General features: G+C 72.3%; 31 protein-coding genes, 2 pseudogenes and 1 riboswitch. Of the genes and pseudogenes, 14 read left to right on the top strand and 19 right to left on the bottom strand.

What is annotated here, in order from left to right; translation table 11 throughout:
• Nucleotides 1–86 precede the first annotated feature (86 nt).
• Together V1633_RS06035 and V1633_RS06030 are read right to left on the bottom strand one after the other, a co-directional pair.
• Nucleotides 87–5,771 (bottom strand): RHS repeat-associated core domain-containing protein, encoded by a 5,685-nt coding sequence (locus tag V1633_RS06035; protein ID WP_331213180.1) that lies wholly within the window; start codon nucleotides 5,769–5,771, stop codon nucleotides 87–89.
• Between the two features lie 15 nt (nucleotides 5,772–5,786).
• Nucleotides 5,787–11,744, bottom strand: coding sequence for a LamG domain-containing protein (locus V1633_RS06030; protein WP_331213179.1), 5,958 nt, complete (start codon nucleotides 11,742–11,744; stop codon nucleotides 5,787–5,789).
• A gap of 274 nt (nucleotides 11,745–12,018) precedes the next feature.
• Between V1633_RS06030 and V1633_RS06025 the strand changes: the two genes are divergently transcribed.
• Genes V1633_RS06025 through V1633_RS06015 form a run of 3 tightly spaced genes read left to right on the top strand, consistent with a single transcriptional unit; the run spans nucleotide 12,019 to nucleotide 14,468 of the window.
• The gene (locus V1633_RS06025; protein WP_331213178.1) at nucleotides 12,019–13,068 is read left to right on the top strand and encodes a helix-turn-helix transcriptional regulator; all 1,050 of its coding nucleotides are present in this window, start codon (nucleotides 12,019–12,021) and stop codon (nucleotides 13,066–13,068) included.
• Nucleotides 13,065–13,595, top strand: a complete 531-nt coding sequence (locus V1633_RS06020) for a hypothetical protein (RefSeq protein WP_331213177.1) — start codon at nucleotides 13,065–13,067, stop codon at nucleotides 13,593–13,595. Before V1633_RS06025 ends, V1633_RS06020 begins: the two co-directional genes overlap by 4 nt.
• 33 nt (nucleotides 13,596–13,628) lie before the next feature.
• Entirely contained in the window at nucleotides 13,629–14,468 is an 840-nt protein-coding gene (locus V1633_RS06015) for an AfsR/SARP family transcriptional regulator (RefSeq protein WP_331213176.1), read from the top strand.
• Here the strand turns inward: V1633_RS06015 and V1633_RS06010 are convergent.
• From V1633_RS06010 to V1633_RS05980, 7 genes are all read right to left on the bottom strand, one after another.
• Nucleotides 14,452–15,969, bottom strand: a complete 1,518-nt coding sequence (locus tag V1633_RS06010; protein ID WP_407951973.1) for a chitinase — start codon at nucleotides 15,967–15,969, stop codon at nucleotides 14,452–14,454. The two genes, V1633_RS06015 and V1633_RS06010, sit on opposite strands and share 17 nt — an antisense overlap.
• A 170-nt stretch (nucleotides 15,970–16,139) precedes the next feature.
• Entirely contained in the window at nucleotides 16,140–18,053 is a 1,914-nt protein-coding gene (locus tag V1633_RS06005; protein WP_331213174.1) for an ABC transporter ATP-binding protein, read from the bottom strand.
• Entirely contained in the window at nucleotides 18,050–18,592 is a 543-nt protein-coding gene (locus V1633_RS06000) for a TlpA family protein disulfide reductase (RefSeq protein ID WP_331213173.1), read from the bottom strand. Before V1633_RS06000 ends, V1633_RS06005 begins: the two co-directional genes overlap by 4 nt.
• A gap of 39 nt (nucleotides 18,593–18,631) precedes the next feature.
• Nucleotides 18,632–19,135 (bottom strand): MauE/DoxX family redox-associated membrane protein, encoded by a 504-nt coding sequence (locus V1633_RS05995; RefSeq protein WP_331213172.1) that lies wholly within the window; start codon nucleotides 19,133–19,135, stop codon nucleotides 18,632–18,634.
• Nucleotides 19,136–19,216: 81 nt separating this feature from the next.
• Nucleotides 19,217–19,414 (bottom strand): hypothetical protein, encoded by a 198-nt coding sequence (locus V1633_RS05990; RefSeq protein ID WP_331213171.1) that lies wholly within the window; start codon nucleotides 19,412–19,414, stop codon nucleotides 19,217–19,219.
• Nucleotides 19,415–19,434: 20 nt separating this feature from the next.
• A riboswitch (SAM riboswitch) is annotated at nucleotides 19,435–19,552 on the bottom strand.
• Between the two features lie 135 nt (nucleotides 19,553–19,687).
• On the bottom strand, nucleotides 19,688–20,257 hold the full coding sequence (locus V1633_RS05985; RefSeq protein WP_331213170.1) for a S26 family signal peptidase: 570 nt from the start codon (nucleotides 20,255–20,257) through the stop codon (nucleotides 19,688–19,690).
• 125 nt (nucleotides 20,258–20,382) lie between these two features.
• Nucleotides 20,383–21,366, bottom strand: a complete 984-nt coding sequence (locus V1633_RS05980) for a DUF4034 domain-containing protein (RefSeq protein WP_331213169.1) — start codon at nucleotides 21,364–21,366, stop codon at nucleotides 20,383–20,385.
• 129 nt (nucleotides 21,367–21,495) lie between these two features.
• On the opposite strand from V1633_RS05980, the gene V1633_RS05975 reads away from it, so the two are divergent.
• Nucleotides 21,496–22,065 carry a hypothetical protein gene (locus V1633_RS05975; RefSeq protein WP_331213168.1) on the top strand — a complete coding sequence of 190 codons (570 nt, stop codon included), beginning with the start codon at nucleotides 21,496–21,498 and terminating at the stop codon, nucleotides 22,063–22,065.
• A 16-nt stretch (nucleotides 22,066–22,081) separates the two neighbouring features.
• On the opposite strand, the gene V1633_RS05970 is transcribed toward V1633_RS05975, so the two are convergent.
• Entirely contained in the window at nucleotides 22,082–22,354 is a 273-nt protein-coding gene (locus V1633_RS05970; protein ID WP_331213167.1) for a CBS domain-containing protein, read from the bottom strand.
• Nucleotides 22,355–22,567: 213 nt separating this feature from the next.
• Between V1633_RS05970 and V1633_RS05965 the strand changes: the two genes are divergently transcribed.
• Nucleotides 22,568–23,137: a hypothetical protein gene (locus tag V1633_RS05965; protein ID WP_331213166.1), complete on the top strand. Its 570-nt coding sequence runs from the start codon at nucleotides 22,568–22,570 to the stop codon at nucleotides 23,135–23,137.
• 215 nt (nucleotides 23,138–23,352) lie between these two features.
• Nucleotides 23,353–24,314, top strand: a pseudogene (locus V1633_RS05960) (Acg family FMN-binding oxidoreductase).
• Nucleotides 24,315–24,389: 75 nt separating this feature from the next.
• Here V1633_RS05960 and V1633_RS05955 read toward each other — a convergent pair.
• Nucleotides 24,390–26,459, bottom strand: a complete 2,070-nt coding sequence (locus V1633_RS05955) for an MMPL family transporter (RefSeq protein WP_331213165.1) — start codon at nucleotides 26,457–26,459, stop codon at nucleotides 24,390–24,392.
• A gap of 92 nt (nucleotides 26,460–26,551) precedes the next feature.
• Between V1633_RS05955 and V1633_RS05950 the strand changes: the two genes are divergently transcribed.
• The gene (locus V1633_RS05950) at nucleotides 26,552–27,055 is read left to right on the top strand and encodes a MarR family winged helix-turn-helix transcriptional regulator (RefSeq protein ID WP_331213164.1); all 504 of its coding nucleotides are present in this window, start codon (nucleotides 26,552–26,554) and stop codon (nucleotides 27,053–27,055) included.
• 27 nt (nucleotides 27,056–27,082) lie between these two features.
• Here the strand turns inward: V1633_RS05950 and V1633_RS05945 are convergent, their stop codons facing one another.
• From V1633_RS05945 to V1633_RS05920, 6 genes are all read right to left on the bottom strand, one after another.
• Nucleotides 27,083–27,538 (bottom strand): NUDIX hydrolase, encoded by a 456-nt coding sequence (locus V1633_RS05945; protein ID WP_331213163.1) that lies wholly within the window; start codon nucleotides 27,536–27,538, stop codon nucleotides 27,083–27,085.
• Between the two features lie 117 nt (nucleotides 27,539–27,655).
• Nucleotides 27,656–28,645 (bottom strand): nitroreductase family protein, encoded by a 990-nt coding sequence (locus V1633_RS05940; RefSeq protein WP_331213162.1) that lies wholly within the window; start codon nucleotides 28,643–28,645, stop codon nucleotides 27,656–27,658.
• Nucleotides 28,646–29,734 (bottom strand): GNAT family N-acetyltransferase, encoded by a 1,089-nt coding sequence (locus tag V1633_RS05935; RefSeq protein WP_331213161.1) that lies wholly within the window; start codon nucleotides 29,732–29,734, stop codon nucleotides 28,646–28,648.
• Complete coding sequence (locus V1633_RS05930) at nucleotides 29,731–30,171, bottom strand: DUF4188 domain-containing protein (protein WP_331213160.1); 441 nt, start codon at nucleotides 30,169–30,171, stop codon at nucleotides 29,731–29,733. Before V1633_RS05930 ends, V1633_RS05935 begins: the two co-directional genes overlap by 4 nt.
• A 3-nt stretch (nucleotides 30,172–30,174) precedes the next feature.
• Nucleotides 30,175–31,752: a phenylacetate--CoA ligase family protein gene (locus V1633_RS05925; protein WP_331213159.1), complete on the bottom strand. Its 1,578-nt coding sequence runs from the start codon at nucleotides 31,750–31,752 to the stop codon at nucleotides 30,175–30,177.
• A gap of 84 nt (nucleotides 31,753–31,836) precedes the next feature.
• Nucleotides 31,837–32,061: a DUF2188 domain-containing protein gene (locus V1633_RS05920; RefSeq protein WP_331213158.1), complete on the bottom strand. Its 225-nt coding sequence runs from the start codon at nucleotides 32,059–32,061 to the stop codon at nucleotides 31,837–31,839.
• A gap of 188 nt (nucleotides 32,062–32,249) precedes the next feature.
• Here V1633_RS05920 and V1633_RS05915 point away from each other — a divergent pair, with 188 nt between their 5' ends.
• Nucleotides 32,250–32,894 (top strand): DNA alkylation repair protein, encoded by a 645-nt coding sequence (locus V1633_RS05915; protein ID WP_331213181.1) that lies wholly within the window; start codon nucleotides 32,250–32,252, stop codon nucleotides 32,892–32,894.
• A 94-nt stretch (nucleotides 32,895–32,988) separates the two neighbouring features.
• Complete coding sequence (locus tag V1633_RS05910) at nucleotides 32,989–33,573, top strand: DUF1707 SHOCT-like domain-containing protein (protein WP_331213157.1); 585 nt, start codon at nucleotides 32,989–32,991, stop codon at nucleotides 33,571–33,573.
• Between the two features lie 168 nt (nucleotides 33,574–33,741).
• On the opposite strand, the gene V1633_RS05905 is transcribed toward V1633_RS05910, so the two are convergent.
• On the bottom strand, nucleotides 33,742–35,817 hold the full coding sequence (locus V1633_RS05905) for a glycoside hydrolase family 36 protein (protein WP_331213156.1): 2,076 nt from the start codon (nucleotides 35,815–35,817) through the stop codon (nucleotides 33,742–33,744).
• A gap of 70 nt (nucleotides 35,818–35,887) precedes the next feature.
• Nucleotides 35,888–36,112: pseudogene (locus V1633_RS36915) on the bottom strand (class II D-tagatose-bisphosphate aldolase non-catalytic subunit); the annotation flags it as partial.
• A gap of 238 nt (nucleotides 36,113–36,350) precedes the next feature.
• Here V1633_RS36915 and V1633_RS05900 point away from each other — a divergent pair.
• The 5 genes from V1633_RS05900 to V1633_RS05880 all read left to right on the top strand — a co-directional run bounded on the left by V1633_RS05900 (nucleotide 36,351) and on the right by V1633_RS05880 (nucleotide 42,047).
• Complete coding sequence (locus tag V1633_RS05900) at nucleotides 36,351–37,118, top strand: GntR family transcriptional regulator (RefSeq protein ID WP_331213155.1); 768 nt, start codon at nucleotides 36,351–36,353, stop codon at nucleotides 37,116–37,118.
• 424 nt (nucleotides 37,119–37,542) lie between these two features.
• Nucleotides 37,543–38,844 (top strand): D-tagatose-bisphosphate aldolase, class II, non-catalytic subunit, encoded by a 1,302-nt coding sequence (locus V1633_RS05895; RefSeq protein ID WP_331213154.1) that lies wholly within the window; start codon nucleotides 37,543–37,545, stop codon nucleotides 38,842–38,844.
• The gene (locus tag V1633_RS05890) at nucleotides 38,841–40,088 is read left to right on the top strand and encodes an SIS domain-containing protein (RefSeq protein WP_331213153.1); all 1,248 of its coding nucleotides are present in this window, start codon (nucleotides 38,841–38,843) and stop codon (nucleotides 40,086–40,088) included. The genes V1633_RS05895 and V1633_RS05890 overlap by 4 nt, the downstream gene beginning before the upstream one ends.
• 5 nt (nucleotides 40,089–40,093) lie before the next feature.
• Complete coding sequence (locus tag V1633_RS05885; RefSeq protein ID WP_331213152.1) at nucleotides 40,094–41,071, top strand: N-acetylglucosamine kinase; 978 nt, start codon at nucleotides 40,094–40,096, stop codon at nucleotides 41,069–41,071.
• Between the two features lie 10 nt (nucleotides 41,072–41,081).
• Entirely contained in the window at nucleotides 41,082–42,047 is a 966-nt protein-coding gene (locus tag V1633_RS05880) for a DMT family transporter (RefSeq protein WP_331213151.1), read from the top strand.
• Nucleotides 42,048–42,202 lie beyond the last annotated feature (155 nt).

The following is a 42,202-nucleotide window of genomic DNA, read 5'->3' as shown; positions in this document are numbered from 1 at the left end:
GGGGGGGCGCCGCGGGGGGGGGGGGGGGGGGGCGGGGGGGGGGGGCCGGGCCCCCCCCCCCCCCCCCGCCGGTGCGTCAGGGACGGTCAGCAGCCGTACCCCCGGCAGAGGTGGCCGAGGTAGCCGCTGTTCTCCGCGATCGCCGAGCGGCGGAGACTGCCGACGCTGAAGCCGACACCGACACCGACCTTGACCACGATCGAGTCGGGCGTCGCCCCCTCCTTGCTGAACCCGGGGTCGGCCCACTGGGCCCGCGCCCCACCGTGCACGATGCCGCCGGCGTCGACCCCGAGGTCCAGGGTCACCCCCTCGCCGTGCACCTTGTCCGCCGGATGGTTGTTGAACTTCAGCGCGATCGAGGCGTCGATGTCGATCCCGAACTCCGCGCCCGCGCCGACGGTCATGCTGACCGTCACCCCCTTGCTGTCGGCGTTGACACAGAACTCCTCGCCGACGCCGAGCCCCGCGCCCATCTCGGCCTGGCCGCAGAACGACACCGACTGCAGGTCGATCGGCAGGTCGAGGTTGCCGGCCGCCTTCATCGCCAGGTTGTAGAGGTTCCGGATCCGCTTCGGGTCCTCCAGGAGTTTTGTCGGGTCCAGGTCGTCGAGCTGGGACATCAGCGTGGCGAACGCCTGGGCGGCCTGCCGGCGGCGGTCCGCCTCGGCCTTCTCGTGCGGCGAGCGGCAGTCCCGGTCCGGCGGGCAGGACCGCTGGGTCCGCTCCCGGAGTCGCTGTGACCGGTAGTACGAGGCCCAGCGGCGCTCCTGTGCCCGTACCCGTTCCTTCGCCTTCTCGGTCCAGCCCGGCGCGGCCGGAGCCCGGATCCGCCCCTCGTGGTCCACGATGTGGTACGTGCCGCTCGGGTCGGACATCGACACCGGGTTGTTGTTCGCGTACCCGTACCCGTTCATCTGCTGCGGATCACCCGGGTCGAGGACGGGGTCGACGGAGGTGAAGCGGCCGAGCTGCGGGTCGTAGCCACGCGCGCCCAACTGGGTCAGGCCGGTGCCGGCGTCCACGATCCCGCCGACGAAGCCCTTGTCGTCCGGCCAGGTCGCCGGTGGGCCGCCGCGCGGATTGCCGAACGGGTCGAACCGGCGTCTGGTGACGGTCAGGCTGGCCGAGTCGATCGCCACCTGTGCGGTGCCGTGGTGGTCGGCGGCCAGCCAGGTCAGCCCGGCGACGGTCCGCACCGCGACGGTCTCGCCGCCGTGGGCGTAGTAGCGGGTGGCGGTCACCGCCCCGGTGGAGCGGTCCAGCCGGACCTCCTGGTTGCCCAGGTACAGGGTGACCGCACCGGGTTCACGCCGGATCAGCCGCTGCCCGGCCGCGTCGTGGACGAATCCGGTGGTGGCACCGTCCTCGGTGACCGCGGCGAGCCGACCCTGCTCGTCCCAGTCCAGCCGCTGGTCACCCCGGGCGACCGTGTTGCCGGCGGCGTCGTACCCGTACGTCCGGGCGTCCGGGCCGGTCGTGGCGAGCACCGCGTGCGGACGTTCCGCCCCGGTCTCCGGATACCGGTAGCCGGTGGTGACGTCCCCGGTCGCGGTGTGCTCGACCCGGCTGGTCCGGTTGCCGGTCGGGTCGTAGCGGAACGAGTGCCAGTACGGCGCCGGCCCGGCCAGTCCGGAGACCGCCGGTTCGACGGAACAGTCGCCGGTCGGGGTCCACGCCTCGGTGAGCCGGCGCAGGCTGTCGTACCGGAAACACTGCCGGTCCGCCGGCTGCTCCAGCGGGGTGTCGGCGACGCCGGTGAGGTTGCCGATCTCGTCGTACCGGTAGTGCAGGTCGGTCTGCATCGGTCGGGGCAGTTCGGCGTCGACGATCGCCCGGTCCAGCCGGCGGGTCGCCGGGTCGTAGTACCGGGACAGCCAGACCCGCCGGCTCCCGGTGCCGAGCTGCAGCCGTTGCAGCTCGCCGTACCGGGTGTAGTCGCTGCTCGCCGCGTAGTGGACCGTCGTACCGTCCGGGCCGCCGTGGGTGGTCAGCGGCCGGCCGGCGTCGTCATAGGTGTGGAAGACCTCCTCCGCGGGCAGGCCGCCGACCGCCGGGTGACTCTCCCCGGCCAGGCTGCCGTCCGGGTTGTACCGCAGATGCGAGACGTAGGTGCCGGCCAGTACGCCCTCGACGGCCGGGACGGTGACCGAAGTCTGCCGCTGCTGGTACCGCGCGGTGTAGCCGAGCACCGCCCGGGTGTACGGGTTGCCGTCGGCGTCGTAGCTGGTCGTCGTCGCCGGCTGGCCCTTCACCACGCCCTCGAAGCCGTCCGGCACGGTGTCGTACGTCCACTTCGCGAGCAGCCGTCCCGCACTGCCGCCGGAGCGCAGGGTGAGCAGGCGCCCCAGCCGGTCGTAGGCGTAGCCGAGGGTCTGGCCACGGGCGTCGGTGGCCGAGGTGAGCTGGTCGGCGTCGTCGTATTCGAGGCTCGTCCGGCCCTTGTCCGGATGGTCGGCCCGGACCTGGCGGCCCCGCAGGTCGTACCGGTAGCGCCAGGCGTTGCCGACCGGGTCGGTGACCTCGGCGAGCTGTCCCGACGGGGTGTAGGCGTACCGGGTCACGTCGGCCGGGCCGGTCGCGGTGGCACCCCGGTACTGGTGCAGTTCGACGGTACGTCCGCGACCGTCCTGCACGGTGGTGGTCGGGGTGCCGCCGGCCGGCGGGGTGACGTGCGTCCGGTCCCCGCCGTACCGGGTGAGGGTGCGCCACTTCGCTACCGCGCCGGCCTTGAACACCGACTCGACCGGGCGGCCGGCACCGTCGAAGACGGTCTCGGTCAACCCGGGCACCTCCACGTCCGAGGCCCGCCACAGCGTGGTGTCCACCGCGGCGTTGTTGAAGTACGGGTTGGTGGTCTTGTACGCCCGCCCCTGCGAGTCGTACCGGGTGTCGGTGATCAGCCGTCCGCCGCCGACCGCCGGCACCTGCACCTGACGCAGCCGCAGCTGTCCGTCGTACAGCTCGTTGCGGCTGACGTGGTTGCCGTTCGGACCGATCCGGGTGGTGGTCACCACGGTCGGCGCGTCCCGGCGGATCAGGTAGGAGAACCGGTGTGCGGCCGGATGGTTCCACTTCCGTGGCCGGTCCGGCGACCAGACCGCGCTGACCCGGCCCAGCGGGTCGTAGGCGGTGTCGGTGCTGTTCCCGTTGACGTCGGTCACCGTCACCGGCTGGCCGAGGGCGGGTTCGAGCACGGTCGTCGTGGTGAAGCCCATCGGGTCGGTCACCGTCGTACCGGTCGTCGGCCCGCCGACGGCCGGGGTGTACCCGGTGCGGGTGGTCCGGCCCAACCCGTCACCGAGTTCGATCGGGCGCCCGTGCACGTCGTGCCGGGCGGTGGAGCGCAGCGCGTACCGGGGTTCGGTGCCGTCGTACCGGTCGAGCACCTCGACCCGGGTCTGGTTGCCGGCGGTCGGTGCCTCCCCCCAGGCCCGGCCGTCGTAGGAGTACCGCTCGTCGGAGACGGCGTGCTCGGGCAGGGTCGGGGTGACCCCGCACCGGGCCGAGACGGACTGCACCCGCGACGGCGCGTCCAGCAGCCACACCGCGGTGTTCCGCAGGTACGTGGTCCGGGTGCACAGGTCGTCGGCGGCGGTGCCGACATCCCCCAGGTCGTCGACGACGGTGGGCAGCCCCCGGTCGTCGTACCCGGTGACCACCCGGGTCTCCCGCCGCCCCTGTTCCAGGGTGGTGACCACCCGTTCGGTGCCGGCATGGACCTGGTAGGCGTGCAGGCCGCCCCGGGAGGCGGTCGGCCCCCGCCACACCGGCTCGGTCAGCGTCTTCGCCACCACCGTCGTACTGTCGCCGAGGTGGCTGACCGCCTCCCGTGCGAAGCCCTGCAACCAGTCGTGGTCCGGGTACGCCACCCCCTCCGAGTCGGTCACCGTCACCGAGCGGGTGCCGCCGCCGGGCAGCCGGTCGCCGTGCATGCCCCGGTGGAACCGCTGCTCGACCCGGCTGACCGGGCCCGCCGGGTCGCCCGGCACCCCCTGCCGGACCTGGACCTGGCCGAAGCCCCGGAACTCGTTCCAGGTCCGCTTGTCGTTGGGAGTGAACTCGGAGGTGTCGTGGTGCCAGGCCGCCCCGCCGAGGTACTCGTACGCGTACACCTGCTCGGTGCTGCTGCTGATCCGGTCGGAGAGGGTCACCGTCGACACCACGTACTTGTGGAACCAGTCGGTCCGGTCGGCGTGCCCCGGCCGACTCCAGGTGACCGGGAAACACCGCAGGGTGTTGCTGTGCGGGTTCGCCGGCATCGACCCGCCGGGTACGCAGTCCGGCTCGGCGTAGTGCACCGAGATCACCCCGCCGGACTCGGCGACGATCCCGGTGAGCCGGTACCGCAGCAGCGGCGACAGGTGGTCCTCCTGGTGGACCCGGTTCGGCAGCGGGGTGCCCTCGAACGTCACCGGCGGCAGCGCCTCCGTACCGCCGACCAGCCCGGTGTGGGTGATCGACCGCAGCCAGAGCGCCGCCGAATCCTCCCCGTCACCCGGCCTCGGGTACTGCTGCTCCAGGGTCCAGCGGTCCACGTCGGTGAACCCGCCGTCCCGGCGTACCTGGGTGGTGACGGTGGCCAGCCGTTTGGTCGTCCAGAACGTCGGCGACCACTGGTCCGTGCAGGTCGCGGTGACACAGCGTCGGTCCAGCGGGGTGTCGGGCCAGTTCCTTGGCCGGTCCAGCGCGCAGGTGGCGCCGGGTACGCAGCGGTCGGCCACCCCGAACAGCACCTGGGCCGCCGGGGCGTCGGCGCCGGTGCCGTGCAGCCCGTACTCGATCCGCTCCAGCCAGCCGCCCCGGACGTACGGGACGGCGGTCGCGGTCAGGTTGACCCCGTACGAGTTGGTCTCGGTCTGGTAGGTGAGCAGCATCGTGTTGCCGTTCGGGTCCACCACCTTGTCCAGGTTCCACCGCCACGCCTGATCGCAGCGGGACGCGGTGAAGCTGGCCCCGTGACACGGCTCGCCGGCGTCGTCGCCGAAGACCGGCACGGTCCAGGTGGACCGGGCCTCCGGCCGGGAGCCGAAGAAGTACTGGGTCCCGTCGACCGTGGTGATCTTCCAGTACTCGCCGTTGTCGTCGCCGTTGCCGGCGCCGCCGAGCCGCTCGACCCGGGATCCGGCGTCGGCGCGTTCCCGCCACTGCCCGCTGCTGTCGTCCCGGACCAGCTGACCGCCGCCGTCCGGATAGCCGGCGGTGGCGTTGTCGCTGCGCCAGCAGAGGTCACCGGTGGTCGGCGGCACGGTGCCGCCCTCCTTGTCCGAGGCGCAGGCGCCGTAGGCTCGTTCCACGAACCCGGGGTTGAGGTCCCAGCCGTCCCCGACCCAGGACGGCTGGTTGTTGGACGCGCTGGTCCGCCCGTCCACCGCCGACGAGCGGTACGACAGTGCGAGTTCCGGTACCAGGTCACCGGGGACCGGCGGCACCCGCAGCGGGTACGACCACTCGAAGTCGCCGGACTGCGTCGAGACGGACCAGGTCGCCGACGGCGAGAGCGGGCTGGCGGTGGGGTCGCCCCCGCCGTCGGGCCGCCCGCCGGCCGACTGGTCGCCGCCGAGCGCGTCCTCGGTCGCCGGGTCGGCCGGCCGGCCCGCCATCGTCTCGGCGTTCACCGGCACCGACGGGACCTGCGGCAGTTCCACCGAGGGGCCGGCCGCCACGGCCGGTGCCGGTACGGCCACCAGCAGCGTGGCGGTCACCACGACGGTGGCCAGCGCGGCGAGCCACCGCCGGCGGCACGGATGGTACGGGGCAAGGGTGTGGGTCACGACTTCTCCTCCTGCTCAGCCTCGACCGGCCCGCTGGTTGATCTCGCTGTCCGGCACCACGCCGAGGTCGGTACGCACCTCGTCGATGTGGCCGGTGAAGTGGTGGGCGGGCGCGCCGTGCAGCAGGCCCCGCCCGATCGACAGCCCGCCGGGCGCCGGCCACAGGGTGACGCCGTCGACGCTGCCGGCGAGCTGCCCGTTGACGTACAGCCGCAGTTGGCCGGCGGCGTGGTCGTAGACCCCGGTCAGGTGGGTCCACTCCCCGACCACCGCCGCCACGTTCGACCGGACGGACACGAACTCGGCGGCGTCGGCGTCCTGGGTCCAGGCACCGAACACCCACCGGTCCAGGCTCGGGTCGTAGCGCAGCGCGAACCCGCCCATCCGGGTGCCGTCCTGGCCCAGCACGGTCTGCACCGCCGGCTCGTACGTCAGCTTCGCCCAGGCCGAGACGGTGAAGCTGGCCTGCGTCGGTACCCCGAGCTGCCCGGTGGTGGCGGCACCCGCACCGTCCAGCGCCAGTGCCCGGCCCCGGACCCCGTCGACGTAACTCACCGGGCCGGCGGTGCTGGTCGGGTTCGCCCGCCAGGACGAGTCGGTGACGGTGTTGTCGTCGAACGTCCAGTTCCCGTACGCGGCGGGGTTGCTGTCGTCGTACACCTCGGCCAGCTCGCCGTCGCGCAGCGCGGTCCCGTACGCCCGCACGTCGTCGACGGCGCCCTTGAAGTACCGGCCGTCCACACCGCCGGACCGTCCCCGGCCGATCGTCAGCGGACCGGTGGCCGGCCAGGTGGTGACCCCGGTCCGGGCGGCGGAGAGCCGGCCGTTCACGTACAGCCGGAGCTGTCGCAGGGTGGCGTCGTAGACCAGGCCGAGGTGGGTCCAGTGACCGGCCCGGACCCGTTCGGTCGAGACGACCGGCAGCACGGTCGGCGTGGCGCCGTCCCCGGTGGTGGTCGCCGCCGCCCACCGGCCACCGGCGTCCTGGTAGAGGGAGAACGCACTGGCCTGGGTCCCCGCCTGGGCGACGATCACCTGGTCGGCGCTGGACGTGGCGGTGCCCGGGTACGCCCAGGCCGAGACCGAGAAGCTGGCCCCGGTGTCCAGTACCGGCCCGGCGGTCTGCGCGTACCCGTCTGTCCCGTCGAACCGTCCGGCGTGGCCGAGCCGGCCGGCGGTCCAGTCCGCACCGCCGTGCAGGGTGGCGTGCAGGCCACGGCCGGAGGAGTCGGCGGCGGTGGCGCCGGCGTTCTCGTCGAAGCGCCAACGTCCGGCCCCGGCGGTCGGCAGGGTGCACGGCGTGGGCGCCGCGATCGTGCCGCACTGCACCGGGTACGAGTGGTAGAGCCCGCCGATCCGGCCGTCGTCCAACGCGCCGGTGTAGAGCCGTACGTCGTCCACCCGGCCCGGGAACCACTGGCCCGGATTGCCGGCCGCGTCCCGGCCCCGGCCGATCTGCAGGCCACCCGCGGCCTGCCACGGCTGGTTGAGAGTGCCGTCGCCCTTGCGGGTGCCGTTCACGTAGAGCCACAGCTTGCCGGTGGCCCGGTCGTAGACGCCGGCCAGGTGCACCCAGCGGCCGAAGTCGGAGGGCAGGACCGGAACGGCGGCCTTGGTGACCGTGCCGCCCGGCTCCGGCATCTCGAAGACCCAGACGCCGTCGGCGTGCTGGCCCCGGTCCCGCCAGTGCCCGAGCCGGAACTTGCTGACCGGGCCGGCGGCGTCGTCCAGGCTGACCGCGACCAGTTTGCAGTCGAACTGGTCGGCCGCCGGCACGCAGGTACGGTCCAGCCGCACCCAGGCGGCGACGGTGAAGTCGGCGTCGGTCCGGACGTCGACCCCGGCGGTGCCGAGCCGGCCGTCGGTGCCGTTCAGCTCGACCGCGTTACCCAGCCGACCCGGTACCCGGGCGACCCCACCGGCCAGCGTGGCCGCCCGACGGCCGACCGCGTCGGCGGCCTGCCCGCCGCTGCCCTCGTCCAGCCGCCAGTTGTGGGCCAGGGTCAGGTCCCGGCCGGCCAGCACGCGGACCTCCCCGGCGAACAGCACCCGGCCGTACACGGTCACGTCGTCGACCGCGCCCCGCAGCCGGTTCTGCCGGTTGCCGTTCCACCAGCCGCCCCCGACCTGCAGGCCGCCGGCCGGGTGGTGCCAGGTCTGGGTGTGCGGCGCGGTCCCGGCCGGTACGCCGTTGACGTAGAGGAACAACCGGCGGGCGCCGGCGTCGTAGCCGCCGACCAGGTGGGTCCAGACGCCGACCTGGGCGGTCGGACCGAACACCCGGGCCAGTACGCCTCCGTTGTCCGCGTCACTGCCGGGCATCATGAACGCCCACCGGCCGTCCGAGCCGGACATCAACTGGAAGGCGCTGACCCGGCTGCCGTCCTGCGACACCACGGTCGCGGTGCCGCCGGCCTCGTCCAGCTTCGCCCAGGCGGCGACCGAGAAGCTCTGCCGGACGTCGACCGTGGGCGGCATCGTCAGGTGGTCGTCGCCGCTCAACCGCACCGCCAGGTCGGTCGGGTCCGGTACGTCGCTCTGCCCGGCCCCCCAGCTCGGGGTGCCGTGCGGCGTGCCGTCGCCGCCGTGGCCGCTGCTGCTCCCGGCGGTACCGTCCAGCCGCCACTCGCCGAGCGCGACGTCGTCCCGGCTGACCACCGCCTGGATCTCCGCCTCGGACAGCGCCCGGCTGTACGCCCGCACCTCGTCCACCCAGCCCGTCCAGTACGCCGACGGTCCCCCGTTGAGTCCACGCCCGACCACCAGCGGGCCGGTGGCGTCGAACCCGTCGGTACGGCTGGCGCTGCCGGCCAGCACCCCGTTGACGTAGAGCCGGATCTGTCGCCCGTCGACGTCGTGTACGGCGGCCAGGTGTGTCGGTACGCCGAGCTGTGCCGGTGTCGACGACTGGATCCCGGCGCCGCCCGGGGCGTTGCCCGCATCCGTGCCCGGGGTGGCGAACTCCCACACGTCGCCGGCCGGCCGGTCTCGGTAGCCGAGGAAGAACCCGCTGGTCGCGGCCCCGTCCTGGGACAGTGCGGTGGCCGGCTGACCGGCCGGCGGCGACACGTCGAGTCGTACCCAGCCGGCGACCGTGAAGCTCTGGTCGGTGTGGACCACCGGACCGGCGGTCGTGGCGTGGTCACCGGTGCCGTCGAGCCGTACCGCACCGCCGACCGCGCCGCCGTCGGCGAGACCGTCCCCGTCACCGTCCCCGGTGAACGAGGCGTCGCCGTGCAGGGTCACCATCTCACCGCCGGGTACCGCGTTCCGCCCGGTGGTGCCGGTCAGCTCGTCGAACCTCCAGTGCCCGACCTGCACGTTGTCGGTGCCGACCGAGGCCCGTACCTCGTCGGCGGTCAGCACCCGGTCGTAGACCCTCACCTCGTCGACCAGGCCCGGCCAGTGGTCGACGCCGGCGCTGCCGTTCCACATCGTCCGACCGATCTGGGTCCAGCCTCCGGCGTTCCAGTCCGGCACGGTCCGCTCGGCGGTGCCGGCCAGCACGCCGTCGACGTACAGCCGCAGCGTCCGGGCCCGGGCGTCGTAGGAGCCGGTCAGCTGGGTCCAGACCCCGACCTGGGCCGGTCGCGCCGAGGTGGCCAGGTCGGTGCCCTGGTAGCTGGCGTCGGACCGGGGCATCCCGAACGCCCAGTGGCCGCCGTTCTCCGGCCGGTACCAGAGCACGTAGCCGGCGAAGGTGGTGCCGTTCTGGCTCAGCACGGCCCGGGCTGAGCCGGCGCTGTCGAGTCGCACCCAGGCGGAGACGGAGAAGCTGGCGTCGGTGCGTACGGCGGGCGGCGCGGTCAGGTACGCCCCGGTGCCGTCGAGCCGGGCCGCCTGGCCGACCGCGCCGGGGCCGAACGTCACGTTGCCGACCGCGGTCGCGTGCCGGTCGCCGAGGAACGCCTCGTCCCGGGTGTCGCCGTCGAGTGACCACTGGGCCAGCGGTCCGCTGCCGGCCCGGACGTAGAAGTGGTACTGCCGTACCGGACCGCGGTGCCCGGCCCGGTCCACGCTCTGTACGAACAGGTCACGCGGCCCGTCGCCGGGCGGGGTCAGCTCGACCGTCGCTCCGCCGCCGAGCGCGTCGGCGGGGACCACGTTGGTCGGGTCCTGGGTCCACCCCCACCGGTAGTGGTCGACGTCGCCGACCCCGCCGGAGTCGAAGACGAAGCGGTCCGGTACGCCGACGCCGCCGTGCCAGCGGTTGTCCTCCTGGTAGAGCGTGCCCCGGACGCCGGGCTTGACGGCGGGCGGCTGGCGGTCGATGACGAACCGGGTGCCGTACGCGAAGTCGCCGCCGTGCCGGGCGGTGTCCTCGGCCTTGACCGCCCACTCGACCGCCTGGCCGTGCCGGTCGTCGGTGTTGACCGTGTACGAGTGCACCAGGCCGGAGTCGACGTACCTGCTGCGGGACTCGTGCCAGGTGCCGCCGACGTTCACCCGCCACAGCGACTGCACCTGGTCGCCGTCCGGGTCGGCCAGCGTCGCGGTCAGCCGTACGTTGGCGTCGCCGACGTACCGGACCCCGGCGCACCAGCGGCACGGCTCCGGCAGCGGCGGATCGGTCCGCAGGTCGGTCGGTACGCCCGGCACCCGGTTGAAGTTGACCCGGAGCTGGGCGTTGTTCTGGTAGCGGCGCCACGCCGACTGGTCGGCCGAGTCCTTCGCCTTGACGAAGAAGGTGGTGCTGCCGCCGAGGTTGACGTGGCCGGCGACGGAGAGCCCGACCTCCTTGTAGCCGGCGCAGTTGGTGTACACGCTCGGGGCGGAGAACTCGCTGATCAGCGTACCGCCCGCCCGGGTGTTCCAGCTGCTCCTGGCCTGGGTCAGCGCCGCGTTCGCCTTGTAGAGCTGGTGATCCCGGTTGGTGCAACTCGGACTGGCCACCACGGTCGCGTTCAGGTCCGCCGAGATGACCAGCCGGCCGGCGAGGAAACTCGTGTCGAACAGCCAGTACGTCCACGCCTCGCCGATGCCGTTGCACTCGCCGGAGGGTACGTAGCACTGCCCGACCTGCGCCCACGGTGGCGCCCCGCTGCTGTTCCAGTACGACGTGCCGGCGTTGCCGGAGAGCACCGACGCCCAGGACTGTTTGTCGGCGGTGTGCCACAGCGGGTCGACGGTGACCGGGTACCGGGTGGCCGGGTCGGTGAGCAGTTTCCGGTCCGGGCGCAGGGTCAGCGTGTCCCGCTCGACCGAGACGTCCACGTCGGCCTGCCGTCGGGGCGTGCCGGAGTCCCACATCCGGGACGTCGGAGAGCCGAACAGCACGGCACCGGTGCGGTCCCGGGCCTCCAGCGCGCCGGACCCGGTGGCCCGTACGGTCAGCCCGGAGGTGCGCAGCCCGAGCCGGGTCTGCCGGACCTTCGGGTTCGCGGCCGCTGTCCGGTTCTTGACCACCAGATACTGGGCGTATCCGTCGACGTCGGCCCGCAGCCGCAGGTCGACGCCGGGCAGCACCTCCGGGTAGGTGGCGGTGTCCCCGTCGAGGGTCGGCGCGGGCAGCCGACCGGGCCAGGACAGTTCGATCCAGCCGCTCCGGTTGCCGTACCGGACCAGCGGGGTGTCGACGCCGCCCCCGGAGAAGGACAGCTCCACGGTTGCCGCCGCCGGGCCGACCGTGCCGTCCGGCCGGCGTACCAGCGTCGGGTCGACCGCCGTCCAGGTGCCGTCCGGCCGCTGGGCGCGTACCGGGCGGGTGTCCAGTTCGGCGGTCATCGTGCCGTCCGGTTCGGCGTACACCGCCCGGGTCCCGGTCCGCAGCTCCACCGCCTCGACCCGGCTGCCCTGGTAGCGGGCCGCCGCCAGCGCCGTGGTCGCGTCCGGAGCCTGGAACAGTCGTACCCGGTCGGCGTCGTCCGTCGGCTCCTGCCGGTCGGTCACCGCCACGGCCGGCGGCACCGCCGCCAGGACCGTCACCAGGACGGCCGCCCCGGCCCGCCACCGGAGCCCGGTCCGTCCCCTCATGATCCCCCGCACGTCACGCCCCTCCCCTGAGTTCGAGCGGACGCCAGGGTGGCGGGCCGGGTCTTCAGGACGGCTTCAGCGCGTCGCCAGCCCGGTTTCACCGTGCGGCGTCGCGGTTCACCGGGTGCGGTCTCGCGGCGTCCGACCGGCCCGGACGGGGCGGGTTGCGCGATCACGCAACAAATCCGCGAGGTGATCTCGTCGACCCGAGACATCGGCGCCGACCTGTGCTTGTATCGCGGCGTACCGAACTCCGGGGGGAGGGGGGTTGCCCATGACGGGCAGGAGCACGGGGGTGCTGGCCGTCGGTCGGGCGGTGCCGTTGCTGGTCCGGTGGGGGCTGTCGGCCGACGCCGACCTGGTCTACCGCTGCCTGGTCAGCTTCGGCCCCCGCAACGCCGGCGCCGTCGCGACGAGCCTCGGTCTCGCCGTACGGCGGGTTCGGGCCGCGTTGGAGGAGCTCGACGACGCGGATCTGGTGGGGGTGACCGGGTCGGTGTCCGTCTACGGGGCGGGGGCGGTGCGCTGGCGGGCGGTGCCGGTGGACGCGGCGGTGACGGGCCTGCGGCGGCGCGCGCTCCGGCGCGCCGCCGCACCGGTCGGCGTCGGGCCCGGCGCCGGCTCGTCCGGCCACCCGCTTCCGGCCCGTCACCTGCCGGACCGGGCCGCCACCCGGCGTCGCATCGCCGAGCTGGTCGCGGTGGAACGTACCGAGCACCTGGCGATGAACCCGGAGGAGATCTTCAGTACGGACACCCTGGCGATCGCCGCTCCGCTGGACCTCGCGCTGCTCCGGCGCCGGATCCGGCTGCGTTCGCTGGGTCGGGCGCCGGCGGACGGCGACCGGTCGTCGCGGCACGCGACGGAGTTCGCCCGGCTGGGCGGGGAGTACCGGGAGGCGGGGCGACTCCCGCACAAACTGATGATCTTCGACCGGCGCGTCGCGCTGGTCGCCGTCGACCCGCACGACCTGGACCAGGGCACCTGGGAGGTCGTCGAGCCCGCCGCGATCGACTCGTTCGTCTCGCTGTTCGTCCGACACTGGACGGACGCGACCGACCCACGCCGGAACGGAGTACCCGAGGTCGTGCTCACGCCACGAGAGAAAGCGGTGGTCGCGCTGCTCGCCGAGGGGCACACCGACACCAGCGCCGCAGAACAGCTCGGTATCTCGACCCGGTCGGTCACGTACACGCTCCGGGCGCTGATGGACCGGCTCGGGGTGGAGAACCGCTTCCAGCTCGGCCTCGCCCTGGGCGCGATGAACGCGGCGACCCCGTCAAGGGCCGCCGAACCCGAACCGATTGAGGGGGACGATCGATGAGACGACTGCTGGCCGTACTGACCGCTGTCGCGGTGACCGTACTCACCGCGCTCAGCGGTGCCGGACCGGCGCTGGCCGGCACCGAACCGGTGTGGCACCGGATCCCGTGCGAGTCGGGTGCGTTCGACCTGGTGGAGGTCGAGACGGACGAGGTGAAGGGGATCAGCCACCTCACCCTGGCCGGGCACCTCGACTGCGCGGATCCGAAGCAGACCGCGACCTTCGGGTACGCGACCTACCGCGAGCACGAGCCGCAGGGGGTGCTGTACGACATCCGGCTGCGCCCGTACGCGGCCACCGCGCCCACCACGTTCCACGAGCGCAACCTGCTCGCCCCGACGTCGATCGGCGTCTGTGTGGTCACCGACCGCTCGGTGCGGGTCGCCTGTGTCGGGGTGAACTGGGATTCGGAGGTCGGGGTCACCGTGGAGGCCCTGCCCACCGACGACCCACTGGTGGACCGGTGTGTCCGGCTGGTCCGCTACGACGACTCGATGCCGAGCCCGGTCTGCGGCACCTGCTGGTGACCTGGTCCGGGGCCAACGAAACCGGGGGGAATCGTGAACGGTGTCCTGGAAGTCAATCTGCTCGGCCCGACGCAGGTGGTCGTGGACGGCCGGCCGGTGCCGGTCGTCGCGCCCCGCCGGCAGGTGGCGCTCAGCGCGCTCGCGCTCACTCCCGGCCGGACGGTGAGCACCGGGAGGCTGGCCCGGTACCTCTGGGGCGAGGAGGTGCCGGCACTGGCCCGCCGGGCGCTCTCCACCATCGTCACCCGGCTGCGTCAGGACCTCGGTACCGACGTGGTCGCCGGGGTGCCGGGCGGCTACACGTTGACCGCACCCCGGCAGGCGGTCGACGTGTACCGGTTCCGCGCCCTGGTCGGAGCGGCCCGCACCGCCGCCGACGCCACCACGGAGCTGGACCTTCTCGACCGTGCACTCGCCTGTTGGCGCGGCGAACCGCTGCAGGACGTCAGTTCCGAGTGGCTCGTCGCCGAGTACGCGCCGGGACTGGCCGAGGAGTGGTACGCGGCCACCGAACGCCGGCTCGACCTGCTGCTCGACGCCGGCCGCCACGGTGACCTGCTGCCGCAGTTGCGTGATCTGACCGCCCGGCAGCCACTGCGGGAGTCACTGTGGTGCCGGCTGATGGTGGCGCTCTACCGGGCCGGCCGGCAGGCCGAGGCGGTGCAGGCCTACCAGTCGGCCCGGGAGGTGCTGGTGGAGCAGCTCGGCGTCGGCCCCGGCGCGGAGCTGAGGGGGTTGCGTCGGGCCGTGCTCGTCGACGACCCGGCGCTCGGCGCGTCCGTACCGCTCGTCCCGGGCGGTGTCGACCGACGGCCGGTGGGCGGACGGGGGTACGCCCACCGGCCCGTCGCCGAGGTCAGGGCAGCGAGTTGAGGAACGGTTCGTGGGCATTCCTGAACTCCCAGCCGTAGTAGCGGTCCCAGTTGATCGACCAGGTCATCAGGCCCCGGAATCCGGGGTTGGTGCCGCTGCGCGGGATGTAGCCGCCACAGGAGACGCCCCGGACCAGGCAGTTCACCGCCTGCTGCACGCCGGCCGGGGCGACGTACCCGTTGCCGGCGCTGGTCGCCGCCGGGGTGCCGAACGCGATCTGGTCCTCGCGCAGCGGTGCGAAGACGTTGTTGGTGTTGCCGGCGACCGGGAAGCCGGCCAGCAGCATGTCGGTCATCGCGATGTGGAAGTCGGCGCCACCCATGGTGTGGTACTGGTTGTCCAGGCCCATGATCGGTCCGGAGTTGTAGTCCTGGACGTGCAGCACGGTGATGTCGTCGCGGAGTGCGTGGATCACCGGCAGGTACGCCCCGGCGCGCGGGTCCTGCCCGCCCCACGGCCCGGACCCGTAGTACTGGTAGCCGAGCTGTACGAAGAACGTCTCCGGCGCCATGGTGAGGATGAAGTTGGCGCCGTAGCGCTGCTTGAGTGACCGGATGGCCGAGATCAGGTTCACGATGACCGGGCTGGTCGGGTTTCGGAAGTCGGTGTCGCCGGTGTTCAGCGACAGGGAGTGCCCCTCGAAGTCGATGTCCAGCCCGTTCAGCCCGTACCGGTCGATGATCGCGCTGACCGAGCTGACGAACCGGTCCCGGGCGGCGCTGGTGGTGAGCTGCACCTGACCGTTCTGGCCACCGATCGAGATCAGCACCTTCCTGCCCTGCTGCTGCTTGGCCCGGATCGCGGCGGTGAACTCCGCCTCGGTCTCCACGCCCGGGCATTCGGCGACCGGGCAGAGCTGGAAGCGGATGTCGCCGGAGGTCGCCGAGGTCGGTTCACCGAACGCCAGGTTGATGATGTCCCACTCGGCGGGTACGTCCGCCATCCGCAGGTAGCCGGAGCCGTTGGCGAAGCTGGCGTGCAGGTAGCCGATCAGGGCACGCTTCGGCAGCCCGCCGGGCGGCGGCGTGGTCGGCGGCCCGGTGGTGGGCGGTGGCGTGGTGGTCGGCGGTGGCGTGCTCGGCGGTGCCGTGGTGGGCGGCGGGGTGGTCGGGTTGCCGGTGCCGCCGCCACACGCGGCGCCGTTCAGGGTGCAGTTCGCCGGTACGCCGCTGCCGTTGACGAGGAAGCCGAAGGAGGCGGTGGCGCCCGGGGCGAGGGTGCCGTTCCAGGACCGGTTGGTGAAGGTGTACCGCTGGCCGGCGGAGGTCAGCAGCGCGTCCCAGTACGTACCGACGGTGCTGCCGGCGGGCAGGTCGAATCCGACCGACCAGGAGGTCAGGGTGCTGCTGCCACCGTTGGTGATGGTGTACCTCCCCTCCCAGCCACTGCCCCAGTCGGCGGTCTTGACGAAGGTGGCGGTGGGGCCGGCGGCGAACGCGGGCACCGCGACGGTCACGGCGCCGGTCGCCGCCACCACGGCGGTGAGTGCGGCCAACAGCAGGGTTCGGGAGCGTTTCATGGGTCCTCCGGGGGCGGGTACCGGGAGCGGCCATCGACAGACACTTAATCTTTAAGACTATTAACAGTTCTGTCCAGACCTCCGGCCCCGGAAAGCTCAGGCCGCCTGACGCACCGGTCGCGGCGGTCGACTCCGCCGCCGGACCGCCCGGTTCAGGTTCGGACCTGACTCTCCCGGTCGGACGAGTGGTCATCCGGAGCCTGGTAGCCCCGGGCCTGCAGGTGGAACAGCCCCGAGTAGCGCCCGCCGGCCGCCATCAGCGACTCGTGGGATCCCTGCTCCACGATCCGGCCGCCGTCCAGCACCACGATGAGGTCCGCGTCCCGGACCGTGGAGAGCCGGTGCGAGATCAGCAGGCTGGTACGGCCCTGCCGGAGCGCGCGCAGCCGCAGGTGCACCTGGTGTTCGGCCTCGGCGTCCAGCCCGGCGGTCGGCTCGTCCAGGATCAGCAGGTCCCGCTCGTCGCGCAGCACCGCACGGGCGACCGCGACCCGCTGCCACTGCCCGCCGGAAAGCGACACGCCCATCCGGGGGTCCTCCTCCGCCGCGTCGTCCAGGAAGATCCGGGACAGCAGCGTGTCGTATCCGGCGGGCAGTGCGGCGAGCGCGTCGTGGCAGCCGGCCGACCTCGCCGCCGCCGTGATGCCCGCCCGGTCGGCGAGCCGTTCCAGGTCTCCGACGCCAATGTTCTCCGCCGCGGACAGGTCGTACCCCATGAAGTCCTGGAACACCACGCTGAGCCGTTTCCGCAGCTCGACCACGTCGAGGTCGCGCAGATCCGTGCCGTCCCACCGGACGTCGCCCCGGACCGGGTCGTAGAACCGGCACAACAGCTTGACCAGGGTGCTCTTGCCTGCTCCGTTGAGTCCGACCAGTGCCACCGTCGACCCGGCCGGAATGATGAGGTCGACACCGCGCAGGATCCAGGGCTGGCCGTCGGCGTACCGGAACCACACGTCGCGCAACTCGATCGCCTGCCGCAGCGGCCCCGGATCCACCGCCCCCGCCGGTTCCGGCAGGTCCGGCGGCGCACCCACGACGGCCCGGTAGTGGTCGAAGAGCAGCAGTGCGTGGTGCATGGCCGCACCCTGCGCCACCATGCCGCCGAGCGCGGTCTGCACCCCGGCCACCGCGGCCACGAAGAGCGTGACGTCGCCGACGGTGAGCCTCCCGTCGGCGGCGAGGGTGATCGCCCAGGCCAGCCCACCGGCGGCCACCGCGGCGGCGAGCAGCGCCAGCGTCGCCTGCCCGAGCATCTCCCGCCGGTCCATCGTGTTCCGCTCACGGTTGACGTGCCGCAGCTCCCGCAGCAGTCGGTTGGTGAAGAAATCGCCGAGGCCGAAGAGGCGAATCTCCTTGGCCGCTTCGAGGCTGGTCAGCAGGCGGGCGTAGAACACCTCCCGGCGCTCGGCATGCCCCAGTCGCCAGGCGAGCGCGGCGCGTTGCCGGCTCAGCCGGATCTCCACCCAGGTGGTCGGTGCCGCCGCCACCGCGACCACCAGCACCATCGCCGGTGCGACGGCCAACAGGGAGCCGAGGAACCCGAACAGCGTCAACACACCCTGCGCGACGCCGAGCCCGCCGCTGACACAGTGCGCCGGCCCCAGCCGTCCGGCGCTCTCGGCGAGCTGCAGTCGGTCCCGGAAGCGGGGGTTCTCCAGTCGGGCCAGCCCGGCGAAGGAGTTCACCGCCGTGTAGAGACGGCCGGTGACGAGCAGCCGGAGCGCCCGGCCGCTCACCCCGTCGACGTACCCGGTCAGGTGTGGTTGGGCCGCGACGATCGCACCCACCGCGCCGAGTGCGGCGGCCAGCATCAGCAGCTCACCGAGGTGCCGCCCGGCCTCGCCGGCGGCGAGCCGGTCCACCACGAGTTTGGTCAGCCAGGCCAGCGCCACCGGGCCAACGCCGGCCAGCAGGGCGAGCAGCAGCTTCGCCGTGGTCGCCAGCGGCGCCGCCCGCCAGGCCAGCAGCAGGGCGTCGCGCAGGTACCGCCCGGCGGTGCCCGCGCCGATACGCGCCGACGACGGCGCCGCCTGCCACGCGTCCGGGTCGGCGGTACGGGTCATACCGCCGAAGGCTCGGGCAGCCGGTCGACCACGCTGCCGCTGGATCTGATTCGGCCGTCACCGTCCAGCACGCAGACCGCTGGATAACCCTGCACCGCGAACGCCCGGTGCAGCGGCCCGTCCTCGACCTCGATCACCACCCGGGCGACCGGTTCGAGCAGGGTCACCAGGTCGCGCACGGTCTCGGGCGTACCGACGGCGACCGCGAGCGCCCGTCCCGGGCCGGCCGCGGCCGCCCGCTCCACAAACCGGGGCGCCTGCTCCCGGCACGGGGCGCAGGTCGGCGAGAAGAAGCCGACCAGGGCTGTCCCGGCGAGGGCGTCCCGGTCCAGCGACTCGTCCGACGTGCTCAGTACCGGCTCGAACGGGGCAGGCTGTGCACCCGGCGCCAGCATGATGTCGGAGTTGGCGGGCCCGGAGGCCAGTGCGTCGAGCCGGGTGGTGTGTTCGCGCAGTCGCCGGATGACCCCGTACGTGAAAACCAGGTTGGCGACCGCGACTATTCCCAACAGGACGTTTGTCACGACGAGATACGGCACGACGAATCTCCCTCAGCGTCGGTCAGGCGGGTGTGTCGGTCAGGCCCACAGCTCGACCAGGTCGTCGAAGTGGATGACAAAACTCGCCAGGAGAACGGCGGCCCCCACGGACAGGAGCACGCCGGGGGCGTCGATCGACGGCGCCGCCCCGGTCGACACCGCCGCGACCAGGCCGAGCCCACCGATCAGGACCAGCAACAGATTGCGTACGACGTGCCGCCGCCCGATGCGCGCCCGGCCCGCTCCGAAGCACCGGCAGCTCACGACCAGCCGACGCCGGACGACCAGCACCACCCCGGCGGTCAGTACGCCGAGCAGGCCGCCGGCCAGTCCGAAGCCCCAGACCGGCGCCACCAGCAGCAGTGGTGGTACCAGCACCTCGGCGGCGGTGAGCAGGACCGCCGCCGGCACGGTACGGCTGACCAGCGGGGCGAGCGACCGGGCGAACTCGTCGAAGGCGGTACGTGACCGCAGTTTGGTCACCGCCGACCAGGCGAACACCACGGCCAGCAGCATGCCGCAGCCGATCGCCAGGTATGCCATCCTGCCGGCCCTCCTCGGTCCGTGACGCCAGGATCGGCGACGCCGACCGGAGGGGCCGGCGTCGCCGATGCTGTGGCTGACTCAGCAGCCGGTCGGCCCGGTGCGGGCCTGGCAGCTGCAGCTGTAGGAGGTGCCGGAGGCGCAGCACCGCTGGTAGTAGAGGTAGCTGGACCGGCAGTAGCAGTATTCTCCCCACCAGCAGGGTTGGGCCTGCGCCTCCACCCGGGGCACGGCCATGGTCACCATCCTGTCGGCGACCCGGCGGACAAGTTTCTTCATCCTCGACCTCCTTCGATGTTGATCCGTCCTCGCGCCCGACACGTCCGTGCCGAGCCTGGTCCTCACCCGGGGCGACCCGCCCGCGAACGGAGGGGTTGCCGGCCAGCGAGCCGGGGCTGTGCGCTGGCACTCATGACCCGTGCGGCACAACGTATCAGCGTCGATCACTTCGTCGGGGTCCCAGTTGACGAATCGCCGATAGCCCCCGGTGGCCCTCTTTTCAGGGCAAGATCCGATACTCCGGGCTGTCAGCCGCGACGCGCGGCACGTCGCTCAGATGCGGCGGAGCACGGCACCGAGGAGCCGGTCGGCGGTCACGTAGCCGTAGTGGCGCGAGTCGTAGCTGAACCCTCGGTTGTCGCCGATCGCCACCAGGCGGCCCGGCGGCACCACCTCGTCGTCGAGCACGGCCAGCGCCGGTCCCGCGTCGCGCGGCACCGGGTCACCCGGCAGCGCGATCGCCCGTTTGATCAGCCACCCTTCGGCCGTGTCCACCCTCCGCAGGTCCGGCACCTGCGGTGGTGGCACCGGCGACGTGTCCGGGTGCGGTGGGTCCGGCCAGCCCGGCCGGCTCGGCGGGGTCGGTTCCGACAGGTCCGGTCGGGTCGGCGGACGGGACGGTGCCGGTATCTCGGCGAAGACCACCAGGTCTCCGGTACGTAGCGCGGCCAACCGGCGACGGCGGACCAGCACCCGGTCACCCTCGTGCAACGACGGCTCCATGCTCGGGCCGCGTACCGTCACCACCACGAACCGGCGGCGCAGTACGGCGATGCCGACCGCCACCGCCACCGCGCACCCTGCCGCGACGGCGAGTACGCCGAACCACGCTCCGTCCACCATCGGGCATCACTGTAGTGGCCGGTCGGGTGTGCCGGCTCGCGGTGATCCGACGCCGTCGATCCGGTGGCCGGGTGATCCGACGCCGTCGATCCGGTGGCCGGACGGCGGACCCGACGACGGCCGAATCAGTCGCGGTTCTCGTACACCCAGTCCCGGCCCGCGACGAAGGCCCTGACCGGGTTGCCGCAGTACTGCCACGGCCACTCGGTGACCTGGTCGCCGAGCAGGTCGAAGACCTGCCCGGCGGCGTTGAACGCGCCGGCCTTCTCCAAGCCCATCGCGAACGTGTTCGCCCGGGGAAGCCAACCGAAGCCGGGCGTGAAGGCGGGGTGGAGGATGGACTTCTCCGCCGCGGCGACGATCTCCGCGCGGACCTCCGGGGAGCTGATGTACTCGTCGTCCTCCCCGCGCGGCAGCGACAGCCACTTCTCGATGTGCGCGACGACGACCAGTTCCGGCAGGAGGTTGCCGTCCGGTGCGGCGGCGGTGGCCTCCCGGGCGAATTCGAACATCTGCTCGTCGCTGCCGAACCACTTCGCGCAGAGGTACTGCAGCCGCTGCTCGTGCGCGAGGAGGTGGGTCGGGTGCCGCTTCACCACCTCGTCGAACCGGCCAGCGGCCTCGACGGCGTCGACCTGGCGCCCCCGCGACGACATCACCAACCAGGCCCGCGCGGTGACGTCGTCGGGATCCCGGTCCACGACCTCGTCCAACAGGTTCTCGGCGAACCTCAACCGGCGGAAGAACTCCCGGAACTGGTCCTTACCGGTGTGCTCGGCACGCTGCGCCCCTCTGGCCTGCCAGGCCCAGAACACCGCGTGACAGCCGCGCACCAGGACCGGAAGGGTCGAATCCGGCTCGGCGTCGACCCACTCGCCGATCCAGTCCTGCACGCCGTCGACGTCGCCGACGCTCGCGACCAGGTGGGCCCGGGTGTCCGGATCAGTGGCGGCGGTCAGGACGTCCCGGGCCGTACGCCAGTCCCGGCCGTTCATCGCGTCGATGAGGGTCCGCGCCCGCGGGTCGCCCTGCGCCGGGTCGACGACCAGGCCGGGTTCGGAACCGGCGACGGCGCCGGACTGCTGCCGGCGCCTTCTGAACGGCCACATGTGATCTCCCCTCCCGGTCCTGGCGGGTGATCCTAGAGGGATGGTCCGACGGCCGTCAGGGCAACCGTCCGACGGTCACCGGACGTGTACCCTACCCAGCATTCCGTCACGCCAACGCTGGTAGGGATCATGAGCGGCGGTCACCGGCCCACCTTCAAGACGTCGATTTTCCTGAGCTATCCCAAGCCGTGCATGAACCAGCAGCAGAGGTTCATCGACCGGCTCTGCGACCATCTGGACAACCGGGGCTTCGCGCCCCGCACCCTCGGCGTCACCGACTACGACATGGACGCGCCGCTCAAGGCAATCCGGCGGCTGATGCGCGAGTCGAACGGGCTGATCACGGTCGCCTTCCGCCGCACGTACGTCGAACACGCGGTGGCCAACCACCGGACCGACCTGACCGGCCGGACGAGCTACGACCTGCGGGACGTGTGGTTCACCAGTCCCTGGTCGCACATCGAGCCCGCCATGGCGTACCAACTGGGTCTGCCGATCCTGATCCTCAAGGAGAGCAAGGTCGTCGCGGACGGCCTCCTCGAACGCGGGGTCGTCGGGACGTACCTGCCGGAGTTCAACGTGGAGGACCCCGCCGAGGAGTATCTGGAGTCGCCGGAGTGGCGACAGCTGATCGGGCAGTGGGAGGGCCAGGTCCGTCAGGTGGTCGACCGTAAGGGCAACCCGCCGCAGCTCTACTGAACGACGGGTCGACCCGTCAGGCGACGCCGGTGACGATGGACCGCCTGGACCGGTACTCGGCGAGCCGGCTGTCGTCGACGTGCCGTTCGGGCGGCTGCCCGAGGATCTCGACCTTGTGCAGCAGGTCCCCCTGGGACACCACGCCGAGCACCCGGCCGACATCGTCCACCACCGGTACGGCGGCGATCTCCCGGCCGGCGAGCACATCGACGATCTCCCGGTACGGGGTGTTCTCCCGGACCGTCGCGACGTCGGTGCTCATCACGTCACCCACCTGCCACGTTCTCATCACGACCTCCTTCACGGTCTCGGACTCACCGTAGGAGCCGGACGGCGCGGCTGGTCAGAGCCGGACGACCGCTGTCCCAGGGGGTCGAAGGTCCCGACAGACCCGGACCGTCGACCTGTCGAGCCACGGACCGACGCCTCTGCCGCCGAACCGGCCCGGGACGTGGAATTGATGTGGGCCCGGACGAGGACCTGCGAATCGACACGAAGGGACGTGGCAGCCATGATCGCGACGGCAGACCGGGACACCGCACGGACCACCGCTCCGGCGGTCACCCACCAACCCGCCGAGGCGGCCGCGCCGAAGGCGGCCCGGTACGTCTGGGCCGGTGTAAGGCTGGCGCTGGGGTGGACCTTCCTGTGGGCCTTCGTCGACAAGGTCTTCGGGCTCGGCTTCGCCACCCCGGAGGGCAAGGGCTGGCTCGACGGCGGCAGCCCGACCAGGGGCTTCCTCACCGGAGCCGAGGGTCCGTTCGCCGGCTTCTACCACAACCTCGCCGGCACGGCCTTCGCCAACTGGGCGTTCATGCTCGGCCTGCTCGGCATCGGCGTGGCACTGACCCTCGGCATCGGCATGCGGATCGCCGCGGCCGCCGGAGCCCTGCTGTACGTGATGATGTGGTCGGTCGCGCTTCCCCCACAGACCAACCCGTTCCTGGACGAGCACCTCATCTTCGCCGCGGTCCTCGCCGGACTGGCGCTGGTCGGGGCCGGCGGGACGCTGGGGTTCGGCGCGTACTGGGCGAGGCTGCCGATCGTGCGGCGACTGCCCTGGCTGAGGTAGCAGCCGACGGCGGGGACCTGGGCGCCGCCGGTGCGGTGCCCGGGTACCCGCCGCTGCGCCTCGCCGGTACCACCGGCCGAGGCGGACGAGCCCGGCCGAGGCGGACGGGACCGCCCGGACCCAGCCGGTCAGGACGTGCGGCCCGGTGCGTGCCGGGAGACCGACGACAGCCCCGGGGTGGCCACCAGCTGGAAGAGCCGATTCGGAGGAACGCCGTGAGCAGCAGTCCCGCGTACACCCATGCTGACCTGTGCGGGGCCGCGTCTGCGGCGATCCGGGCGCCGTCCCTGCACAACAGCCAGCCGTGGCGCTTCCGACTGCGCGACGGGGGCATCGAGGTACTCGTCGACCCTCGGCGGCGGCTGCCCGTCGGTGACCCCGCCGGCTGGGCGGCCCGGATCGGCTGCGGGGCGGCGGTCTTCAACCTCCGGCTCGCGCTGGCCGTCGCCGGCACGCCCGCCGAGGTACGGCTACAGCCCGGTCCGGCGGAGGAGATGGTGGTGGCCCGCCTCACGCCAGGGCGGCCCCGGCCCGCCACCCCTGCCGAACAGGCGCTCCACGCGGCCATCCCGCGCCGGCACAGCAACCGCGCGCCGTTCTGGCCGAATCCCGTCCCCGCCGACGTACGGTGGCGGCTGCGCGAAGCGGCCCGGGTCGAGGACGCCTGGCTGGAACTGGTCATCGGCCCCGCCGCGGTCAGCGCCGTCGCCGAGATCGCGAACGGCGCCAACCGTGTCCTCGACCGCGACCCCGCCTACTGGATCCGGCACCGCGAGGCGTCCGACGGCGTAGCGGTCACCGCCGGCGGCCCTGTCGGCGAGCCGCAGGACCTGCTACCGCAGCGACCTTTCGGTGTGCGTACCCGTGCGCCGGGCCGCGACTTCGAACCCGAACCACTCGTCGCCGTCCTCGGTACGCCGGGCGACACCGTCGCCGACCAGCTCACCGCCGGACAGGCGATGCAACGGGTGCTGCTCACCGCCACCGACGAGCGCCTCGCCGCATCGCTACTCTCCCAACCCATCGAGGTACCCGCCGCGCGAACAGCTCCGGCTGGCCCTTGGCCGCTACGGCGCCCCACAGATCGTGCTGCGCATCGGGTACGGCCAGCCCGGCTGGCCCACCCCCCCGCCGCGACATCACCGACGTCATCGACACCGGACCCGGAAGGCCGTGACCGGACCACGACCCGCGGCCCGCTCCCCCGACCACGCCGTCCTCCGCGCCGTGCCGGCCTCGCGGCGTCCCCGCCTCACCGGGACGCATCCTGGGCGCCGGGCCGGGACGGCCACCAGAACCGTTCTCCGAGCAGCAGCGCGACTGCCGGCACGACGAGGGTACGGACCAGCAGCGTGTCGAGCAGTACCCCGATGCCGACGATCACGCCGAGCTGGGTGAGCACGATGACAGGCAGTACGCCGAGTACGGTGAAGACCGCCGCCAGCAGGACACCCGCCGACGTGATGACCCCGCCGGTGGCCGACAACGCGCGCAGCGTTCCCGACCGGGTGTCGCCCCGGGCCGTGGTCTCCTCCCGTGCCCGGCTGACCAGGAAGATGTTGTAGTCCACGCCGAGTGCGACCAGGAACAGGAATGCCAGCAGTGGCACGTTCGAGGCGAGAGCGGGGATGTCGAGCGCGGCAAGGGCCAGGTTGGCCGCGCCGAGGCTGGCGGCGAAACTCACCACCACGGTCAGCAACAGCAGCAGCGGCCCGACAACGGAGCGCAGCAGGGCGATCAGGACGAGCAGCACCACAGCCAGCACCAGAGGCGCGACCACGAGGTTGTCGCGGGCGTTGGCCTCGCGCTGGTCGAGGTCCGCTGCTGGTGCTCCGCCCACCAGCGCGTCCGCTCCCGCCACCTCGGCCAGGCGGTCGCGCAGCGCCGTGACGGTGCGATCGGCTGCTGGCGTACCGGATTCGGCGGACAGCTGCACGGGGAGCAGGGTGAGCTGGCCGTCGGTGGAGGGCTCGGGCCGGCCGACGGTCGCCACGCCCGGGTTCTGACCGACCACGGCGGCGGCCTGTTCGGCGGTGGCTGTGCTGGTAACGATCATCGCGGGCTGGGCCGCGCCGGCGGGGAAGTGCCGGGCCAGGGTCTGCTGGGCCTCGACCGACTCGACCCTGGTCCGGAACTGCTCGGTCTGCGAGAGCCCGATCGTGGTGGTGAGCAGTCCGGTGCTCAGTGCCGCGAGGATGAGGCCGGCGGCGACGAGCACGGCGACGGGACGCCGGCCGACCAGTTGGGCGATGCGGGCCCACAACCCGGATTCGCTGGCATCGGCGCTGCCGACGCTGGGCACCACCGGCCAGAAGGCGCCGCGGGGCAGGAAGGCCAGGGCGGCGGGCAGCACCACGAGCCCGAACAGCAGGGCCACGCCGACCCCGGCCGCGGCGGCGATGCCCAGGGTGCGGTTGCTGGTGAGCACCGCGAAGACGAGGGTGAGCAGGGCGAGGATGACGGTGCCGGCACTGCCTGTGATGGCCGGCCCGGCGGCGCGTACGGCGGTGGCCAGCGCCGCCCGGCGGTCCGGCGTACCCCGCAACTCCTCGCGGTAGCGGGAGATGAGCAGCAGCGCGTAGTCGGTGCCGGCGCCGAAGACGAGGACCGAGACGATGCCGGCGATCGAGGCGTCGGTGGGTTCGCCGATCAGGTGCCCCAGCCACGGCAGCAGTTTGGCGACGAGTTGGTCGCCGAGGCCGATGACGGCCAGCGGGACGATCCACAGGATGGGGCTGCGGTACGTCACCAGCAGCAGCAGCGCGACGATCGTCGCGGTGGCGGCCAGCAGGGTGACGTCCGCTCCCTCGAACGCGGCCGAGATGTCGCGACCGAAGGCCGCACCGCCGGTGACCTGGGCTACGAGGCCGTCGGGAAGCGCGGCGGCGTCCGCGCGCAGTACCGCGCGCACCTGGTCGACCGTGCTGTTGCGGGTGTTGTCGTCGAGGTCCGGGGTCAGCGGGAGGATCAGCAGTGCGGCCTGCCCGTCGTCGGCGTAGCGGATCGGTGGCGGGGTGACGACGTTGTCCTGGCCGGCGAGGGTTCCGCGCGCCGCGTCGAGGGCCTGGCGGTCGGCGGGGGTCAGTGCCGCGTCGGTCCGCTCGAACACGACGATGGCCGATTCGGCGCGGCCGCTGGGGAAGCGGTCCATCAGCTCCGTGACGCGGGTTGACTGCTTACCCTCGGGCAGCCCGTCGGCGGGACCAGCCGGGGGCTGGGCCGGGCTGGTGAGGAAGGCCAGTGTGGAGAGGGCCAGGGTGACCAGCAGGACGATTCCCGCACCGGGTCGGCTGGTGATCCAGCTGGCGAGACGCGTACCCATGGTCTGTGGGCTCCTCTTCGTTGACGGCGGGCTGCCCACCGCACATTTCGATTGTCGAATTATTCGATAAGCGAAATGGTATGGTCGCCCCCATGACAGGGCAACCGGAGCCCTCGGATCGGGCGGCGGCGCTGGACGAGGTCACCAGCGCACTGCGGGCCAGCACCGTGGAGAGCGACGTCCTCGTGGACGTCTTCGCCCGCGCGCACGGACTGGGCCGCAGCGACCTCAACGCCGTGATGTGGATCGCCACCGGCGCCCAGGCCGGGCGGCCGCTCACCGCGGGCGAACTCGCGGCCCGGCTCGGCCTCGGCGCCCCGGCCACCTCGTCCCTGATCGACCGGCTGGAAGCCGCCGGGCACGTGGAACGGGTCCGGAACTCGGCCGACCGCCGACGCGTCACGCTCGCCATGCGCGAGCCCGCGTTGCGGATGGCCCGTGACTTCTTCCGCCCCCTGGCGAGCCGGATGGAGCAGGCCGTCCATGACCTTCCGGTCAGCGACCTGCTGATCGCGGCCGAGGTGATCCGGCGCATGACCGACGCCATCGTCGACGCCCGCGAGGCGGCCCAACGTTCCCGCGCCACGGACTCGTGACACCGGCTCGTCGACAGGGTCCGTCGGTCAGCGCCGGTCCGACTCGACGTACCGGGTCACGCCGTCGGCCCGGGCCCGCAGCACCTCGGTCAGCAGTGCCCGCCGCGGCTCCGACAGCAGCGACCGGGCCCGCTCCGGCGGGAAGAAGCCGTGACCGGCGAGTTCGTCAGGATCACACACGATCGCCGCCTGCTGGTCCGGCGCCAGCACGCCGCCGTCGAAGACGAAGAAGAGCGTGCCGTCCGGGCCCTCCGCCGTCCAGGCGACCAGGAGCGGCGACCCAATCCGCACGTCGAGCCCGAGTTCCTCACGTACCTCCCGGCGGCAGGCCGCCCGGGGACTCTCACCGGCGTCGACGCCACCGCCCGGCAGGTTCCAGAACTCCTTGTAGGTCGGGTCCACCAGCAGGATCCGACCGTCGTGGTCGAAGATCGCCGCACCGGACGAGGCCCGTGGCCGAGCGGGTGTGCTGTGCGTGGTCACGTTCCCCTCACCCACACCCCCGGCGTCGTGGACGGTACGGCCGGCTGCCGCCATGCTACGGCGACCGGCGCCCGCCAGCACCGTCGATTGAGGTCAACGGCCGGGTGCCGGACGGCGTCAGCCGGGGGCGTGCCGGGTGTCGTCGAGGCGGCGCGCCGATCGGGGCGCCGGACCGGACGGCCGGCCGACCCGGGCGACGTGGAGCAGCCTGTCCGGCGCCACGCCCAGCAGCGAGCCCAGCGCGGCACGGGTGGCGGGCGCGTCGATGAGCTGGCTCAGCGGATGCGCCGCCAGCCCGGCCGCGTGCAGGGTCAGCCAGGTACGCATCAACACCCGGCCGAACCCGACCCGGGCCACGTCGTCCATCCCGGACGGGCCGACCAGGACAAGAACGGTGCCGCCGAGGGCGAGCGGGTCGCCGGCGGCGGTGGCGAGCAGCCGGGGCAGCCCCACCCGCCGCAACACCGGGTACGCCGCCAGCGCCGCCCGCAGTCCGGTCGCCTCGGCCCGGGACAGCCCCAGGCAGCGATCGGTGAGCCCGTCGGCGTGGTAGTCCGGGTGCCCCGGGGTGAGCCGCAGCCACGACCGCAGCTCGGCGACGACCGCCGGGTCGGCGTACAGGTGCCGGTCCGCGGCCCGGATCAGCCGTCCCCACCGACCGGCCTCCGGTACGACCCGGGCCGTGCCGCCCGCCCGCCGCGCGACCGTGTCGACGGCCGCGACCAGCTCGGCGTCCGGCCCGGCCGAGAACCGGCCCCGGTGGGTACGGCGACCGCGCACCTGCGCCGCGTCGAACGGGGTGTCGTAGCGGTGCCGGGACGGCCGCAGCCAGCCCACCCGCCGGTCCTCGGCGTCGTGGTCCGCGACGTACTCCAGCCGCAGGCCGGCGTCGGCCGCGACGACCAGACAGGTCTCGACAAACGCGCCCAGGGACAGCCACAGGTCCCGACCGGACGGGTCCGCCGCCGGCAGGGTGTCCGCCGGTTCCCAGCCCACCCGGATCGCCCCGGCCCGGTGGTCGAGCCGCCACGGTTGGGTGTTGTGCGCGCTCGGCGCCCGCCAGCAGAGCGGCTCCAGCGCCCGGAACGCCGCCACGTCCACGTCCATCTACAGCGCCTTCTCGTAGAAGGTGTACCCGTGCGACGGCCGGCCGCCCAGGGCCCGGAACTGCGCGGCCGAGGCCGGGTTGTCCCGTCCGACGTACGTGCTGCGCAGCGTGGTGTAGCCGCCGGCGTGCAGGTTACGGCGCAGTTCGGCGGAGAGCAGCCGCTGGTAGCCGCACCCCTGGTGCTCCGGCCGTACCCCCTTGACGATCAGTACCGCCTCCCGCCGGTACCGCCGCCGGGTCGCCAGCAGCCGGAGCTGGTTGACCAGGTGGAGGTCGCCCCGGACCCGGACCACGAACTCGCTGATGTCGGGTACGCACAACACGAACGCCACCGGCCGTCCGCCCCGGGTCAGGTAGAGCAGCAACGACTCGTCGAGCAGGTACGCCAGCCCGTCGGTCTGCCGGCGCAGCTGCTCGGCCGAGATCTCGGTGTAGTAGCCGAGCTGGGCGAACGACGCGTTCAGCAGGTCCCGCAGCAGGTCGAGCTGATCGTCCAGCCGTCGGACGTCGCCCCGGTGCACCCGCAGCTCCGGGTCGTCGGCGACCGGATCGGATCCGACCGGTGCGGGCGTCACCGGACAGATCCAGGTGTCCGACTCGAACCTGCGGTGGAAGCCGTACGACTCGTAGGCGGCCACGTACCTCGGCGGGTTGTAGGCGCTGTCGATGAATCCCCGGTCGGCGTATCCGGAGGTGATGACCCCGCCGGACTGGTTGGGCAACAGGGCGACCGGACCGAACAGCAGGTCCCGGTCACCCGCCGCCCGGCCGGCCGCGCTGACCGCCTCGAACAGGGGTTCCGCCGCCGTTTCGGTGAACTCGGTCAGCCCGAACAGCTGGCACCGCCGGCCGAGCCTGGCGTCGAAGGCGGGATCGGTGTGCAGCGTGGTCCGTGCCACCACGAGCCCGGTGTCGTCCCGGAGCACGTACATCGGTACGCCGTCGCGCCACCAGCGCCGGACCTGCTGGCGCAGCGGCGGTACGAAGCGCGGCTCGTCCGCGTACAGCCGGTCGGTGAGCGCGAGGAAGTCCCGCAGGCCGCGCCGGTCGACGACCCGTTCCAGCCGGGTCGTCACGCCGGCGGTCACCGCCGCACCGCCGGCCCGGTCGACTCCGTGCCCAGCGGGGTGAAGGTCGGGATGTGCGCCATCCCGGTCGACTCGGCCCGCCACAGCCCGTTGGAGTAGCCGTCGGGGTCGGCGGTGTAGAGCCGGATGTAGCCGGCCGTCGCGTTCCGGGTGCCGTCGGTGACCCACATCATCAGCCGGCGGTGGTGCCGGGACCGGGCGAACCGCAGCATCGCGTCCCGGTCGGCGAAGAACGCGATCGTGCCGAGGGTGAACGGGAACTCCCAGTAGACGGTGTGCCAGCGGTATCCGGACATCCGCTTCAGGTCGCGGACCATCCGGAGCCAGACCGGCCAGAGCCGGAGAATCGCCAACGGGCTGCGGTACCGGGTCGCGCCGATGAACATCGCGCCGGCCCGGGCCTGCGCCGGGGCGCGGGAGAAATCACGGGTACGCATGCCTCAACCCATCAGGTAGACGTTTTTGATCTTCTGCTGTCCGGCGAACGGGCCGGTCCCCGGCTCGTGCAGTTCGACCCGCAGCTCACCCGCGCCCGGGTCCTCGGTCAACGACTGCGCGAAGTCGCGGGAGACCGCCGCGAGGTGCCGCCGCACCCCGGTCCGACAGGCCGTGGCGAGGGCGTCCCGGGCCGGTCCGGCCAGCGGGCGGCGCAGTTCGAGGTGGATCACCGGCCGGGTCTCCAGCGCCGCGTCCTCGACCAGCGCGAGACAGAACCGGCTGATCTCGGCCGCGTGCGGGTTCCCCGCGTACAGGCCGTACTCGACGTCCTGGGGATAGAGGTTGGCGCCGAGGTAGGAGACCGTCGAGTCGCGGCGGCCGTAGAGCAGCAGCACGGGCAGGCTCATCCGCTCGCTGGCCAGCGCCGCCCGGCACCCGGCCCAGCGCTCCGGATCGCCGCGGACCAGGTCCACGATCCTCCGGTACGGCAGCAGCACCGCCTCGTCGCCGACGTTGTACCGCAGCCGGGGCTGGAGCACGTCCAGGCTGGTCACCGTACAGAGCAGTTCGCGCCGTTCGTTGGTCTCCAGGTAGGTGGCCAACGGGTTGTACTGGAACACCATCGGCAGCCGCTGCTCGTCGGCGCCGAGCAGGGTCGCCCGGAGTTCCGGGTCGGTCCGGAGCCGACGTCGCAGCCACACCGTGAAGGCGGTCTCCGCGCCGATCCCGATGGTCAGGTCGGAGGCGCCGTACGCCGACCGTACCCGGACGAACCGCTCCTCCAGGTAACCGCGCAGCGCCTCGGTCATCCCCTCTCCGCCGCAGCTGGCCGAGATGCGGTAGTCCGACCAGGGGAAGCCGTCGGCGTCGAGCCGGTCCCGCAGGTGCTTCAGGAACGGCGGGTACGCGGTCACCAGGTAGTCGTGGTCCGGGCCGAACTCGCGGAGCGTGTCGATGATCTTGCCGAGGTCGGGTCCGGTGTTCTTCACCACCGCGATCCGGGCCATCGCGGCACCGGTGGTCGTCCCGGTCGCCCAGGCACCCATCGAGTACGCGTTGATCACAAACGGCCGGCGCATCGGAAAAACCAGGCTGGTGTAGCCGGCGATGTCCTGGTGCACCGCGCGCAGCTCCCGCTCGCCGCGCGGCCAGTTGAACGGACGACCCGACGAGCCGGCCGACTCGTCGACCACCACGCCCCGGCCCGGAAGCCGGCCGCCCCAGCAACGCCGGGCGGCGTCGTGGATTACGACGTAGTTCTCCTTGTCCGTCTCCGGAAAGTCGGCGAGTCGACGGCGTCGCCCGCCGGGCCGGGCACCCAGGAAGGCGCGGTACGCCGGAACGTCCAGCGCGGCCAACTCACAGACCGCACGCGCGGCCGCCGCCGCGAGCCGGTCGAGCACCGGGTGGTGCCACCCGGCCAGCCACCGCCAGCCGGCCGGGTGGCGTCGGGCGAGGCCGAACACGGCCCCCCGTAGCCGGCCGGCGAGTGACAGACGGGCCCGACGCCACCGTTCGCCGACGGTCAGGCCCGGTGACGCTACGGTCGAAGGACCGCAGTGGTGCAGCGTCTCGGTCATCCCAGCAGTCTGGGCGGCGCCGGCCGGGCCGACCTGAGCCGTCGCACCGGTCAGGTACTGAGTATCCGGGCCCAGCCGGGCCGGTCAGCCCTGCGGGGGGTAGGGGTCGTCCCGGTAGGTGTACTCGGTCTCGATCTGACCGTCGGCCTTGTGCACGACCAACTGACTGGGCAGGGCCCCCTTCGCGGCCTTGCGCCCCTGCTCGATCGCCTGGTCCTTGGTGTCGTAGGTGCCGGTGACAGTGGACCCCTTCTCCACCGCCCATCGACCATCGGCCGGTACCACGTGATACTCGCTGCGGGTCGACACCAACATCGCCTCCTTCAGGTGTGGGACATCCGGTCTCCTCTCCGCTACCCGGACATCCGTCATCTTCAAACGCTTGACGTCACGAGCCGACGGCGGCCGCCTTCCGCCGTAGGCTGCTTCTCGCAGGTGACGGACAGGAGGCTGAGGTGGCCGGGACGACGCTGACCGGGACGACGCTGACCGAGGTGATGGCCGAACTGGCCGAACTGGAGGACCCGAGGACACGCGAGGTGAACGCGAGGCACGGTGACGATCACGGTGTGAACCTCGGCAAGCTGCGCGCGCTCGCGAAGCGGCTCAGGACCCAGCAGGACCTCGCCCGCCAGCTCTGGCAGACCGGCGACACCGCGGCGAGACTGCTGGCGCTCCTGGTATGCCGCCCGAAGGCGTTCGGGCGCGCCGAGTTGGACACCATGCTGCGCGAGGCGCGTACCCCCAAGGTGCACGACTGGCTGGTGAACTACGTGGTGAAGAAGAGTCCGCACGCCGAGGAGCTGCGCCTGGCGTGGTCCGCCGATCCGGATCCGGTGGTCGCCAGTGCCGGCTGGGCGCTGACCACCGAACGCGTGGCGAAGCGGCCGGAGGGCCTCGACCTCGCGCGGCTGCTCGACGTCGTCGAGGCGGAGCTGCGCGGCGCCCCGGATCGGCTGCAGTGGGCGATGAACCACTGCCTGGCCCAGATCGGGATCACCCACGCCGAGCACCGGGCCCGGGCGATCGACATCGGCGAGCGCCTGGAAGTACTCAAGGACTATCCGACCTCACCGGGCTGTACGTCCCCGTACGCGCCCACCTGGATCGCCGAGATGGTGCGTCGGCAGCACGACGGGTAGACCCGGTGGCCGGCAGGCGAATCAGAGATCAGCTTCCCGGCTGCCGGCGGCCCACCTTCGACACCTGCCCGCCCCCGGCCGTAGAGTCGGTCGGGTGAGTGGCGATGTGGTGCCGTCACGGCGGGAGATGCGCATCTCCGACGCCGACCGGGAGAGTGTGTTCGCCCAGTTGAACGCCGCGGTCGGCGAGGGCCGGCTGACGTTGCCGGAGTTCGAGGACCGCGTCGACGGCGTGCTGCGGGCCCGCACCTACGGTGAGATGGAGCCCTTTGTCGCCGATCTGCCGGCCGCCGCGCCGGCGGTCACCCCGGGCGACGTCGTCGAACTGAACAGTCACGCCGGGCAGATCCGGCGCACCGGCCGCTGGGCGGTACCCCGACGACTCGTCGTGCGGAGCATGGCCGGCTCGGTCAAGCTCGACCTCCGACACGCCGTGATCAGCCACCCGGTGGTGGAGATCGAGCTGTCCACCCAGGCCGGCTCGACGGTCATCGTGCTGCCCCGGGAGGCGACGGCCAACATCGACCAGGTCACCACCAGCGCCGGTACGGCCTCGCTCAAGGTCCCGTCGGTACCCTGGCCAGGCTCGACCGCCCCGCACATCGTCATCACCGGCAGTACCGCCGCCGGCACCCTGCTGGTGCGTTACGAACGCCGCTTCTGGCGCTGGCGCTGGTAGTGCCGCGCCCGGGCGGGTGCCGCCCCGCGATCCGCGGGATCGGGAGCCCGGCCGGCCCGACGCCGGACCCTGTCGTCGAGGACGGCCGCGAGGCTCCGGTGTCCCGGGATCGTCCTGCTCGACGAACCCGCACCGAAGACCTCGCGGCCCGGTTGTCACCCCGTCAGCTCAGCCGATCGGCTCCGCCACGACGAGCTGGAACTTCTCGAAGCTCAGCCGCACCGTGTTGTGCCTGGCGTCGACGGTGCCGAGGGCGACGCCGTTGAACGGGTCGGTCAGGCGGTACCTGGACCGGCCCAGACCGCGCAACTCGACCGCCCCGTCCCACTGGTCGGCGTAGAAGGCGTAGTGCAGGGCTCCGTCCTTGGTCACCACGTGCGCCTCGGGCTTGTCGAACCCGATGTCGTACAGCTCGCCCCGGTACTCGCCGGTGGGCAGCAGGTTCTCGTTGTACAACTCCACCCACCTGCGCCAGAGAGCCTCCTTCTCCGGGGTCAGCAGGGTGTCGTTGTCCGGGCCCGCCGGGTAGGTGAACTTGGTCGACAGGACGGCCCCCACGCCGTAGCTGGACGCGAAGTCGTCGCCGTTGTCGCTCAGTTCGACATGGTCGCCGGCGTAACTGGCGCCCTGGCCCATCAGCGCCTTCATCGTCTTGCCCTTGGTCCGGACCTGGTACGACGAGGTCGGGTCCGAGCCCGGGTACTGGTCGATGTAGGGCAGGTTGTGGAAGGCGAAGGCGGTGCCGCAGGGGCACAGCTCGATCACCGCGTTGGGGTTCGTCTCGTGCGCGGCCTCGTACACCGCCTTCCAGAACCGTGCCAGGCCCTCGGTCGACTCCTCGGGCCGGGCGTGCCCGTGCGCCGGGTTGTAGCAGGGTGTGACGCCGTTGAGGTGCTGGCCGTCGATCTTGAGCCCTTCATAGCCCCAGTCGCCGATGAACCTCTTCACCTGCCGGACGAAGTAGTCCACGGTCGGCTGGTACGCCGGGCACAGGGTGTAGGCGTCCCACCAGGTCACTTCCTGCTTGTTGCCGTCGCGGTCCAGCAGGAGCATGTCGGGGCGGGCCTTGAACAGGTTGCTCCCGGGGTCCGCCGCCAGCGGGGCCCACCACAGCCGCGCCCGCATGCCGGCGTCCCGGATCCGCTTGGTGAAGGCGCGCATGTCCGCTTCGCCGCCCGGGAACTTCTGCGGGTTGAGGTCCCAGTCGCCCTCGTTGGTCTGCCAGCCGTCGTCGAGCACGGCCCACTTGAGGCCGATCTCCCGCACCTTGGGAAGCGTTCCGACGACCTGCTCGACGGTGAACTCGCGCTCGTATCCCCAGGCGCACCAGATGGCTTCGAAGGCCGGTGCCGGCGTCTTGGGGGCGCGCAGGCCGATGTCGCTCATGTAGTCGCGGTAGCGCTGGAGCGGCACGAAGTGGTCGCCCGGGTGGGCCGTCAGGAACGTGGTGTCGGTGGTGAGCTCCTGACCGGGCTTCAGGGTACGGGCGGCGTCGCCTTCGACGGCGATGCTCGCTCCGTTGGCCGTCCGGCGAACCGGCAGTCGCAGGATCCGCGCCACGGGTTCGACGTGCCCGACCGAGAGACCGCCACCGGAACGCCAGACGGACGCCATCGGCGTACCGCCGCCGTAGTCGGAGGAGTCCATACCCAGCGAGTTCTTCTGGTCGAACCCGTCCGTCACCGGCTGCACCCAGTCGCGCCGGTCCTCATAGGTGGTACCCGAGAAGGTGTAGAAGCCGCCGGCCCGGTCGAGGAGTTCGTGGGCTCCGCTGCGCCACCCGGTGACCTTCAGCGCGGCACCGGACCGGTTGGTGTAGGTCACCTTCATCACGATCATCCCGGTCAGGCGCTGGAACGAGGTCAGTTCGACCGTCTTCCGTACGCCGGTCCCGGAGTCGCCCCGGATGGTGACCTGGACACCCGCGCCGTGCCGGGGATGCCTGGTCTTGCGGGTCTCGTGTCCGCGGTAGGTGAAGTCGTCGATCGTCGTGCCGCCGACCAGCAGTGTTTCGCTGGCGTCGAAGCGCGTGAGGTTGACGTCCTTCAGGGCCACCCGACTGCGCAGCTTGTCGTCGAACTCCACCCTGATGGAGGTGTCACCGACGCCGACGACGTCGGAATCACGGTGCGGTGCGGCGGCTGCGGGTGTGGCGCCCACAGCCGTGGTCACGGCGGGGACCGCGGCCAGGCCGGCGCCTCCCAGTGCCACCGTCAACACGGTCCGCCGCTTCATGTTGGTCATGTCAGACTCCCTTCGGGCTCTTTGCGCAGCTCACGACCGGGCCGCGCCGTTTGCTCGCCGCTGTGGATCATCAAGATCGGGTCACCTCGCACGTGCCGATCCGTGCTGCGGGGTCGAAGACGAGGTCACGGAGATCCGACGGCTGCATGCCCGGGTGGCCGCGAGCTGGTCGACCTGGTTCGACGTCGCATCCATCCAGCAGCGGGACGGCACCGTCCAAGGACTGCGACGCCGCCGCCTCGATCACCACTGGATGCACAGAGCAGACCAAGGGGAAACCAACTGCCGACCCGGCACGCTGGCGGCGACGAGGTCGAGCAGAAGCTCACCCATGGAGCGTTCCCCATTTCGCTGCGGATGGTCTGCTCGACGACGGTAGGTGGTATACTCTTGGCTTGTCAATGGTCGGTTGCCGGCAGTTTTTGGTTTGGTAACCCCGGCCTGGGTCGAGGCGGTGGACCGCCTGCCGACGCCGGGCCGACGGATCGACGGAACTGGTATGGTCGCCTGGTATGACTGTTGCGAGGACGCGGATGCCACGTGGCCTGTTCGCCGACGACGCGCTTCCGCTGTACGAGCGCACGGCCAAGCAGCTACTCGATGACCTGCGCGCCACCGCCGCCCGCACGGGCGACCGGCTCCCCTCCGAGCGCGCGCTGGCGACCCGGTACGCCGTCTCCCGCGTGACGCTGCGCGCCGCCCTCGCCGATCTGGAATCGCGGGGCATCGTGCGCCCGTCGTCGACGCGCGGGTGGTTCGTCGCCGACCTCGACCAGTTCCCTGACCCGGCGACGGCGTCCACCGAGGCGACCCCCCAGGTGCAGGGCCTCGCCGACTTCGCCCGGGTCAACGGCCTGACGCCGAGCAGCCGGGTGCTGTCCGCGACGGTTCGCCCGGCTACGGTGTCCGAGGCCGAGGACCTCCGCATCGCCCCCGGCGCCGACCTCTTCGAGCTCCACCGACTGCGCTTCCTCGACGACCTGCTGGTCGTGCTCGAGCACAACCGGCTCCCGCTGGCGGTCTGTCCGGCCCTGGCCGAGACCGACTTCAACACCGCCTCGCTGTACGCCACCCTGCGCGCGGCGGACCCGCCCCAGACGCCGCGCGTCGCCGACTACGCGTGCGAAGCCCGTCACCCGACGGCACGGGAGATCGAGCTGTTCGAGATCAGCGAGACCATGCCGATGCTCGTCGCGACCACCCTGACCTTCAACCAGGCGGGCCGCCCGATAGAGCTGACCACCCAGGTCTACCGGGGGGACCGCTACCGCTTCCGCGCCTCCATCACCAATCGGGCCTGATCAGCGACCAGCCCGTTGAGGTAGCGCAGCCGCCGCGTCCGGTGGCTCCGGGGCCGTACGGCCTCCGCTCCACCGTGGGCCCCAAAAATTTCCCCGCACCGCGCCCGCCGCCGGACCGGCCCGGCCGCCTGCCGCCACGTGCTCAGCCAACCCCGGCACGACGTGCCCGGGACGACCGGCCGTCGCCGGCTGCCGGACGACCGGCCGTCGCCGGCTGTACGACGTCAGACCGGTGTGGGACGACGCCGTCCCGGTGCCGAGGTGACGATGCCCTGACGGTCCGCCGGTGGCGGTGGACGGTGGGCAGGAGCCCGGCCGACCCGAGGTATACCAATTTACATACCAACTAGACAGTAGCCGGCCAGAGGGAATACCAGTAGGGTCCGTTACCAACCGTGGAACAGCGAGGAGAAGGAACCGCCCCGTGAGTAACCCGCTCGACACCGTCGTCGCCCTGCACAAGCAGGGGGAACCGGTCGGCGTCACGTCGATCTGCTCCGCCCATCCGCTGGTCCTGCAGGCCGCGATGGCCCAGGCCCGGGAAGACGGCGACCTGGTGTTGATCGAGGCGACCTCGAACCAGGTCGACCAGGACGGTGGCTACACCGGCATGCGACCGGCGGACTTCCGCGACCTGGTCCACCGCGCCGCCGACCAGGCGGGACTGCCTCGGGAGCGGGTGGTGCTCGGCGGCGACCACCTGGGCCCCAACCGGTGGCGTTCGTTGCCCGCGGAGCAGGCCATGGCGCGCGTCGACGTGCTCGTCGCGGCGTACGTCGAGGCCGGCTTCACCAAAATCCACCTGGACTGCAGCTACCCCTGCGCGGACGACCGGACCCCGTTGACCGACGAGGTGATGGCCAGCCGCGCCGCCCGCATGCTCGCCGTCGCCGAGAAGACCGCCGCCGCGACCGGGCGGGCCGGGGAACTCCGGTACGTCATCGGCACCGAGGTCCCGGTTCCCGGCGGAGCCGAGGAGACCATCGAGGACCTGCTGCCCACCACCGCCGAGTCGGCCGGCAGCACCCTGGCCCGGCACCGCGCGGCCTTCGCCGAACAGGGCCTCGACCACGTGTGGCCGCAGGTGATGGCCCTGGTCGTCCAGCCGGGCGTCGAGTTCGACCACCTCCGGGTCGTGGACTACGACCGGGAGCGCACCAAGGACCTGCAGCGGGTCCTGGACGACGAGCCGACGATGGTCTTCGAGGCCCACTCCACGGACTACCAGACCGTCCCGCGACTCGTCGCCCTGGTCGAGGACCACTGGGCCGTACTCAAGGTCGGGCCCGGCCTGACCTTCGCGCTGCGGGAGGCCCTGTTCGCGCTGGCCGCGATCGAGGCCGAGCTCGTCGCGGAACAGGACCGCTCGAACCTGCCGGAGGTGGTCGAGCGACGGATGCGCGCCGAGCCCGGGTACTGGGCGAAGTACTACACCGGCGACGCCGCCGAGCAGCGCCTCGCCCGGCGGTACAGCTACAGCGACCGGATGCGCTACTACTGGCCCGACCCGGAGATCCAGGCCGCCGAGCAGCGCCTGCTGGGCAACCTGACCGACCGGGGCATCCCGCTGCCGCTGCTCAGCCAGTACCTGCCCGACCAGTACCAGCGGGTCCGCGACGGCACCCTCGGCAACCAGCCCGTCGAACTCGTCCTCGACCGCATCCGCGACGTCCTGCGCGGCTACCGCCACGCGGTCACCCCCTCGGAACGGCGGCGGGCAGCATGAGCACCCTTCTCGGCCACGACCTCGACGACCTGCGCCAGCGCGGAGCCCTCGACACCAGTCGCGAGATCGCGCAGCAACCGGCCGTGTGGCGCCAGATCGGCCGGCTGGCGGCGGAGTCGGGCTCAGCCACCACCGCGTTCCTGAAGCCGCTGCTCGAACGACCTGACCTGCGGATCGTCCTCACCGGCGCGGGCACCTCCGCGTACGTCGGCGAGGTGCTGGCACCGACGCTGCGCCGGAGGCTGGGCCGCCGGGTGGACGCCGTCCCCACCACCGACATCGTGGCCGACCCGCTGGCCTGCTTCGCCGAGGACGTCCCGACGCTGCTGGTGTCGTTCGCCCGCTCCGGCGACAGCCCGGAGAGTGTCACCGCCACCGAGCTGGCCAGCCAGGTGCTGACCGACTGCTGGCACCTGGTGGTCACCTGCAACGAGCACGGCCGGCTCGCCGCCCGGCACACCGACCCGTCCAGCGCGCACGTGCTGCTGCTGCCCGAAGCCGCCAACGACCGGGGCTTCGCGATGACCTCCAGCTTCACCGGCATGGTGCTGGCCGCCCTGCTGGCCCTCGGCGGCCCCGACGAGGAACTGGTGGAGCGACTCGCCACCGCCGCCGAGCAGATCCTGGCCACCCGGCCGGCCGCGGCGGCCGACCTCGCCGCCCGCGGCTACTCCCGGATCGTCTACCTCGGCAGCGGCATCCTGCACGGCGCGGCCCGGGAATCCGCCCTGAAGGTCCTCGAACTGACCGCCGGCCGCGTGGTGGCCATGGCCGAGTCCGCGCTGGCCTTCCGACACGGACCGAAATCCGTGCTCAACGACCAGACCCTGGTCGTCAGCTACGAGTCCAACGACCCCTACACCAGCCAGTACGACCGGGACATGGTGGCCGAGCTGCTGCGGGTGGTCCCGGAGCGGAACCTTGTCGCCGTCACCGGCCAGGCCGGGCACCTGGCCAGGCCCGACGCCTGGACACTGCCCGGCATCGAGGACGTGGACGACGCCGCGCTGGCGCTGCCCGCCGTGATCTGCGCGCAGTTGATCGGCCTGCACTTCTCCCTGGCGCTCGGGCTCACCCCCGACAACCCCTTCCCCGGCGGGGAGGTCAACCGGGTCGTCCAGGGCGCGATCATGCACCCGCTGCCCGCCAGCGTGCGGCCAGGCCAGCAACAGGTCCGGATCAGGGCCGTCCCGGCCCGGACGGGCGACAGAGCTGACGTCAGCAGTGGCGCCAGGCGGAGGTGAGACGAATGTTCCTCGGCGTGGACGGCGGCGGTACCAAGACCGCCTTCTGCCTACTGCGGTCGGACGGCGTGGTGGTGGCCCAGGCCACGACCGCGAGCAGCTACTACTTCAGCGAAGGCATCGACCTGGTGACCCGCGTCCTCAAGGAGGGCGTCGGCGCGGTCTGCGCGACGGCCGGCATCACCCCGGCCGACGTCGACTTCGGATTCTTCGGGATCCCGACCTACGGCGAGGTCAGCGGCGACGTCGCCGCCCTCGACGCGGCGCCACGGGAGGTCCTCGGCCACGACCGGTACCGGGTCGACAACGACATGCTCTGCGGCTGGGCCGGCTCGCTGGGCGCCGCGGACGGCATCAACGTGATCAGCGGCACCGGGTCGATGACCTACGGTGAACGTGCCGGTCAGGGGCTGCGCGTCGGCGGCTGGAGCGAACTGTTCGGCGACGAGGGTTCGGCGTACTGGATCGCCATCCGTGGCCTGCAGGCGTTCTCCCGGATGAGCGACGGTCGACAGCCCGCCGGCCCGCTGCTGGCTGTGCTGCGCGACCACCTGGCGCTCTCCGCGGACCTGGATCTGATCGACATCGTGCTGAACCGGTGGCACGGTGACCGGGGCGAGATCGCCGCGCTGAGCCCACTGGTCACCCACGCCGCCGACCAGGGCGACGAGGCGGCCGCGGCGATCCTCGCCGAGGCGGCCCGGGAACTCGCGCACCTGGTGGAGACCACCCGTCGTCGACTCGGCTACCCCGTCGGGGAGCGGGTGCTGGTCTCCTACTCCGGCGGCACCTTCAACGCACCGCAGGTGCGCGAGGCGTTCCGACAGCACCTGAACACCCTGCACGACGGGTACGACCTCCGTCAGCCCAGGTATTCACCGGTCGTCGGCGCGGCGCTCTACGCCGCGAAGCAGGCCGGCCGTCCGATGAGCGCCGACGCGCTCGAGCGTCTCCAAACCACCCCCACCGCCACCGCCGCCTGAGGAGGCGCAGATGCCAATGACCTTTTCCCGCATCAGCCGCAGCTGGATCCCGTACGCGGGTCTGCTCGTGCTGTTCTGGGGCGTCTGGGGAGCCTTCTCCGCCGTCCCGACCAGTGACTACGGCTACCCCGACGGCATGGTCTACGTCGTCTGGTCCCTCACCATGATCATTCCAGCTGTCGCCGCGCTGCGGGGCAACCGGCTGGACCGCCGTCCGATCGCCGCCGTCTACGGACTGCTGGTCGGCCTGACCGGCGCCGGCGGCCAGCTGCTGCTGTTCAAGGCGCTCACCATCGGCCCGGCCTACCTGATCTTCCCGCTGATCGCGCTGTCTCCGGCGATCACCGTGCTGATGGCCACCGCGCTGCTGCGGGAACGCATCCCGCGGCTCGCCGTGGTCGGTGTGATCGCCGCGCTGATCGCGGTCGTGCTGTTCAGCGTCAGCGACGGCGACGGTTCCGCCACCGGTGGACTGTGGCTGGTGCTGGCCATCCTGATCTGCGTCGCCTGGGGTGTGCAGGCCTACTTCATGCGTAAGGCGGCCACGGTCGGCGTCAACGACGCCACCACCTTCACCTGGATGACGATCAGTGGTCTGCTGCTGGTGCCGGTCGCCATCTGGATGGCCGGCGGCCTGGCGCTGGACGCGCCCTGGCAGGCGCCGACCCTCGCCGCGGTCACCCAGCTGCTCAACGCCGTCGGCGCGCTGTTCCTGGTGATGGCGTTCAGCCGGGGCAAGGCCTCGATCGTGGCCCCCACGACGAACGCCCTGGCGCCCGTGCTGACCGTGGTCCTCTCCCTGATCGTCTACCAGAAGGTGCCGTCGGTCTACGCCACCATCGGCATCGTGCTCGCCATCGTCGGGTCCACCCTGATGGTCTACGCCGACGAGAAGCGCGGCGAGGCCGCGGCGGCGAACACGGCCGGCCCGGTCACGCTCGACCGGGGTGGCGCGCCGGACGTCGCCGTCCCGTAACCACCAGCCTGATCCCGGCGGCCGCCGGTGGTCTGCTGGTGGCGTTGGTGGCCGGGAGCACCGTCGGGCTCGGCTTCAGCCCCGACCCCGGTACGGTCGGGCTGCTGCTCGCCCTCGGCATCGGGCCGACGGCGGTGGCGTACCTGCTGTACTTC

The organism is Plantactinospora sonchi (assembly GCF_036422035.1).
Classification (GTDB): Bacteria; Actinomycetota; Actinomycetes; order Mycobacteriales; family Micromonosporaceae; genus Plantactinospora; species Plantactinospora sonchi.
Note: the sequence above shows the minus strand (reverse complement) of the source record. Positions and strands in the feature narration are given on the sequence as shown.

Coding starts and splice junctions, on each gene's coding strand:
- V1633_RS06030 (WP_331213179.1), bottom strand. CDS start 11,744: ATGAGGGGACGGACCGGGCTCCGGTGGCGGGCCGGGGCGGCCGTCCTG.
- V1633_RS06025 (WP_331213178.1), top strand. CDS start 12,019: ATGACGGGCAGGAGCACGGGGGTGCTGGCCGTCGGTCGGGCGGTGCCG.
- V1633_RS06020 (WP_331213177.1), top strand. CDS start 13,065: ATGAGACGACTGCTGGCCGTACTGACCGCTGTCGCGGTGACCGTACTC.
- V1633_RS06005 (WP_331213174.1), bottom strand. CDS start 18,053: ATGACCCGTACCGCCGACCCGGACGCGTGGCAGGCGGCGCCGTCGTCG.
- V1633_RS05995 (WP_331213172.1), bottom strand. CDS start 19,135: ATGGCATACCTGGCGATCGGCTGCGGCATGCTGCTGGCCGTGGTGTTC.
- V1633_RS05990 (WP_331213171.1), bottom strand. CDS start 19,414: ATGAAGAAACTTGTCCGCCGGGTCGCCGACAGGATGGTGACCATGGCC.
- V1633_RS05985 (WP_331213170.1), bottom strand. CDS start 20,257: ATGGTGGACGGAGCGTGGTTCGGCGTACTCGCCGTCGCGGCAGGGTGC.
- V1633_RS05980 (WP_331213169.1), bottom strand. CDS start 21,366: ATGTGGCCGTTCAGAAGGCGCCGGCAGCAGTCCGGCGCCGTCGCCGGT.
- V1633_RS05975 (WP_331213168.1), top strand. CDS start 21,496: ATGAGCGGCGGTCACCGGCCCACCTTCAAGACGTCGATTTTCCTGAGC.
- V1633_RS05970 (WP_331213167.1), bottom strand. CDS start 22,354: ATGAGAACGTGGCAGGTGGGTGACGTGATGAGCACCGACGTCGCGACG.
- V1633_RS05955 (WP_331213165.1), bottom strand. CDS start 26,459: ATGGGTACGCGTCTCGCCAGCTGGATCACCAGCCGACCCGGTGCGGGA.
- V1633_RS05950 (WP_331213164.1), top strand. CDS start 26,552: ATGACAGGGCAACCGGAGCCCTCGGATCGGGCGGCGGCGCTGGACGAG.
- V1633_RS05940 (WP_331213162.1), bottom strand. CDS start 28,645: ATGGACGTGGACGTGGCGGCGTTCCGGGCGCTGGAGCCGCTCTGCTGG.
- V1633_RS05930 (WP_331213160.1), bottom strand. CDS start 30,171: ATGCGTACCCGTGATTTCTCCCGCGCCCCGGCGCAGGCCCGGGCCGGC.
- V1633_RS05925 (WP_331213159.1), bottom strand. CDS start 31,752: ATGACCGAGACGCTGCACCACTGCGGTCCTTCGACCGTAGCGTCACCG.
- V1633_RS05915 (WP_331213181.1), top strand. CDS start 32,250: ATGGCCGAACTGGCCGAACTGGAGGACCCGAGGACACGCGAGGTGAAC.
- V1633_RS05905 (WP_331213156.1), bottom strand. CDS start 35,817: ATGACCAACATGAAGCGGCGGACCGTGTTGACGGTGGCACTGGGAGGC.
- V1633_RS05900 (WP_331213155.1), top strand. CDS start 36,351: ATGCCACGTGGCCTGTTCGCCGACGACGCGCTTCCGCTGTACGAGCGC.
- V1633_RS05890 (WP_331213153.1), top strand. CDS start 38,841: ATGAGCACCCTTCTCGGCCACGACCTCGACGACCTGCGCCAGCGCGGA.
- V1633_RS05885 (WP_331213152.1), top strand. CDS start 40,094: ATGTTCCTCGGCGTGGACGGCGGCGGTACCAAGACCGCCTTCTGCCTA.
- V1633_RS05880 (WP_331213151.1), top strand. CDS start 41,082: ATGCCAATGACCTTTTCCCGCATCAGCCGCAGCTGGATCCCGTACGCG.